Source organism: Planococcus sp. TJ-201 (assembly GCF_058268495.1).
The window spans coordinates 167,334-225,004 of the sequence record NZ_JBZDOG010000001.1 but is presented as its reverse complement, the minus strand read 5'-3'; the positions used below and the strand labels follow the sequence as shown (position 1 = coordinate 225,004).

Here is a 57,671-nt window from a genome sequence, read left to right as displayed (position 1 = left end):
TGAAATTCTGGCAATCGCTCCAGCATTTATGCTGGAGAGGAAAGTCCATGCTCGCACGGTTCTGAGATGACCGTAGTGTTCGCGCCCAGTGAAACAATAAGCTGGGGCAGCTAGCAATAGCTGACGGCGGGTAGAACGCCTAAGTCTTCGGATATGGCCTAAATACCCTGAAGGTGCCACAGTGACGGAGCTGTATAAGAAATTATGCAGGTGGAACGAGGTAAACCCCGTGAGCGAGAAACCCAAATTATGGTAGGGGCACTTTTCTGAAGGAAATGAACCGATGAAGAGGCAGGCGCAAGCTTGCAGATAGATGGTTGCTGTCCACTAGTACGAGGTGCAAACTGTTTGAGTACGTGGAAACAAAACATGGCTTATAGAATTTCACATGGTCTTAAAATGCTTATCAAAGGCTCTCCTGTCGGGGAGCTTTTCTTCATATTATGAGTCGAAATGTTAAAAGTATAGATTTTGAAGAAGTCTTTTCAGGGTGACGCTTTCTTCTAAGAGATATCCAGAGAATATAAACTTAAATGTTTTGCGGAATAACCTACAAGATTTATAAAATTTGCTTCCTTATTTTTCTGATTTATAAAGATATGGAGCACGCCAACGGAGACTCCCGCGGTATAGCGAAGTGCCGAAATCCAATCGGACAGCAAGTCTGAGTTAGTTCGGCGCAAGCCCGCAAGAAAGCGGAGTTGGTTTGCGGAATATCAACAGCAGAAAAGGAGTTAATATTAAAAAGAGATTAACCTATATACTGAAAATATATAGGTAGGTCAATTGACCATCAATCAAACAAACATTGAAATCTGAAATAGTGAACAACTGGAGAGGGAGTCGTTATGACAACATTTAAATTGCTCGCAACCGCCGCGATGGGCCTGGAGTCCATTGTCGCCAACGAAGTAAAAGAATTAGGGTATGAAACAGAGACTGAAAACGGCAAAGTGTTTTTTGAAGGAAATGAACGCGATATCGCCAAAACCAACTTGTGGCTGCGGACAGCTGACCGCGTTAAAATCATTGCTGGGGAGTTCAACGCGTATACCTTTGATGAATTGTTCGAACGCACAAAAGAAATCGAGTGGGAAAAATTCCTGCCGGTGGATGCGGAGTTTCCCGTACAAGGAAAATCCGTAAAATCGACGCTGCACAGTGTGCCAAACTGCCAGTCGATCGTCAAGAAAGCAATTGTCGAGCGCTTGAAAAAAGCCTATCACCGCAATTCCTTCTTGGATGAAACCGGACCGCGCTTTAAAATCGAAGTGTCGATCCTGAAAGACAAAGTGCAATTGTCCATTGATACGAGCGGAGCAGGGCTGCACAAACGCGGCTATCGTTTGGACCAAGGGGAAGCCCCATTGAAAGAAACTTTGGCTGCAGCTTTGGTGAAACTATCAAGATGGACACCTGACCGTCCATTCGTCGATCCGTTCTGCGGTTCGGGTACTATTGCCATTGAAGCGGCAATGATTGGCCAAAATTTGGCGCCTGGCTACAACCGCGATTTCGACAGCGAAGAATGGCCATGGATTGGCCAGGAAATTTGGGATGAGGTTCGCGAAGAAGCGGAAGAGCTGGCAAATTATGATCAGCCCCTTAATATTCTGGGCACTGACATCGACCACCGCATGCTGAAAATTGCGGAAGAAAATGCCCGGGAAGCCGGCTTTGCCGATTTGATTCAATTTGAACAGCGCCAAGTGAAGGATTTCACCACAACAGAAGAAAACGGCGTTGTTGTCGGCAACCCGCCTTACGGCGAACGTCTGGGCGAAATTGAAATTATTGAAGAAATGATTGCGGACATGGGGCGGATATTTGCGAAACACCCAACATGGTCCATATACATGCTGTCATCGATGGGGCGTTTTGAAACGCTATACGGACAGCCTGCTACGAAAAAACGTAAATTATTCAACGGATTTATCCGTACGGATCTTTTCCAATTCTGGGGAGAACGTTCAAAAAATAAATGAGACGAAACGGGAGGGCACTGGCTCTTCCGTTTCTCTGTGAGGAGAGTTTATGAGACAGCCACTACCATTTCCTTTATCAAAGGACAAAACTTTCTTTGAATCACTCAATGACTGGATCGGCGATGTATTTTACGATGAATTGCCTGAAAAAGGCTATGATCTGCGCGATGAACAAATTTTTATGTCGTTCCAAATCGAGCAGGCATTAAAAGAAAAAGCAGTTCTGTTTGCAGAAGCGGGCGTCGGCACCGGGAAGACGATGGCTTATTTACTTCCTGCCATTGCGTATGCACGTTACACAGGCAAGCCGGCACTTATTTCGTGTGCAGACGAGACTTTGATTGAGCAATTGGTCAAAAAAGGCGGGGACGTGGACCGCCTGAATGATTTATTTGATTTGAATCTGGATGTCCGTTTGGCGAAATCACGCGATCAGTATTTATGCCTTCAACGCCTGGAAGGGGCCAAAAAGCGCAGTGATGCCGATTTTCTGGATGACATTGAATACAGTCTGCCGGAATTTGTCAACAAAACGTACTCTATGCAAAACACGTATCCCTATGGCGAACGCTCAAGCTATCCGGAAGTTACCGATGAAGAATGGCAGCAAGTCAATTACCACCCGATTCAAAACTGCAATGCCTGCGACATGCGAAATAAATGCGGACAGACCATTCACCGCAACCATTATCGTCAAGCGACAGATTTGGTCATTTGTTCGCATGATTTCCTAATGGAGCACATTTGGACAAAAGAAACGCGCAAACGCGAAGGCCAGACGCCATTGCTTCCTGAATTCTCGCAAATTGTGCTCGATGAAGGGCATTTGCTGGAATTTGCAGCCCAGCGTGCATTGACATATGAAGTGCAGGAAAGCACGCTTCAAGACGTTACAGAAAGCATCCTTTCCGACGGCATGCGCGAAAAAACTTTGAACATGATCGAGCAGACGATCGATCTTCACAATGATTTTTTCCGCCTGCTGCGCATTCATACCGTTAAAAGCGATGAAGACCGCAAAGCCATCACTAAAGCTCCGGAATTGGTCCAAGTCGGCAAGTTGCTGATTCGCCACATCGATTTGATGATGGAAGAATTCGTCTTTGAAGGCGAGCTGTTCACCATTCCGGAATACGAACTGCGGTTGGCTGAAGAGTATTTCGAACAATACACATTCTCTATGCGTTTATTCGTAGAAGAAGGCGACGCCGTCACATGGCTGGAAATTAAAGATGAAATAGAGACACTGGTTATCATGCCGCGCCTCGTTACCGATATATTGGATGAAAAATTGTTTGATGGAAAGATTCCAATCATTTTTTCTTCGGCTACTTTATCAATCCAAAAAGATTTTACCTACTTGTCAGACAGCTTGGGAATCGACAAATACCAATCGTTTTCGGTACCGTCGCCATTTGATTATGAGGATGTTATGAAAATCTTCAAGCACCCGCTCGAGCAAAACCAGAAGTTTGAACGAGTTTATGACCTATTCAGCACAGGCGACCAGTCGCTCGTTCTGTTCACTTCGAAAATGGAAATGGACAATTTCAAAAAGTCGCTTCCATTGGATCATCAATACACCATCGAATTTGAAGGAGACCGCGAGCTGTCGACAGTGGTCAAGGAATTCCAGAGTGGAAAGTTCCAGATTTTGTGTTCCTATCATCTATGGGAAGGCCTCGATTTACCGGGTGAGGCATTAACCAAAGTCATCATCGTCGATTTGCCGTTTCCACCGAAAGATCCGGTTTTTGATGCCAAACGCAAATTCAGCAACAACCCGCTGGAAGAAATTGATTTGCCATTTATGCAGCTGCGCATCCAGCAGGGCATTGGCCGTTTGATCCGTACGTCAAATGATTACGGCGAGATTCATTTATTGCTCAATGAAGACGAATTGCGTGTCGAGCATTTATGGGAAACCATTCTGCCGGTTCCTGCTGAAAACTTTTAAGTGATTCGGTTGCTTGTGATACAATAGTCACATCAACCATTGGAGGGATTTTTGTGTCATTCGAAAAGCAGTTTACCGAACACTTTAGCAAGATCAAAGGCTATAATGAAGCAATTGCGTTATTGTACTGGGATTTGCGTACCGGTGCACCGAAAAAAGGAGTGGAATTGCGCTCTGAAACGATCGGTACCTTGTCAGAGGAAGTATTCAATTTGTCGACTTCCGATAAATTTGGCGAATTGCTGAGTTCTTTGGAAGCGGAACAGGCGACACTCGATCCATATATTCGCCGTTCTGTAGAAGAAGCGCGGAAAGAATATGATTTGAGCAAGAAAATTCCGCCGGAAGAATACAAAAAGTTCATCATCCTTCAATCCAAAGCGGAATCTGTTTGGGAAAACGCCAAGGAAGCTTCAGATTTTTCGTTGTTTCTTCCTTATCTGGAAGAGCTGGTCAGCACGACCAAGAAAATGATTGGCTATTGGGGCGAGAAAAACGGCAGCCCTTACAATACATTGCTCGATCAGTACGAACCTGGAATGACCACAGAAGTACTCGATGAAGTATTCGGTAAACTGCGTGAACGCATTGTGCCGCTCGTGCAGAAAATTGCGGCTTCTCCAAACAAACCGGAGACAGCCTTTTTATACGAGCATTTTCCAAAAGAAGCGCAGCAGGATTTCAGCCGCCAGATGCTGGAGCAGCTAGGCTATGACTTTGAAGCAGGAAGATTGGATGAGACGGTTCACCCGTTTATGATTTCCATCAATCGCCAGGATACCCGTGTCACTACCAAATACGACGAAGCTGATTTCCGGACAGCTGTTTTTGGTACCATTCACGAAGGCGGACACGCCATGTATGAGCAGAACTTGGGTGAGCTATTGGCAGGTTTGCCGATTGAAACGGGTGCATCTATGGGGATTCATGAGTCGCAGTCCTTATTTTGTGAGAACTTTATTGGCCGCAACGAACATTTTTGGCAGCAAAACTTCAGCTTGTTGAAAGAATATGCACCGAAACAGTTTGCAGACGTTGAGTTAGTGGATTACGTGCGTGCCATCAATGAGTCCAAACCTTCGTTGATCCGCATTGAAGCAGATGAACTGTCGTATGCTTTGCACATCATGGTGCGCTACGAACTTGAAAAAGGTCTGTTTAATGGCGACCTTCAAGTAAGCGACTTGCCGAAGTTGTGGAATGACAAATACGAAGAATATTTGGGCGTTCGCCCATCTAATGATGCAGAAGGCGTACTGCAGGATGTTCACTGGGCAGGCGCAAGCTTTGGCTACTTCCCTTCATATGCTTTAGGTTATATGTATGCTGCTCAGTTTAAAAACGCGATGCTGAAAGACTTGCCGAATTTCGATGAGCTTTTGGCGGACCGCAACATTCAGCCGATTCGTGAGTGGTTGACTAAAAATATTCACCAACACGGCGCTTTCAAAAAGCCATTGGATATTTTAAAAGATGTGACTGGGGAAGGCTTAAACCCGGATTATTTAGCCGACTATTTAGAAGAAAAGTATTCGAAAATCTACCAGTTAGAACAATAAGCACCAGCCGCCGTGAGTTTTCATGGCGGTTTTTCTTATTTAGTAAGACAATTAGCGAATTGTTTGATTATAATAAAGACGGAGGCGATAAACGATGTTAAAATCATTCAGTTTGGAAGGCAAGACGGCAATTGTTTCGGGAGCGGGCAAAGGAATTGGCAAAGCAATTGCCATGGCGCTTGCAGAGGCAGGTGCCAATGTGATGCTGGTGGCGCGTACCGAATCAGATCTGCAGCAGACCCAGCAGGAAATTGGCAATGACCGCACAGCATACATAATTGCAGACATAACAAAACGCAGCGATATTCAAGTTGCAGTGAAAAAAACAGTTGAGCAGTTTGGAGCGATTAACATTTTGGTAAACAATGCTGGAATGAACATTCGTTCTTCGTTATCGGATGCTACTGACGCGGAATGGCATCAAATTATGGATACCAACGCACAAAGCGTTTTTATGTTTTCGCAGGAAGCTGTCAAAAAGATGGACAGCGGCAGCTCGATCATTAACATCAGCTCAGTTGGAGGAGACCGTGCACTGAAAACTGGCGTTATTTATGCAGCGTCCAAAGCTGCGATCATTCAGATGACCAAGGTCATGGCGATGGAATGGGGACCGAAGAATATCCGCGTCAACGCGATCGGGCCGTGGTATTTCAAAACGCCTTTAACTGAAAAAATACTAAGCGATTCCGAATACTTGGAGTCCATACTGGCTGTTACTCCAATGAAGCGTGTTGGGGAATTGCCGGAAGTAGCATCTCCAGTTGTATTTTTAGCATCAGACGCAGCAAGCTATATTACCGGCCAAACACTCTTTGTTGATGGCGGCATGTCCATCCATGGATTTTCATAAGAAAAACAACATCCTTCCCAAAATCGGGAAGGATGTTTGAGCTTTTAGACAAAAGAATATTTACGAGACCAAAAGAATAAAATCTCATTTGGTCAGGTTTTATACGGAATCCTGCGCTCCAGCCGGACGCTTTCGGGCTCACAGGATGTGGGTCATGCAGCAGGCGCGACAGGACGTCGCGGTGCGGGCTGCCGCGGACGAAGCGCTGAGCCTCCTCGTCGCAAGCTCCTGCGGGGTCTCCTTCAAGTCTTTGCGACGAAGCTAGCGCAGCGATGCAGGAGTACATGTTTGCCCTTCGCCGTCTTGCGCTTCGGATCCTTGAGTGAAGAGATTACTAGGCTAGTTGAAATTGTTTCATTGGGAAATTGACGAGCAGCCTGCTCTCTTTCATCAAAGCCGCACGCTCCAACCGGGCTGGCCACGAAGACTCCTGTGGGAGCAGCGAAGCGACGAAAGCGGAAGACCCCGCAGAAACACAGTGACGAGGAAGCTGAAGCTTGAGCCTACGGAAAGCGAAGTGGCCGGATCGGTTGGGAGTATGCACGACTATTCATTTTATTGAGCCTTTGTCTACAATCTGCAACATCCTTCCCAAAAACGGAAAGGATGTTTTTCGTTCTTCCACAAAAATGATATGATAGAGAACAGTAACGGAGAAGGAGATTTCAAAATGACAGTTCTTGATCATAAAAAAGAATTACTTGAAACGGCTCATCTGTACCGGATCTTTCAAGACAATGAAGATACCGAGCGGGAAGCGAAAGCGCATTTATTTGCAAAGAAAATCTTAAAAAATAATTTCATTATCGGGTTTGCCGGCCATTTTTCATCTGGCAAGTCTTCTATGATCAATGCACTGACAGGTGAGACCTTATTGCCTTCCAGCCCAATTCCAACCAGCGCCAATATCGTCAATGTCCAAAAGTCAGAAACCGACTTTGCCATTGTCAATATGCGCAACGAGAAGCCAGTCTATTTCCCGGAAAATTATGATTTTAACGCGGTCAAAGAATTTTGCAAAAACGGAGATGTTACGCAGATCGACATCGGCCATCAGGCTTCTGTCCTGCCAAAAGGCATCACGGTTATGGATACGCCGGGAGTGGACTCCACAGACGACGCACACCGCATGTCGACAGAATCCGCCTTGCATGTGGCCGACATGGTTTTTTATGTGATGGATTACAACCATGTCCAATCTGAGCTGAACTTTAATTTCACTAAAGAATTGCAGAAATACACGGATTTGTATTTAATTGTCAACCAAATTGATAAGCATCAAAGCAGTGAAATGAGTTTTGCAGATTTCCAGCAATCGGTGCATGATTCGTTTGCAGCGTGGGGAGTGGTTCCGAAAGGGATTTTCTTTACATCGCTAAAGGATTTCGAGTTTCCAAACAATGATTTTGAGCAAGTCAAAGATCTCGTTTCTTCAACCATGCAAGAGTGGGAGGGCCATGTCGGCGAAGCATCGGATTCTGCCTTAAATCAATTAAAAGATGAACATATTCAATTTTTAGAAGACGAAAAAACAGAACGTTTACAGGCATTTTCAGAAGTTCTAGATCTACAAGAATGGGAAATGCGCGAAGACTTGAAAAAGGAAAACGCTCTCGTATCACGCAGAATGTCTGTACAGGATTTTGAAAATTGGCAGGCCAAATTTGAAAAAAGCCGCAAAGAACTGTTGGAAAACTCGAATATTATGCCTTATGAGCTGCGCAGTGCATTGACCAACTACTTGGAATCCATACAGCCAAACTTTAAAGTCGGTATGCTGTTCAGCAGCAAAAAGACTGAAGAAGAGCGACAAAAAAGGCGCCAGGAAGTGGATGAACGCCTTGAGACCACTGTATCTTCCCAAATTACCAACCACTTAAAAAAATTGATGAAATCTTCTTTGAAAGATGCCGGCATATTGACTGACAGTGAGTCTTTGGCAATTGACGACATGGTTTTTGATGTCCCGTTTTCTGTGGTCGAAGAACAGGCACCAGCTGGTACTTCGATGACGGGGGATGCAGTACTTAATTTTGCCAATAGCATATCCACTGCCGTACAGCGCTGGTTTATCCGTGAAACGGATGGCTGGAAAAAAGCACAGGAAGAAAAGTTCGACGGACTGACGGACGATGCCAGTACGGAAATAGACATGAAGGCACAAACCTTATCCAAAAAAGTATTGGCAATTCAGACGCTTGAAGAAATGGACAGCAAAATTGATAAAGTAAAAAAATCCTATTCAGCAATGCTCCCCAAACAAAAAACCGCTGCCGAAGATAAAGTAGAACAGTGGCTGAGCGAATTTGAAGTGTCCATTGAAGAAATGACCGAATTTGATCCAGCTATGCTCGAAAAAGGTGACCTTCAGCCAGAAGAACAGACACAACAGGCTGAAACTCTTGAAGTGGCAGCATTCGACGAGATCGCTGTGCTCGAGCGTGCCAAGCGGACTGCCGAAGTAATCGACCCGATCAAAGGCTTTGCAGAAACAGCCGCTTACTTGAAGCGAAAAGCGGGACGGCTTGAAGGACAGGAATTCACTATTGCGTTGTTCGGTGCTTTTAGTGCAGGAAAGTCTTCATTTTCAAATGCCTTAATGGGGGAGAACGTTTTGCCGGTGTCTCCAAATCCAACAACAGCAACGATCAACCGGATCCGGCCAGTTTCGGACGAGCATCCGCACGAAACCGCAGATGTGCGTTTAAAGACCAGTGCTCAAATGACAGAAGACGTGAAAAATTCCTTCCATGTTCTAGGGATTGATGTCACTTCTTTGGACGATGCATATGCCAAGTCGATGAAACTTCCAGATAATACCCCAACAGAGCAGCAAGTGCATAAATCATTCATTTTAGCCTTCAACAAAGGCTATTTGGAATTCAAGGACCGTTTAGGTGAAACCTTGCGGACCAATCGTGAAGACTTTGGTTTGTACGTCGCAAAAGAAGAAAAAAGCTGTTTTGTTGATGAAATTGATTTTTATTACGACTGTGAACTAACGCGCAATGGTGTGACACTTGTGGACACGCCTGGAGCAGATTCCATCAATGCACGCCATACCAATGTCGCGTTTGAGTATATTCGCAACGCGGATGCAATTCTGTTTATCACTTATTACAACCATGCATTTGCGCGGGCGGACCGGGAATTTCTTATTCAGCTTGGACGAGTGAAAGATGCGTTTGAAATGGATAAAATGTTCTTTGTGGTCAATGCGATTGATTTGGCCAATGACGAGCAGGAAAAAGATGCAGTCGTCACCTATGTCAAAGACGAGCTGCAGCGTTTCGGTATTCGTTTTCCACGACTGTTTGGCGTTTCCAGCTTGATGGCGCTGCGGGACCGGCAGCATTCAGGCATGCCGGAGTTCGAAGAAGCGTTCCAGCACTTCCTAAAAGAAGAACTGAAAGGCATGGCGGTCCAATCGCTGGCGGAAGAAGAGCAGAAAACAGTGAACCGTTTCCGCAGCCTGATCGAACAAACCGAAAAGAACTTATTGAGAAAAGACGAAAGGCTGGAAGAACTCAAGCACTTGGAGCAGCAGCTGCGCATCTTGTTTGGTTCATCCATTGCCAAATTGTTGGAGCGGGAAGCCCTGCAGGAGCTGGATGAATTGCTGTATTATGTCAATCAGCGAGTGTTTTATCGGTTTAATGATTTCTTCAAAGAAGCCTTTAACCCCTCGGTTTTTTCAAACAAATCGGCACAGGTGGCACTGGATACCGCGTTGCTGGATATGAACGAAATGACCGGCTTTGATTTCCAGCAGGAGTTGCGCGTGACCAATTTCCGGCTGACCCAGTTCATCGAAAAGAAACTGGAGTCCCGCTTTAAGGAAGATACAGCAAAACTGAAAGAGCAAAATGCCGATTTTTCGTTTACGCCATACGAAGTTCAAGAAGCAGAGTCATTGGATATTGATAAACCGTTCACGAATGCGGACTACTCCTCAGTCAAATCGTATTACAAGAACAACAAAAGCTTTTTCGAGAAAAACGAAAAAGAGAAGATGCGCGATGCACTGCAAGCAATGATGGAACCCGATGCGCTGCGCTATTTGGAACAGGAAAAGAAAGAGTTGGCTAACTGGTCGGAATTTTGGATTGAGCAGGAAGCAGAAGGTCTGCGCCAACACATTCTTCGCCAGGCAATTGATCAGATCGATTCAGAGCGCACCTTGCTCCAGCAATCCGAAAAATTGGCCCAGTGGAAAGAATTATATTCAAACTTAATGGATGGAAGGGTGTAAACGATGTCAGTTTTTATTGAAACGACCGATACCGAAAACCATAGGTGGATAGATGCACGATTCGATTTGAAAGATCCGTCTGCCGGCAGAAAAATGTATGAACAGCAGCATGTAGCGGGCGCTGTGTTTTGGGACCTTGAGAAAGACCTGTCGGACATGTCTGCAACTCAAGGGCGGCATCCAATGCCATCTAAAGAGCAGCTGACCCAATTGTTTCAGTCGAGCGGTTTAAACTTAGAAGACTCTATCATTATTTACGATCAGGGCGGTTCGCCTTATGCAGCACGCGCTTGGTGGCTGTTGAAATACGCTGGCTTTGAAAAGGTCCACATCAGCCAAAAAGGCTTTCGCCAGCTTAAGGAACAGGGAGTTGCGGTAACTGCGGATAGTCTAAGCCGTCAGCCATCCCAAATCAAACCAGATTTCAATGAAGAGATTTTTGCAGATCAAGATTATGTGAAAGCCGTTATTCGCGGCGACGAACTGGGTGTACTGGTTGACGCGCGTTCTGCAGCACGTTATGCAGGGTTGGAAGAACCTATTGACCCAGTTGCCGGAAGAATTCCTGGAGCACGCAATTTGGATTGGGCACAATTTGTCTCAGAAGGCGAGTTTCAGTTGGAGCAGGACATTAGCCCGGTGGTCCAAAAGCATGAACCGGCAGTTGTTTATTGTGGGAGCGGCGTGACAGCTGCTGCACTGTATGTCGTTCTTGCGGAAAAAGGTTACGATCAGCTGCGGCTTTATATGGGAAGTTTTTCGGATTGGATTACTGACGCCGAAAACGTTGTTGAATTTGATCGCGGTGAACATCCGGAAGCGGCTGACGATGAAACCAAAAAGATTTTGTCAAAATTGATCGAAGAAGGCTATTCAGGAGAAATGCTGATGAAAAAGTTCGAATATGAAAAATCATTAGTGGAAAAAGAATAAAAAATTCCCCGCCAGCGAATTTACTGGCGGGGAATTTTAGTTATTCAGTTAGCTCTGTGTTGCGCGTCAACAATACACGAATAATTTGATGATTTTCCATTTCGCGTACAGTGATTGAGTGATTGGCCAGTTCAACCGATTGGCCTTCATTGATATCGGTGTTCTGCAGTTGAATCCAGCCGCCAATGGTATCGACATCTTCGCTGTCATCGAACTCGATAGCAAAGCGATCTTCCAGATCAGAAAGCAGCACACGGCCATTCAATAAATAATTATTGATGTCGACCGCTTTGATCTCGTCGCGTTCATCCTCGTCAAACTCGTCGCGGATTTCCCCGACGATCTCTTCCAAAATATCTTCCATCGTGATGACTCCCGCAGTTCCGCCATATTCGTCAACGACAATCGCCATATGGACATGCTCTTTCTGCATTTTCAGCAGCACATCTTGAATGGGGGCCATGTCATGAACAAAGGGAATGCCGTGGACGACGATGCTATCGTTTAAGTCCTGCTTGTAGGTATAGTTGGTCAACATTTCCTTGACGTTGACAAAGCCGAGAATATCGTCTTTATCTCCCTGTTCGGTGACGGGGTAACGGGTGTACTGATGTTCACGTACAATTTCCATCAAATCGTCGTGGGTCATATCAAGTGAAATGGTCTCCATTTGTGTACGCGGCAACATAATGTCTTTTGCCATACGTTCGTCAAAAGAAAAAATGTTCTGCATATACGATAGTTCCGTTTGATTGATTTCACCACTTTGGTAGCTTTGCGTCATGATAATTTTTAACTCTTCTTCCGAATGGGCTTGTTCATACACAGCTGGCTCGACACCGAAAGCGCGAAGCAACAACCGGGCAGATCCATTCAAAAGCCAGATAAACGGTGCCAAAATGACGCCGAACACATAGAGCGGACGGACAAAGATAAAAGCCATTTTTTCCGCATATTGGATCGCCAGCGTTTTGGGTGCCAGTTCACCAATTACGACATGCAAGAATGTAATGATGGAAAATGCAATGATAAAGGAAAGAATCGATGCAGTCGATCCTTCGATTCCAAAATTCTCAAACACCGGGTGCAAAATCCGTCCAACAGTTGATTCACCTAACCAACCAAGAGCAAGTGCCGTTACGGTAATTCCCAATTGGCAAGCAGACAAATAATAATCCAAATTGCGGATGATTTTCTGCGTCAAAATGGCGTTTTTATGGCCTTCTGAGACAAGTTGATCGATTCGGGATTTTCTCACACGAATAATTGAAAACTCGGATCCAACAAATAAAGCGGTCAGTCCGATTAATAGAGCGACCAATAACAAATTGAGAATGGGTATACTGTCCAATACGTCCCTCCGACTGGGAGGGTTCACCTCTGCTTTCTATAAGTATGGACAGTATAACATAGATGCCAACCCATTTACCTTGTGGGCGAATCAAAGAAAATTCAATCCTTGTGTATTGAATGCAGCGTCAAATAAACTTATGATGAGAAGAGAGAAAAGGAGTGGTTTGATGAAAGTGCTATGGCATGGGGGAACAATATATACAATGGAAGCAGAAGGCGCTGTCGCGGAAGCGGTATTGGTGTCTGATGATCACATAGAACGAATTGGTACGTACGAAGAATTAAGAGGACAGGCGGATACCGAAATCGATTTGCAGGGAAAAAGCATGTACCCTGGATTTGTCGACAGTCACATGCACATGATTGGCCATGGTGAGAAATTGATGCGAGTCGATCTGTCAAAAATTGCAAGCTCAGAAGAAATGCGCGAGCAGTTGGTCGAGTCAACGCAAGAACTGAACCCTGACGAGTGGTTTATTGGGGAAGGTTGGAATGAGAATAATTTTGCCGACCGAAAAATATTTCACCGGCACGAACTGGATGAAATTAGCCGCTCACCGATGATGTTGAAACGGGTATGCCGCCATGCGATCTTGGCCAACTCCAGCGCTTTGGCGCTTGCAGGCATCACAAAAAACAGTCCAGATCCTGAAGGTGGAGTGATTGTTCGCGATGCAGATGGCGAACCAACAGGCTATTTATTGGACGCAGCACAGGACCTGGTGGCAAATCAAGTTCCAGAGGTTAGTGTCGAGTACTTGACGCGTGCACTTCAAAAATCAGTCGATGATTTGCTGTCGCTTGGTTTAACGGGTGCACATACAGAAGATATGGGCTACTACGGCCATTATTCACGTCCCCTGCAGGCGTTCAAAAACGTCATTGGCGGCCAAGTGAAATTTCGGGCACATTTGCTCCGGGCGCACAGTGCATTTGAAGAAATGATGGAAAATGCGTCATATGCAGAGCCATTTGTGGATCCAGGCCCAATGAAAATTTTTGCGGATGGTTCGATCGGCGGCAGAACGGCATTGCTGAGCAAGCCGTACAATGACGATCCATCAACAATTGGGGTTGCCATTCAATCTGATAAGGAGTTTAAGCGATTGGTTTCCATCGCCCGTAAACACGGTGAGGCTGTTGCAATCCATGTGATCGGAGATCTAGGTTTGGAAATGGCATTGGACGCGATTGAAGCGCATCCGGTCCCTACTGGAAAGCGTGACCGTTTGATACACGCGATGGTGGTCCGGGAAGATTTGGTAGCACGGATGCAACAGATAGATGTTGCGTTGGATCTCCAACCAAGCTTCGTTACATCTGATTTCCCATGGGTAATTGAACGCCTTGGGGAGAGCCGTCTGGAGTGGGCATATACATGGAAAAAACTGCTCGACCACGGACTGATTTGCGCTGGAGGATCGGATGCACCGATCGAAGAAGTAGATCCATGCCTTGGGATATACGCTGCAGTCACTCGCAGAAAGCCGTACGACTCACACGAAGGCTATCAGCCGGAAGAAAAATTGTCCCGCTTTGAAGCGATTCAATTGTATACCAGCGGCAGTGCAGCAGCTATCGGGAAAGAAGCAGTGCGCGGTGTAATTCGTGAAGGTTTTGACGCCGATTTTACCATCTTTGATCGGGATTTGTTTAACGGAAATGAAGAACAAATTTTAGAAGCACGAGCGGATATGACAGTAGTGGCTGGAGAAATCATGTATCAAAGGGGCGGACAGGCATGATGGAAAAAGAAGCATACATCATTACCGGTGCATCTAAAGGAATTGGGTTTGAATGGAGTCGCCAGCTTAGCGAAGCCGGGCATGTGGTCATTGGTATCGCAAGAACCAAACCAGAAAACTGGCCAGGCAATAGCTTTTTGCCGTTCGATCTAATACAAATTGACGCAATTGAAGATTTAATTGCACAAGCGGTGGCGTTAATTCCTAAAGAAATAAAAACCATTGTATTGGTGAACAACGCCGGTACGATCGAACCGATTGGACTCGCACATACGAACGATGCTGTTCAAGTAAACCAAAGCATTGTGCTCAACTTAACAGCACCGATGTTGCTCTGTGGCGCATTTATCAGCCAACTGATTAACAGCCAGGCGGACAAAAAAATCATCAATATTTCATCGGGAGCCGGACGCAAAGCCTATGAGGGCTGGAGTGCTTATTGTGCCGGAAAAGCGGGTCTGGACCATTTTAGTTCTTGCTTGGATACGGAAAACGAAGGAGTTAAAGTGGTCTCTGTAGCACCAGGGATTATTGATACCGGTATGCAGGAAAAAATTCGCGAAAGCGACGCTGCCGATTTTCCATTGATCGAGAAGTTTTTGGATTACAAGGAAAGCGGGATGCTTAGCAGTCCGGAAGAAACAGCACATTTGTTGATGGAAATGACCCAAAGGCCAGATTTTAACGAGCTGCCGGTTATTTTGGATATTCGCAATCTACCGGCAGTAGAAAAGGGGAGCTTGAAGTGAACAACACACCCGAACCTATCCTGCTCAAGCTGGCTGATGCCGACCAAGCAGGAATTGATATGAAAAGCCCTAAAGCTGTTGTAACATTCTTGCTTTCCCAAGGTGAAAAAGAATCTATTCTCTTCTTCTACAAGCCGAACAGCGTGGAATTTGATTTTGACAAGTTTGCTGGTGCCGTCGAAGAAATGAACAAACAGAAGAAATAAATTTTACTTTTTTAAAAAATTCAAATAAAGTGAAAGTCCGTAAAATGTTTATTTGCATTTACGGGCTTTTTTGTTGGTCTGGATTCCTCGTTTTTCCTTGCAGGCCTGATTATAACCAAATTCTATAGGGCAGATAAAGGATGCATGCAAGTAGAAGTTTGGGATTTGTAAGCCTTTACTTTATTCGTCAATTTCTGTCGATTTATAACCGTATCCGATGTATAATATACCTGAATTTTTCTATATAAAACTAACTGCCATTATCTGACGGGGGGATAGAGCCATGCTGTTGATTCCATTTTTAATTGGCCTAGTGTTCATTTTGATTCATTTCTTTGCAAGTGTTCTTGTTCCTACGGAAAAACTCAAACAGATGAAATGGTTTTCATTTTCAGGTGGATTGGCGGTTTCGTATATTTTTATTTACTTGCTTCCGACTCTGCACAAACAACAAACGAATATTGAGGAGCCTTACCGCCGATTGACGATGGAGTCGGAGATTTATTTTGTTGGTCTTCTCGGAGTTGTTCTATTTGTTGGCATCCAGATCATGATTCAAAACAACTATATTTCTAATAGATCCACCTTTTGGTCCGTCATTTCGTTCTATGCGCTTTACAACGCCCTCGTCTCCTATTCAGTACTGTCTTTCGAAGTATCGGCTATACAAGCTGTGTTTTATTGCGTGGCAATCGGTCCGCATTTTGTAGCCGTTGCCCATGATATGTGGAGAAAATTTCCAGTCGAATACACCAAATACGGCCGCTATATTTTGGCTCTAGGAATTGTGGTGGGTTGGATCGTTGCGTTAACAACCGAGCTAACGCCACTTTTTAAATCCATTATTTTTTCCCTTGTGTCTGGAGCAATGATTTTCACAGTATTTAAACACGAACTGCCAAATGAAAAAGAAACGCATTTTCCTACCTTTTTAACAGCTGTTCTCGTTTATTCTGTTATCACCATGTCATTAAAATTTTTCTTTGAGTGGTGAGTATGGCAGTTAGTTAATTTGGTTCGACGTGAACATGAACTGAAGAAATCTCAAACTTGGCGATCAATTCTTTTTCTACTTTTGTCGAAATATCATGAGCCACTCGTATATCTAAATCAGATCGGACCAAAAGTACAACATCAACGACTGCGCTATTGCCATAGTTTCTGGCACGGATATCTTTTACCCCTTTGACGCCATATACGCCCAAAACGATATCTTTATACGATTCGAGCATAGTTTCATCAAATCCATCCGTTAAATCATGAGTCGCATCCCAGAAAATTCCCCATGCAGTCTTGCATATTAAAAAGCCAACCAACACAGCTGTTACAGGGTCAAGCCATGAAAGGTTGAATTGAGCACCGATAATCCCTACAACCGCAGCTATGCTTACCCAGGCATCAGAAAGATTGTCCTTAGCTGCAGCGCGGACAGCTTGGCTATTAATTTTTTTGGCCAGTTTATTGTTATACCGGTAGACAAAGTACATGACGATAGCGGAAAAAATACCTGTCCATGCTGCGAGCAGATCTGGCGCTTCGTGGCTTCCTTCAAAGACAGAGAGGATTGCAGTGTAGACGACTTGCAGACCTATTGCCATCATAATAAAAGAAGCAACTAAAGAAGCAATTGTCTCTGCTCTCCAATGTCCATACGGATGGTTATCATCGGCGGGTTTTTGAGACAATTTCAGCCCAATTAAAACGGCGATGGAAGCGACAATATCAGTCACATTATTCAATCCATCTGCTCTGAGGGCTTCAGAATTTGCGGTGTACCCAATAAATAATTTGAGCACGGATAAAATAAGATAGGCAGTGATGCTCAACATCGCTCCTTTTTCACCTAACTTTAAGTTGTCGAATCTTTCTTGTTCCATTATCTGTTTCCCCACTCTCAATGTCATTAGAGTATAGTAACAGATGAAGATCGAGTGGGTCTATTGAAAAGTTTTTTCAAAATAACAAAAGGAAAGTGAGTGGGAAAGAAAGTTTCAATAAGGAAAGACATAGAAATTTGTTGGTTTGATGGGATTCAGTGTAAACTTACAAGCTATTTTATACGATAAAAGAATAACGAGAGAAGTAAAAAAACAATATATAAAAGTTTTTTTACATGCAACTAACTTAGCAAAAGGTTTGTAGCCTAAGTCATACAAACTAAAAATTCTCTATAAACAGAGCAACGGATATTTTCCGTTGCTCTGTTTATAGAGAATAAAGCTAGAGTGTTTCTAAACGAACCAACTGAAACAAATTACACAAATGATCCAAGAGAGCCAAGAGCAAATGAATAAACATCAAAAGCGATGTGAATCAATAGCGGAATAATAATGCTATTGCTTTTTAATCCAGCCAAGTTAAAAAATATTCGAATCAATCCTTGAACAAAGATCACGTGTGCCAATGTGTCAATCATACTTCCACTATAGTAAGTAGAATAGTGGAGCAGTCCAAAAATGATTGCACTTACCACAACCCCAACAGTCTGAGCTAAAAGTAAGTTTTTTGTTTTTTGAAAAATCAAGTTCGCTATTGCCAGCAGGAAAAAAAAGCTAATAACTTCTTCAAACAGCAAAACAAATGGCAGCGAGATGAGGGTTTGAACCAAATGCTCTTCTCCTGGATTGGGTTGGAGGGGCGTATCAACAATCATAGACAATAAAAATCCAGATATCATGCTGACGATAATTGCAATGATGAACCAACCAAAAAAATTTTTAACCGGTTTAACAGGCTTTGAAAAAAGATCTTTGATTCCTTGCACCCCAAAACCAATAAGCAAAGCGACGAGAGACAGCAACGGGACAACAATAATTTTGAGTGTGAAAAGCCATCCATTCGGTGGAACTTGTAAATCTATCCAAAATACCACTATCAATATTACGAGGGAAATCACAAGACCAATCCATTTCAAGTCATAACTTGTAATGATCTTATTCATTGGAAACCCTCCACTAAAGGTAATTTTGTGATTATTATAGCAGGTATTTAGTTTCGGTCTATAAGACTTTCTGCCTTTCGGAGTTATACTTCATTTAAAAATTTTTGAATAGAAGTTTTTTGTTGTTTTACAACAAATGTTCACAAAAAATCACGAAACCTTGTTGTTTCAGCGAATCCTTTATTCTATGATAAGAAAGCATTCATTCACCAATAGCGATAAGAAAAGTTGAGAAAGGAAGATCGATATGATGCCAATTGAAAGGCAACAACAAATTTTAACGTGGCTGGAGCAGGAAAGTTCTTTAAAAATTTCTGAGCTAAGCAAAAGGCTGAAAGTTTCTGAAATGACAGTTTACCGTGATCTTCAGCCATTAATCGATCAGCAGAAATTACAAAAAACTTCAAACGGGATTGCACTGGCTGCCCCAGCTGCTCTTCCAGCCGGAGTTTGCAGTTACTGCTTGAAGCCAGCAAACTCCCGTATGGCGTTTCAACTTATCAAAACATCACAGCAAGTAGAGCAAACTTGCTGTGCACATTGCGGGCTGCTGCGCTACCGGGACATCGAATCAGAAGTTGCGCAGATCATTTGCCAGGATTACTTAAAAGACACCACCATCAGCGCAAAAATGGCAGTCTATTTGTTTGATGCGGATCTTCAGCTCAATTGCTGTCAACCCCAAGCCATTCCATTTGATAATGCAGCTCAAGCTAAGCAATTTCAAGCAGGATTTGGCGGAGAGATTGTCAGATTTGAACAAGCGATTGAGCGTATTTCTAATGAAATGAATGGCAGTATTTGCTGTAAAAAGTAATCAACAAGGCATTGCTGCATTGTTAAAAAGGCAAAGGATCGGCGATACGAACTTAAAATAAAAGCAGGCAATTTCACAGATATAGAAATAATCTAAATCACAATTTCTTGCGTTGTCCAAATAGAATTGCAGCTGACAGGAGAACTTTTACATAAGCCACGATAGACATCTGTCATGTCCTGCAAAAAAGCCAGCACACTTTCGAAGCACGGGAAATGAGGATCACTAATGAAAAAAGAACCAGAGAAACAAGCAGCTCCAGCCGCAATAAAAGAAAATGGCAATCAGTTTTACAAAACAGTTTGGAGGTGGCATCTGTATGCGGGAGTCATTTTCGCGCCGCTCCTTGTGCTGCTTGCCATAACAGGATCGGTGTATTTGTTCAAAGCCGAAATCGAAAATGTTCTCTACGAAGAGTATTATGAGGTTCCCGCGCAAGGGGAGCGAGTTGGAGCTACTGAACAGCTGGATGAAGTAAATCGGATTTATCCAGGTGCTATTATTACTAAATACCGTCCAGGAGAAAGCGACACGCGATCAAGTGAAGTGACAATTATGGATGGAGAAGAATCCTTAACGGTATTTATAGATCCGTATACCGGCACCGTCATCGGTGAACTGAACAACGAAGACCGCATTATGGACAAAATCGAAGAAATTCACGGAGAGTTGATGGCTGGAACACTCGGCGACCGAATTGTCGAATTGGCAGCCAGCTGGGCCGTCGTGCTGATCGTGACCGGTTTCATTCTTTGGCTGCCAAAGAAGAAAAAAAGAATGGGAGGGGTGTTGTTTCCTCGCTTGCGTAAAGGAGTAAAGGTGCGAAGACGCGACCTTCACGTTGTGCCCGCGGTCTGGCTTTCTGCAGGTTTGTTGTTTTTAATCATGACCGGATTGCCGTGGTCAGGTTTTTGGGGAGCCAATTTCCAGGCCCTCACTACCAATACAGGAGAAGGCTACCCGCCTTCTGTTTGGGTAGGCGGCGCACCGGCATCCAACGTTCAAACACAGGACATCGCCAAAGTGCCATGGGCTGCTGAAACCTTGGATGTTCCTATTTCGGACATTCAAGGACTGATTCCGCTGCCTTTGGATAAGGTAGTGGAGATTGCAGAACGGGAAGGCATTTTCCCAAGCTATTCTATTTTTATTCCGCAGGAACCGGAAGGCGTTTATACGCTATCCGTTTTTCCGCCAAAAGCACAAGACGAGGCGACAATGCATATTGACCAATACTCAGGCGCAGTTTTAGCGGATTACCGCTATGACAATTATGGGGTGATCGGCAAAGTCGTGGCATGGGGAATTACGCTTCATAAAGGTTCGCAATTTGGATTGGCAAATCAGCTGCTTAGCCTCTTCATCTGCCTGGGAATTATTTTCGTCGCCATCAGCGGAGTCTATTTATGGTGGAAAAGAAAGCCAGGAAAAGGAATGGGCGCACCGGCAGCACCTGCACTTTTTAAAACAAAATCCTTTTTTATTCTTATGATCGTGCTGAGCTTGCTATTTCCCCTTGTAGGACTTTCAATTGTCATCGTCTGGCTGATCGACTGGTTGATCATTCAACGCATTCCAAAAGTGAAAAAATGGTTAAACGCATAATTGCAGGAAAGGGTGATAACTAAAATGAAAAAAACCAATTTTATTGTTTTTATCCTTATCGGATTAGCGGTGTTGAGCGGCTGTTCGCTAAGCAGTGATGCGGCAGATTTATATACAAAGGAATCGCCGCTCCAAGTGAAAGTGAACACGCCGGATCAACTTGTTTCAGGAGAAAAAATTGTGCTGCAGGCTGTTTTGCAGCAAGAAGGCGAGTTGCTGGAAACAGCCGATTTTGTTCATTTTGAAGTATGGAACCGGGATGGATCGGTGCGTTTTCCAATGGAAGAAGCCATTAATGCAGGAGAAGGGGTGTATGAGCTCTCTGTGGAATTTGAAAACGATGGCTTGTACTACTTGGAAGTGCATGCTGGAAACAACGGATCTCTCGTCAGCCCGCAGCACCAATTTGTAGTCGGCGAACTTTCAGACAGTGAGCTGGAGAGTTTGCAAAAAGGACCCGCACCGGCAGAAGGAGCACCTGAACATCATCATTAGTACCCTATAAAAATCGTCCAACCTGGTTCTGTGGAATCTAGTTGGACGGTTTTTTTGATGGACAGTTACATATGGTTTTTAATCGCGGTCACTGTGCCGAAGCATGCGGTAACCTACCCGAATATGCGTTTGAATATATTCTGGATGTGCAGTGTCCTGCTCTATTTTTTTCCGCAGAGTGGCCATAAAAACACGCAGGCTGGGAACATCTGAAGAAAGCACGGTTTGCCAGATTTCTTTTAATAAGAAATTGTGCGTCAGCACTTTCCCGACATGCTTAGACAACACAACCAATAATTTGTATTCAATAGGCGTTAAGTGCACTTCTTCGCCATTTACGGAAACCGTATTTGCCAAGTAATCAATGGCCAGTTTGCCATTAACGAAAATTGGGCTTTCATTTTCCTTATGGCGCTCGCTTGCGGTTCTTCTTAAAGCCGCGCGGATGCGTGCCAGCAGCTCATCAACACTAAAAGGCTTGGTCACATAATCATCCGCCCCTGCGTCCAGAGCCTGTATTTTATCGGACTCTTCGCCGCGCGCGCTAACGACAATAATTGGGATTTGCGACCAGCTGAGGATGCTTTTAATAACATCGGCGCCGTCCATATCCGGCAGCCCCAAGTCCAAAATTATTAAATCAGGTTTTAAGGACAAGGTTTTTTGAATCGCACTTTTGCCATCCGCAGCCAAGTCATATTCATACTGCTGGGTGGATAAGGTCATTTTGATCAAATTGCCGATGGCTATGTCATCTTCAACAATCAGGATTCGTTTATTCATCGATTGTCACCATCCCTTTTTTCAGTGAGAAACTAAATACGGTTCCTGTCGGCTTGTGGTCTCCAACGGTCAGTTCGCTGCCGTGCAATTTTAAAATAGTTTGGCACAGGGCAAGACCGAGTCCAAGTCCTCTTCGGCTGTCGCTCCGCTGGATCTTTCCGGTTGTAAAAGGTTCAAATAGTTTTTCTTTTAAGGCGTCGTCAATCCCAGGTCCATTATCTTGAACACTGAACAGCACTTTGCCGTCCCTTTCACTGGCATGTAAAACGATGCAGCTGCCTGCGGGTGTATAAGTCAACGCATTATCAATCAAGTTGATAAAAACTTGAATAATGAGGCGGGCATCCATTTCCGCCATCAGCAATTCGGGTTCAACATTGTATATAATTTCGTGGCTCTGCTGTATGCCTGCTGCGTGGGAAATTGCTTCCTGAATAATTTCGAGCACAATTTCTGGCTGAAGTTCGATGCCAAGTTCTCCGTTTTCGAGTCTGGACACAGCCAATAAGTTTTCCACCATCTGCACCAGCCATCTGGAATTGCTGTACATGTCCTGGTACAGCCGTTTTTTCTCTTGGTTGCTGAGTTGCTCACTGTTGGTCAATAATATATCCGCATTTCCCGAAATGCTCGTGAGCGGTGTCCGCAAATCGTGGGATATAGCCCGCAATAAGTTTGCCCGCATTTGTTCGAGTTCTGCTTCTTTGGCCACTTCTTCATTTACTTTTTGCAAATGCCATTTATCCAGAGCAAACGAAAAATCATTAATGATGGCATGCAAAATATGGCGTTCGAATGCAGGAAGGGGAGTTTCTTTTGACAAACCGATGCCAATAACACCCGTTACAGCATTGCCGGACAATACCGGCAAATAATACGCTTGCGCTTCTGGAAAAATATCCGTTGAAATACCCGCCATCTGCTTATTGTTTGCTACCCAAGTCACCACACCGCGTTCTGTGGAATTGTGAAATACCGCCGCTGCTTGTTGGTTTTCAGCACTGCTTAAATTGTCGGTTTGAAAAAAATCAGTCTGGCCGATCAATTTATTGCGTATTTCAGAAAATACGATGGGTTTTTCGACAAGTTTAACCATTTGCTCCATGCCTTCTTTAATAATTTCTTCATATGACTTGGCGTGCTGCAGCTTGCGATTGGTTTCCAAGAGCACTTCCATCCGGTACGATTTCTGGACAGCAGCGACAGCCTGTTCCCGTACTTTTCGAGTCAGACTGCTTGCGATCAACCCGGAAAGAAACATGATAAAAAATGTCATGGGGTAATCCTGGTGGTACGCCTGAAATGAAAAACGGGGTTCCGTAAAAAAGAAGTTAAACGTCAACACGGCAGCAAACGAGCTGATAAAGTTCATGAGCCAGCCGGAAGTCCAAGTGGCCAGTAGCAAAATGGCCAGAATGTAAATGGTAATGATATTCGATTCGCTGACTCCGTACCTTAAGAAAAAAAGACCAATCAAAGTAGCAAAACTAAATACGATAAAAAGTTTGAGCATATCCATCCATTGGAATGTCAGGCGAAAGCGAATATCTGGATTGCGCAACGGTGTTTTTTCCGAGTCCGGTACAATATGGATCGCAGTGTTCGGAAGCAAATCGGAAAATGAATCACTGATCTTAGCATCAAAAGGCCGCCATTTGCTTGTTGAACTTGTCCGGCCGATGACAAGTTTGGTAACGCCGCTGAATAAAGCATAGTTGGCAATGGCTGCTGAAACATCGTCTTCCTGAACAATGACCACATTGCCCCCCAATTGCTCAACCAGTTTCATGTGCTGCTGTACCCGCTCAATATCAGCTTGGCTTTTGTGCGTTTTCTTTATGCTTTGCACATAAAGCCCAGTGAATTTTCCGGGGAGTGCATGTGCCAAACGGGCTGCGGAACGAATCACTTTTGCGTTGGTCGGGGAACTGCTGATGCCTACCAATATATGTTCTTCTACTTGCTGCCTTTGTTCGGCCGCCTCTTTTTTTACATTTTTTTGATGAAAAAGAGTATCCGCCGTTTTTCGCAATGCAATTTCTCGAAGAGCTTCTAAATTTTTCTTTTTAAAAAATGAGTGAACTGCTTTTTCCGCTTGTTCGATTGAGTAAATTTTCCCTTGATTAAGCCGCTGAATTAAATCTTCGGGTTCAATATCCACCAGTTTTAATTGGCTGGCGTGATCAATCAAGTAGTCTGGAATGCGCTCGCGTACTTTTATTCCGGTAATGTCTTGTACTAAGTCCTGCAAGCTTTCTATGTGCTGGATATTCACGGTCGTATAAACATGGATGCCTGCAGCCAACAGCTCTTCCACATCACCATAGCGTTTTAAATGGCGCATAGCCGGAACATTGGAATGAGCCAATTCGTCGATCAGCACCAGCTCGGGTTTTCGAGCCAAGACGGCATCAATATCCAACTCTTCTATAATTTTTCCTTTGTAATTGACTTTTCTTGTAGGAATTTGTTCAAGGCCATCCACCAAAGCAGCTGTTTCAGGACGTGCATGAGGTTCGATATAACCAATTGCTACATCCATCTGCTGTCTTTGGGCTTCATGTGCTGCATCGAGCATGGCATAGGTTTTGCCAACTCCAGCAGCATAGCCGAGAAAAATCTTCAGTTTGCCGGTTTTGGCTTCGTACTCTTCTTTCTTAATCTTCGCCAGAAAATCCTCAGGGCTTGGGCGCATCTCTTCCATCTATATTCACCTCTTTTCTATTATAGCCTCTAGTCCCATTAAGACAGCGTTAAGATTTCCATCTTTATGCGGTCTTAGTGAAAAATCGTTTTTCCTAACGCTGCATTAAGTTGAAGTACCCTATGATGAAAATATCAGCAGCGAAAGGATGGGGAACATGACAGATGTCTACATGATCGGACTGCTTATACTGAGCTTTGCCAGTCTTTACGGATTGGCGAACTGGTGCTTTAGCAAAAAGGAACAATAAGGAGGAAACAAGCGTATGTGGATTGGTTTAGGAATTATTATTGTTTTGTTATTTGGCTATTTGGGCCATGCATTGTTATTTCCGGAAAAATATTAAAAGTTCAGTAGGAGGTAGGGAAGATGTTGCAAATTGCTGCTGTATTGGTGATTTATCTGCCGCTAGTTTTATTGGCGGGCCATTATTTATATCGAGTGACGATGCACAAAAAGACGTGGTTCGATCCAATCTTTGATCCAATTGATCGAATAATTTATAAAATAAGCGGTGTCAAACAAAATGATATGACTGGCAAGCAATATGTGCTGGCTTTAATTTTATCCAATGCCCTTATGGTATTTATCGGATATGGCTTGCTGCGGATGCAATCGTGGCTGTTCTTGAATCCAAACGACATCAGTGGCATGGAAGAAACGCTGTCTTTTAATACGATAATTTCATTTATGACCAATACGAATCTTCAGCATTACAGTGGAGAGTCGGCTTTGAGCTATCTGTCCCAGATGCTGGTCATCACATTTATGATGTTCACATCGGCTGCAACTGGGTATGCCGCGTGCATGGCTTTTTGCAGAAGGCTGGTTGCCAATACCGATACGTTAGGGAACTTTTTTGTGGATTTTATTCGCGTTATTACGCGTGTCCTATTGCCGGTTTCGCTTGTGGTTTCTGTGATCTTGGTCTCACAAGGTGTGCCGCAGACACTTAACTCAAACCAAACTGTCGAGACCATAGAAGGGAGTCTTCAGGACATTGCACTCGGCCCCATTGCTTCGCTGGAATCGATTAAGCATATCGGCACAAATGGAGGCGGTTTTAACGGAGCCAATTCGACGACGCCGTTTGAAAATCCAAACGTCATAACCAATATTGTGGAAATGCTGTCGATGATGCTGCTGCCAGGCGCCTGTGTGGTTGCATTTGGGTTGATGGTCGCCCAGCGCCGGAAAAAAGCTCTTGTCGGAAAACAGGGAATTGCGATCTTTTCAGCCATGAGCATACTTTTTTTGATAGGCGTTATAGTTTGCTATATGGCTGAGAGTTCTGGAAATCCTATGATCGATAAGCTTGGCATTTCACAGGAGATTGGCAGCATGGAAGGAAAAGAGATGCGCTTTGGGATAGCGCAATCATCGCTGTTTACGGTTGTCACTACAGCCTTTACTTCCGGGTCCATTAATAATATGCACGATACCCTGACCCCGGTCGGTGGGCTTGTTGCCATGTTTAATATGATGCTGAACGTGGTGTTCGGAGGCAAAGGTGTTGGGTTAATGAATATGATGATGTATGTATTTCTGACCATCTTTGCAGCTTGCCTGATGATTGGCCGGACGCCGCAGTTTTTGGGCAAAAAAATAGAAGAAAAAGAAATGAAGCTCATCGCGCTTTGCTTGCTGATCCATCCGGCGCTCATTTTGCTGCTGTCTGGTCTAGCCGTTGTCTCAGCAGGAGGGGTTTCCGGGATCACCAATCCAGGAGCGCACGGGCTGTCCCAAGTTTTGTATGAGTTTGCATCTTCTGCGGCCAATAATGGATCAGGATTTGAAGGCTTAGCTGACAACTCGGCATTTTGGAATATCACGACTGGAATGGCGATGTTTTTTGGGCGATACTTATCGCTGATTTTACAGCTTGCCGTCGCCTCTCTTTTAGCTGTTAAATTGTGGCATGCTGATTCTGTCGGTACGCTAAAAACAGATAATGCTTTGTTTACTTTCCTTCTAGTAGGCGTAGTTTTAATGATTGGCGCATTAACTTTTCTACCGGCCGTGGCACTTGGGCCAATTACTGAACATTTGCAGTTAAATTTCTGATGAGGTGAACAGCTATGCAGACGGTATTAAGAGAAGAAGACCCACAAGTAACAGATTCTCGCAAACATTTTATTTCCAAAGAGATTTTGAAAAACTCAACGATTAATGCCTTTAAAAAATTCAACCCAGTTAGGATGATGAAAAATCCAGTCATGTTTGTGGTTGAAATTGGATTTCTGCTTGTATTTGTTTTGACGATTTTTCCAGACATACTCAATGAGGTTGGTATGGGACAAAGTCGAGTTTACAATGGCATTGTCGCTTTTCTGTTGTTTGTCACGATTTTGTTTGCGAACTTTGCAGAAGCAATAGCCGAAGGGCGAGGGAAAGCGCAAGTAGACAGTTTGAAAAAAACCCGAACCATTACAGAAGCCCGTGTGCTGCTGGCGGGTGGTTCGGAAACGATGAAACCGGCTCATCTGTTAAAGAAAGGTGACGTCGTCCTTGTCCGTAAAGGCGAGATCATTCCAAACGATGGCGAAGTGCTGGATGGGATTGCAACAGTTGACGAATCAGCCATTACGGGCGAATCGGCACCGGTGATAAAAGAGCGGGGAGGAGACTTTTCATCCGTAACCGGTGGCACACGTGTAACAAGTGATTGGCTGAAAATGGAGATCACTTCTCTTCCGGGTGAATCATTTCTGGATAAGATGATTTCATTGATTGAAGGAGCGAGCCGCAAAAAAACACCCAACGAAATCGCGTTAAATACGATACTGGTAAGTTTGACGATCATCTTCTTGCTGGTAGTTGTTTCACTTTACCCCATGACTTTGTATTTGGGCGTCGACATTTCAATTTCTACATTGATTGCATTGATGGTTTGCCTCATACCGACTACCATTGGCGGATTGTTATCCGCTATCGGGATAGCGGGAATGGATCGTGTTACCCAGTTTAATGTGATTGCCTTATCAGGGAAAGCCGTAGAAACTTCCGGTGACGTGGATACGTTGATACTGGATAAAACAGGAACAATCACTTATGGGAATCGGATGGCGACAGAGTTCAAGCCGGTCAAAGGCATTCGCCACGAAGAGTTGGCAAAGGTGGCTTGGTTAAGTTCACTGACGGATGATACACCGGAAGGAAAGTCCGTCGTGACGCTTGCGGCAACCATGAACTTGGACATGTCAGATGAGGAAAATATTAAGAAAAACAGCAGCCATATCCCATTTACTGCACAAACCCGGATGAGCGGCCTTGATTTGCAGGACGGTACCAGCATTCGAAAAGGGGCTTTTGATGAAATCAAAAAACAGGCCGTTGCAGCCGGTAAATCTGTTCCGAACGATTTGGATCAATTGGTTAACCAAGTGTCATCAGTTGGAGGAACGCCTCTGGCAGTGATGAAAAACAATGAAATTCTTGGCGTCATTTATTTAAAAGACATTGTAAAAGCGGGATTAAAAGAACGATTTGAACAGCTTCGCACGATGGGCATTAAAACCATTATGTGCACGGGCGATAACCCGTTGACGGCCGCTTCAATCGCAAAAGAAGCGGGAGTCGACAGTTTCGTAGCCGAAAGCAAACCGGAAGACAAAATCAGGCTGATCAGAGAAGAACAAGCACTTGGAAGAGTAGTCGCGATGACCGGTGACGGTACCAACGATGCTCCTGCTCTTGCGCAAGCTAACGTCGGCATTGCAATGAATTCGGGGACCAATGCTGCCAAAGAAGCTGCCAATATGGTGGACCTGGACTCTAATCCGACCAAAATTATTGAAGTCGTAGCAATCGGCAAGCAGCTTCTTATGACACGTGGGGCACTGACAACTTTCAGCGTAGCGAATGATGCAGCTAAATATTTTGCCATCATTCCAGCAATGTTGGTTGTTGCAGTACCGGAAATGGAAGCCTTGAATGTCATGCGGCTGGATTCGCCATCCAGTGCAATTATTTCGGCCTTGATTTTTAATGCAATCATCATCCCGCTTTTAATTCCAATTGCGATGAAAGGCGTTCAATACAAGCCGATGAGCGCAAGCCGGTTGTTAAGCAAAAATTTACTGATTTATGGTATAGGGGGCATTATCGCTCCATTTGTTGGCATTAAGCTGATTGATTTAATAATCAGTCCGAGTTTACGGATGATGGGATTATAGGGAGGCAGAACGATGAAAACTTTTTTTGAAAACGCCAAACAAGCCATATTGATTACGTTGGTTATGTTTTTACTATGCGGATTGTTGTATCCATTTGCCGTCACTGCAGTTGCTCAAGCTTTTTTCACTCACGAAGCAAATGGCAGCATGATCGAACTGGATGGCCAAACGGTCGGTTCTGAAAAAATCGGACAGGCATTCACCTCGCCTGAGTATTTTCACGGACGTGTCTCATCCATTAATTATAATGTCTATTCAGCAGAAGATGTGCTGGTAAATGAACAAGGGGAGGCGGCATATAGTGGGGTCAGTTCTGGATCTTTCAACTATGCCCCGTCCAACCCTGAATTGGAAAAACGAATAGCAGCTGATATTGAAGCATTTTTAGAAAACAACCCAACTGTGAATCAAGAGCAGATTCCTGCAGATTTGTTGACAGCTTCAGGTTCCGGGCAGGACCCTCATATTAGCGCCGAGGCAGCTGCCATTCAAATGGATCGTGTAGCAGCGGAAAGCGGCATATCTAAAGACGAGCTGCTCCAAATAGTGCAAGCGAATACGGAAGGGCGTTGGGCTGGAGTGTTTGGAGAAGAAACGGTCAACGTGCTGGCTGTAAACTTAGCCATTTTCAAAGAAATAGAGGAAGGTTAATTTTTCAGAAATTCATGAGAGTAGAATGCAAACAGCAAATAGGCCAACGCAAAAAGCAGAGATGCAATATCTCTGCTTTTTGCATTCAACTTGTAGACAAAAGAATAGTTATAAGGCTTGAAGAATGAAACTGTGTGTTGTCTAGTTTGTACGAAATCCTGCGCTTCAGGCGGACGCTTTTGCGCCCACAGGATGTGGGTCATGCAGCAGGCGCGACAGGACGTCGCGGTGCCCGCTGCCGCGGACGAAGCACTGAGCCTCCTCGTTGCAAGCTCCTGGGGGCTCATTCAAGTCGCTTCACTCTGCACTCTTTAATCAAAGCCACACGCTCCAACCGGGCTGGTCACGAAGACTCCTGTGGGGCAGCGAAAGCTGAAGACCCCGCAGGAACGAAAGTGACGAGGAGGCTGAAGCTGAGCCCACGGAAAGCGAAGTGGCCGGACCGGTTGGATTTATACATGACTATTCATTTATTGGGCCTTTTTTTACAGTCTGAACGCAAAAAGCAGAGATGCAATAGCTCTGCTTTTTTTCGTTGGCTGTCAGCCTGTAAAGATTTGATCATACGGGTAACGGTACTTCACTTTTTTCGGTTTGAGGAACAAGAAGAACAGTGTTAGCGGCCCAACACGGCCCAAAAACATCAGCACACTCAATAGAATTTTTCCAGCATCACTTAAATCAGCGGTAATTCCCATGGACAATCCAACGGTCCCAAACGCGGAAACGATTTCGAACGCTAATGGCAGAAAGGGGATGGATTCTGAAATGGTTAGCAAGAACAAGAATATGACCACAGTCAAGACACCTAAAGTTGTAATGGCCAAAGAACGAATTACGGTCCGCATTCGAATCGTGCGTCCGAATATTTCAGGTTCTTCACGTCCGCGGAAAAAAGAGAAAGTTGCCAAAATAACAACGATAAACGTACTTAACTTAATACCCGATGCCGTCGAGGCACTGCCGGCACCAATAAACATCAACATCATCGTAAACAACAAGGTCGGGTCTTCCAACATGCCATAGTCCAATGTATTAAAGCCGGCAGTTCTTGGAGTCACCGCACTAAAATAAGAAACAATGGTTTTTTTATACAGTGAAAACTCGCCGATTGTGTTGTTATTGTTGTACTCCAGCAGGAAAAACACAACAGTCGCAGCTGCATTTAAAATCAGTGTTCCTGTCACCATTAGTTTCGTATGGAGTGACCAATGAAAGAATGATTTCTTCTGATAAATATCAATTACTACCGTAAATCCAATCCCACCAATAATAAACAATGAAGATAATAGTAAGTTCACGAGCGGATCTCCCGCAAAGCGAATCAAGCCATCTTCAAACAAGGAAAACCCTGCATTGTTAAAGGCGGAAATTACATGAAAAACGCTCAGGTAAAATGCGTGTGCCCAGCCGTAATCGGGAAACCAATAGAGAGTCAAAAGCAGTGTGGCAACAGCCTCAATGCTTAAAACAAAAAACAGGATCAAGCGTGCAAGTTTGACAATGCCTCCCAGAGAATTTTGGTTAAAAGCTTCTTGGAGATAAACCCGATTTTGCAGGCCTACTTTTTTGCCGAGCAGCATAAAAAGCGCCACTGCAAAGGTCATTAAGCCAATTCCGCCGCTTTGGATGAGAACCAGTAAGACCAGTTCGCCAAAAAGAGTCAACGTATTTCCAGGGTCGAAGACGACCAATCCTGTAACCGTCGTTGCTGAAGTAGCCGTAAAGAAGGCATCCACCCACGTAATTGGTGTTACCGAAGCAAATGGCAGCTTCAACAACATGGTGCCCAATAAGATCAGTGCAATAAAGCTCCCTGAAATGACAATGGGAGGGGACAGGTGTTTTTTCTTTTTTGTCAGGGGCATTTCGGGACACTTCCTATTTTAAGGGATAAAAAAGCTTCATTTCTGAGTGCTGGCAATTAGTTACGAACACTATTGCTGATGTTACATGCCTTTTTCTTCAAATCGCCTTAAACTTTTTCTGTGGCCCATGGTGATTAAAATATCTCCCTTGAACACTTCATCTTCTGGCAAAGGTGCAATGTTGACATCTTCAAATCGTTTAATGGCGAGAATGATACAACCATATTTTTCACGAATATTAAGTTGTTTTAACGTTTTCCCAGACATATTGGAAGGTGCAATCAACTCAATGATGCTATAATCTTTCGACAGTTCAATATAGTCGACAATTTTATCGGAATCTAAAAGGTGAGCTACCCGAATGCCCATTTCTTTTTCAGGTTGGATGACTCGATCTGCTCCCACTTTTTCTAAAATGAGCTGGTGCTGATGATCACTTGCCTTTACCCAAACATTGGGAACACCCATTTCTTTCAACATAAGTGTACATAAGACACTTGCCTGCAAATCTTCACCAAACGCGACAATGGCATGCTCAAAATTTCGTACCCCTAAAGCTTTTAAATCTCTTTCGTCAGTGCCGTCAGCTACTACGGTATGTGTAGCAAATTCAGACATCGCATCGACACGCTCTTCCGTCAGATCCATCGCCAGTATTTCGTGCCCCATCGCATAAAGTTCCCTGCAAACACTGCTGCCAAAGCGGCCCAGTCCGATGACGACAAATTGTTTCTCCATTAAATTTCCTCTTTTCTATCTGTTACTCAACAAAAGAGACCATTGGTATGAATGGTCTCAGCTTGTGCTGTAAATCAATTTCACGAACCATGCCATGAACGCAAACAAAGTTTACAGACGATGGACTTGTAAGCATCTCTCTAGACAAGCCGATTTTGACCTAAGAAAGCCTGCAGAAAATTGAATACTGTCCGCTTCGTTTATAAGAACTAGCAAATAAAAGTCAGATCGATATTTATTTTCGATAAATAACAAGCTACGCTTCTTTATATTGCTTGTCAATAAATGTTTTTTAGCTTTTGCAAACCGAAAAAATAGACAAGCTGAACCAAAGACTCGAATGTTTTTAGCAATATAGATAATCGATTTAACTTATAGCATGAGCTCGGTGGCAGAGTGTAGCTTGGCAGGCGGCGCACTCTTTAGAGTTACCAAGCTTTGTTTTTAAAAACATTGAGTGCTATGGAATAGGCGATGATCATTATAACCATACACCAAGCAAGCGCCATCCAAATATCAGTGCCTACAGTCCCATCATACAATAACGCACGAATCGAATTCACAATGGAAGTCACAGGCTGATTTTCAGCGAAGATCCTGACCATGGCAGGCATAGTTTCAGTGGGAACAAAAGCAGAGCTAATAAATGGAAGGAAGATCAAGGGGTAGGAATAAGCTGTCGCACCTTCCATTGAACCGGCTTTCAATCCCGGAATAATGGCCAGCCATGTTAAGGCCAGCATAAATAGCCCCAGTATCCCAACTACTGCCAGCCATTCCAAGATGCCTGCACTTGAACGGAAACCCATTAACAAGCCAGCGCCAATGACCACCAGGACTGCAATCGAGTTGGAAACAAGCGAAGTCAGTACATGCGACCATAAAATGGAGGAGCGTTTGATGGGCATCGTAAGGAAACGTGCCATTAAGCCACCTTGAACATCGTTATACAGCCGCAGTGAAGTATAGGCGACGCCCGATGCAATGGTAATCAGCAAAATTCCCGGCAATAAATAATTGACGTAGTTTGTTGTCCCCGTATCTATTGCGCCTCCAAAGACATAGACAAACAACAAGAGCATTATGATTGGGGTAATCGCTACTGTGATAATCGTGTCAGGACTGCGTAAAATGTTACGCATGAGGCGTCCCAACAAAACTCCAGTTTTGCTTTTCATTTAGATTCTCTCCTTTTTGTTAATAATGGCCAGGAACACTTCCTCCAGTGTCGGCTGCTTTTCAACATATTCCAGTTTAGTAGGAGGGAACATCTTTTTGAGTTCAGCAAGTGTTCCGGTTGTGATGATTTTACCATCATGCAATATGGCAATACGATTTGCCAGCTGTTCAGCTTCCTCGAGGTATTGGGTCGTTAATAAAATCGTGGCACCACCGCCCGCCAGCTCTTTTATCGTACGCCAAACTTCAAGTCGCGATTCCGGATCAAGCCCTGTGGTCGGTTCATCAAGAAATATAACTTCTGGAGAACCGATTAAACTCATGGCAATATCGAGCCGGCGTTTCATGCCACCAGAGTATTTCTCTGTCCGGCGATCGGCGGAATCGGACAAGCTGAATTTGGCAAGCAGTTTATCTGCAACTTGGTGCGGTTTGGAAACTCCACGTAATTTAGCAATCATAATCAGGTTTTCCCGACCAGTGAGAACGCCATCGATAGCAGAAAACTGTCCCGTCAAACTAATTTTTTGCCGGATTTGATCGGGATGCAGCAGCACATCCAATCCAGCTACTTTTATTTCGCCAGCATCAGGTTTCATTAAAGTTGAAAGAATGTTAACGATTGTTGTTTTTCCTGATCCATTAGAACCCAGCAACGCAAAAATTTCACCACTCTGTACGCCAAAATCTACATGTTCTAGAACTCGGTTGGTTTTGAATGATTTTTTCAAACCATTCACTGCAATTGCAACCTCTTTCATAGAGAATCTTACTCCTTTCCTAATTTCTTCATCATGTCGAGGTTGATTTTTTGCCGATAGGCGTCAGTCCACATTTGTGTGCCGCTTAAAAACTCATCACAAAATTCGGCAACGTCTTTGCCCGTGACATCGAGGACGTGCATGCCATCTGCTGCGCTGGCTTCAAACAATTCGAGTAGTTCGTGTTGTGTTCTTAACATATCAGAGCCGTCACCGCCGGCAAAACTCCACATGTATGCATGAATTTTCTCGAAAACAAACCGATAGTCTTCGGGCAGTGCTTCAGCTCTAGCCATTTGCTTTTTATACTCTTTTTTATCACCAATCATTTTTTTGATTAGATCCAGCATGATTATTCCCCCTTCACCTTAAAGTTTTCCATAACTTCTCTGTTCAAGCGATTTCGAGAACTTTCAAAGTTGGGAATCACAGATCGCATAAAGTCATCACTAAACTGGCTGACATCATGACCTATAACTTCAAGAACTGGCTTGTCTTCGGCCGCACTGGCTTCGAAAAAATCTGCTAAGTCCGCAAATAGTGTCAAGTCTGTAAATATTGTCATATCACCGTTGGCAGGACCAACACTAAACATGTAATGTTGAATTTTGTGAAATGCAAACCGATAATCTGGCGGCAGAGAATCAACTCTGTTCATCAGTTTTTTGTAGGCTCGCTTTTCTTCCAAGTCGCCAATGATCAGTTTAATAATTGCATCCAACATAATTAGTGTTCCCCCTTTAATTGATTGATTTTAGACGATACAAACTCCCATTTTCCCCAGAAAGTTTCGAGATGTTTTTGGCCAGCCACGTTGAGTGTGTAGAATTTTCTGGGCGGACCTTTAGTAGAGGCTTTTTTATCGATATTCACAAGATTATTTTTTTCGAGCCGCATGGTAATGGTGTAAATAGTTCCTTCAACAACATCTGTAAAGCCCAGTTCCCGCAACTTTTGCGTAATTTCGTACCCATAAGTTTCTCCGCGGCTGATAATTTCGAGGACACAACCTTCAAGTACACCTTTTAACATTTCGGTATTGTTTTCCAATTTGTTCACCTCTTTTAATATATGAATTAACCTAATCTGTATTACTTACTACCACTATATAGTATAACTAAGTAGATGGGTTGTCAAGAAACTTAAACCATGTATTCGTAAGTTAAGATTTTTAAAACTATAGGCAGCAAAAAAGGAAGAGCAAAAGCTTGTAATAGCTTTTGCTCTTCCTATAAAGATGAGTGCCAATCTTTCTATAAAGCTACCCATCCACTTTTAATGGCCTTTAAAACTATTTGGGTTCGATCGACCAAATCCAACTTGGAAAGAATTTTAGAAATATGATTTTTCACGGTTTTTTCACTAATATCAAGCAATTCGCCAATCAACCGATTGCTTTGGCCTTGAGCCAATAGGCGGACGATGTCCATTTCTCTCTTCGTAAGGAGCTCAGGACCAGGTTCTGCGATTTGGATAGAAAAATGTTCATTGCCGTTAATTCTGCCATGCAATTGTTGGACTTCGCTGATTAAAAATTGTGCAAGAGAAGGATCAAGATAATAATTGCCATTAGCAACAGTACGCAAAGCTTCGATTACTTTATCTATTTCAGCATCTTTCGAAAGGTAGCCAACAGCGCCATGCTTTAATGTATCGAGAACGTGCTGTTTATCAGTTGAAATGGAATAAATAATAATTTTTGCTTCAGGATGCTGAAGCAGAAAATCTTGCAGCTCCGTGATTCCTTGAGAGTCGCTAGTGAACAATTCCGCTAAAATGATGGTTGAGCTAAAATCCTCGAAAACAGTAGGAAGGTTAATCAAGGCATTGTGTTGGTCGATAATTAAAAATTCATTGTCTAAATCATTTAAAATCAATTTCAAACCTTCTGCTAAAAGACGATTGGTGTCGACCAATAACACAGATAGTTTGCTTTCGGTGTTCGGGTAATGCATTGTAAAACTCCTTTTTGTCTGCTATTAAATTGAATTTAAAAGTTTTGAAGGCGATAAGTACCTCGTCCGCTTTCTTTCGCATCATACATCGCTAGATCTGCGCTTTTTAAAATAGATGATACCGTAGCTCCAGCCAGAGAAACCAGAGCAACTCCCATGCTGGCTGTGACTTTTTTAGGTCCATTTTGCATATACCATGGCCCTTCCATTGCGGTTTGAATGTGTTGTGCCAAGTCCTCAGCCTGTTCACGGGTTTTCACGCTCGGCAACAACAGGACAAATTCATCGCCGCCGAGGCGGGCTGCCATATCTCCAACTTGCAGTGGCTGGCTGACGCGCCTGCTAAATTCCTCAATGACCGCATCACCGACCTCATGGCCAAAGTCGTCATTAATCTGTTTGAAATGGTCAATGTCCAGCAAAATAACTGCTAATGTCTCGTCCTGGTGGGTAATAATCTCTTCAGACAAGCGTTGCTTGAAAAATCGCCGATTTGGCAATCCGGTCAATGAATCATGGTACGCATAATAATGAAGTTTTGTTTCATGCTCTTTTTGCAACGTAACGTCTCGCGTAATCGTCAGCATATGAACAAATTGTCCTTGTTCATTGTAAATAGGTGTTCCTTGAAGCTCAGACCAAAGCCAGCCGTTTATTTTGTGCTCCAGACGTATTTCAATTACGTAATTTTTTGCTTCTTGAACAGCTTGCTTATAGATGTTTCGTACGAGCGAAATATCTTCTGGGTGAACATTGTGGAAAGGCGACTTTTCGATATACTCTTTTGGGTCAAATCCGTAAACACGTTCTATAGAAGGGGAGACATACAAAATTTCTCCCTTGTAGTCCATCAATACAATGACATCATGGGCATTTTCGGCGATGATTCGAAAGCGGTTTTCGCTTTCAGCATATTGGCTGATTAGTTTTTCGATTTCCCTCATATCTCGTAGTACGGCATAGATGCCAACTATTTCATCATCCTCTTCAATCGGTGCAAATTGGATGGATACACCAATCAAATGACCCGATTTTCCTCGGAATTTTGTCCTGAAATCTTCGATTCCTCCCACCAGTATTTGCTCGTAAAAATAGTCCAGCATTTTAGCACCTTTTCCATAAATAAATTTGCTGAACTCGATGCCGGCAACGTCATCTGGCAAAAACCCTGTCAGCTTTTCAACCGTTTGATTGCCTGACTGAATATGCCCTGACAGGTCTAGCGAAAGAATAGCATCGGCATTGTTGTCATACAGTGACCGGTAACGGGATCGACTCACCTGTATACGTTTCCATGCTTGCTGACTTTCCATTTTCGCTAACCGTTCGGCAGTAGTATCTCTGACAACCCCAATGATATGCGTGCAGTTACCATCGTCATCCAAGAGCGGTGTTAAAGTAGATTCGGAATAATAAAACTCGCCTGTAGGAGAACTATAAGAATCTGTATAGACAACGACTTTTCGAGTGGTCAACACTTTCTCGTAGTTCCTTGTCAATATTTCTGCCAATGGGCCATTATGGACTTCTTGAAACGTTTTGCCGATTGCATCTGCTGTTAAGGTTGTCCGTTCAAATACAGCTTGATTCAAAAACGCATAAGTGAGTATTGAATTGTTTTCAGTACTTACAATAAACACCATGTCTTTTATTGCGCTCATGAAAGCTTTATCAAAGGGAAGTACGTTATCTTTTTCCATTTGTGGATTTCCTTTCTCCATTGAATCCTATTTGCCACGGCTTAGGCATTCAATTATCTGGCGAACTTTTAACCGTTTTTGTGCCTAGTGAAAAATTGACTTCCGTTTGAAAATACTTGGCTTCAAAATCAGACGGGGTCATTGGCTTGTCATACAGATAGCCTTGGAAGACTTCACAACCGTTTTCTAGTAAAAAGTCAACTTCCTCTAACCGTTCTACGCCTTCTGCAACAAGGTCACTCTCGATGCTGGTTGCCAAATATATTAAGGATTTCAATACAGCTTCTGTTTTGCGGTCTTGTCCAATTTTTTGTATGAAAGACCGGTCTATTTTTATTTTGTTAATTGGAAAGTGGGTCAAATAAGAAATCATCGAAAATCCAGTGCCAAAATCGTCAACCGAAATGGAAATGCCTTTAGATTTGCAAAGAAGAAGAGTCTCCAGTGTTTGCTGTGAATAGACTAATTCGACTTGTTCGGTAATTTCGATTTCAAGAAGACTGGATGGTATTCCCTGCAAGCTTAATAGTTCAAAGAAGCGATCAAAAAATACCGGATTATTAAGAAGGGAAGAAGTCATATTAATAGCAATACGCTGGTCCCAGGTAAACCTTTTCTGCCAGTCCTTGATTTGAATGAACACTTCTTTAAGTAAATGTAGTGTCAGTCTGTCGATTTGCCCGGAATCTTCTGCAATTTGTATAAACTCTATCGGCGAAATTTCTCCAATTTCGGGATGGTTCCATCGGGATAAAACCTCAGCTCCAACTATTTTTCCAGAAAGCTCATTTATCTGTGGCTGCAAGGTGTAATAAAACCCTAATGTATTTAAATCGTTGGATAAATCCCGTTCGATAATTAGTTTCCGATTGTATGATGCTTTCATCCAGGGCCGGAAAAAAGAATAGGATGTACCGTGACTCTTTTTGGTTTCGTACAGAGCAACTTTGGCGCACGAAAATAAATCATTGATGGTTGAGGCATCAAATGGAAAACAGGCAATCCCAATATTTATAGTGACATTCATTTTTTGGGAAGTGCTTAACCTGATTGGTTGACAAAAGGACTTTTCTATCTGTTTTGCCATATCTTCTAAATTGTCTTTTGAGTGAGATTCACGCAATATAACAAACTCATTGCCTTCTATTCTGACAACATGGCAAGTCTCATTTGAAAATACTTTTAGTTTTTCTGCATACGTCTTGATGAGTATTTCCCCTGTATCAAAATGGTCAAAAGCATGGATATAATTGGACTTTTCGATGGAGACATGAAAAATTGAAAACTTTTTCGATTTTTTCATCAATGATTCTGCTGTCAGCAAGAGAGACCTCCGATTAGGAAGCCCGGTTACATAATCATAATAAGTGGATTCTGCTATCTGGACTTCTTTTATCTTTTGATCGCTGACATCATGAAAGTACATGCTTAAGCTGCCATTTTTCAAGGGACAAATTTTGACTTGAAACCATTTATCCAATGGCTCAAAATAATCAATGAATTCCTGTACAACTTGAGTTTTTAAGGCTTTCTTACAACTTTGGTAAAAGCTTGTATTGGATGCTTCTGAAAACCAATTTTTGCGTTTGCCAAGCATGACATTCTCACGGCTTTTATGAAGAAGTTTTTCTGCAATTTTATTCACATAAATTATTTGCAGATTGCTGTCCAATAAAATAAACCCTTCGGTCATGCTTTCTAATACCAGTTCAGCAGTAATCAGCTGAGAAGATTCTAAGCTCACCAACTTAAAAGATAGCAATGCCCCTACCGGACGGTTTGGGACAGGGATCAATCTTCTCACTTTCCCCTGAAGCCACTGAATTTTTCCGCTTTTGACCTTGAGGGGATGCATGATTTTCTGTTCTTTTGTTTGATCAGTCAAGACTTGCAGCAGCAGCTCAATCTCACTTTCTTTTCCACATTCTCTCAAATGATGGAACAGATTTGTACCTACTTGCCATGATGACTCTTTTTCTTTTTGTAAAACGCAAAAACTAAGCCAGGCTTCATTTATATGAAGTATGATTCCATCAGCATCAATGGCTATCAGAAATTCATCTCCGGTATCCATCGATTCTTTACTTTCCATCTCTGTATAATTCAATATTTCCCCCCCAAGCTTAAAAGCGATAAATCCTTTTGCGTTTTTTCACTAAAAATTTTAAAAATACTTAGAAAACGTTCATTAAAGAGCTATTGCAAAATGCGAGTAAGTTCTACAACGAAAATTTCCTTTTTCTTCGACATCGTTGATTTCTTTATCACTTTTTCGAGAAAGTGCATTTAGTACATAAAAGATTTTCACTAAACTATTCATCACTCTAAAGATGTAAGAAGAACAGGATATGAAAAATCCACCCACAAACATTCCTTTCCAGGAAAAACTAAAGCAAGATCATACTCATTCGATATCCGAACTCTCTCTTAATTTGTACAGGTTTACTCAATGATTTTATCTGCAAATTTTATTTCATTCATTCCAAGTCTTAAGAGAGCAGAGATGCTTTCGAAGATGAACATGTTTTAATTCCCCCCTTTTTGTTTTAAATAATTTTTTGTTATTTTGAACATGAAAGTTAATAACATAATTAGTAAAAAGTAACCAAAAAGTTTGCTGTACCTTCATACTATAGTAATTAATAGTAAAAAGAGCCTAAAATCAAAAGAAAAATAAATAAACCTAATTATTTACTTAAAAATATATTTTTTAGAACTTTTTTACTATTAAATTCCACTTATATGTAATTATTTTTATTAAATTCCATTATATGTATTTTAAAATTCTGCTTAAGCTGTCTAGATAGACTCCACATTGTTTAGAAAGATATGGAATATGCCGAATTTCATGTTGATTGTAACTACTTCAAGCGTTAACTCAATATTAATGGATATCTCTGCCTTTAGAACGAAGAGTGTTGCATAGTCGTAATCAAGGGGAGCGTTTTTGGCTGAGTGAACAATAAAAATTCCAGAGACATTTAGAAGCTTCATCTTTATAGTTGGTTCTTATTTTTTTGTTAGCGCAGTACTTTAAATTAACAAGTTGATCAACTATGGGTTATGTCGTATGGCTAAGGAAAGGTTATATTCTTATCGAATAAATATAAAAACGGTGGAGAACCAATGGGGAAAATAGATAAATATACGAAGAAGGGGCGGTTTGATAAGGACTGGCTTCTTTGTTGGTGAATACAAATAAGAATTCTCTTTTATATCGCAGCAGCATGGACTTTGTTACTGAGGTTTTCCAAACTAAGAATGAAATTTTAATAAATGAGAACCAAATTCTTGAAAAAAAAGAGGAAGTGACTTAATATAAGTGAGTATTCATAATATTCTATCTTTTTATATCATTCAATAATGAGTGTGCATATTTTCACTTTTACATACTTTCAATAACAAATAGAGAACTTTCCCATTATGGGTGGTGAATTTGTCATGGCGACCAAAAATCCTGTCATTGAAGATCGTCTCCTTCAAGTATCTATTTTCTGTTCTCTTTTTTTGTCTGTCTTGGGTATTTCAGCAGGATTCTTACTGTCCTCTTCTTTTGTCCTGTTTGATGGTTTTTATGCACTTCTCAGTGTCGTGCTGAGCGTTCTCTCCTTACGCGGGGGACGCTTTATAGTAGTCAAAGATGAAGTACAATTTCCATTTGGCAAGGAATCACTCGAACCAATTCTTGTTTTCTTCCAATATTTCGTTGTCTTTTTATTATTAATTTATGCTTTCGTCAATGCTATTGATGAAGTTAGAAAAGGAGGGAATTCGATCGAGCTCGGCTGGGTGATTGCTTACCTTGGCCTCAGTGCATTAATTTCAATCGCAGTTTACAAGCATCTCAAAAAGGTAAATCGCAAGGCACGTTCAGTTTTGGCAACTGCTGAAGTGGAGCAATGGAGATTGACTGTCGTTATGGGGATTGGCGCATTTTTAGGCTACGGAATTGCAGGAATTGCAACTTTGTTTTCGATGGATGCTGTTGCCCGGTATGTAGATCCAGTCATGCTGATAGGAATTGTCCTTTTTTTGATTCGTTACCCGGTTACTGAGATGGTTATTGCAATGCGCGAAATGCTGAACATGTCAACCAGTGAAAACTTGATGCTTCGCATACAGGAAAGTGTAGCGTCAATAGTTGGCAACTACGGTGTAATAGACACGTATTTGCGCATTTCAAAAACCGGAAGCATTGTATTCATAGAAATCGATATAATCGTTCCTAAACAATACCAATTCGATTCCATCTTGGCGCAAGATGAAATTCGAGAGGAGATTGACGAGGCACTTTCTTGGCTGCCGCAAAACAAATGGCTGACGATTGCTTTTACAGCAAATCGCAAGTGGGCAGAATAAACAGGAGGGATAAGTATGTCGAAACAACGGTTGGCTGACAAATTTATGGAGCTTGTACAAATCGATTCGGAATCATTTGCGGAAGGAAGCTTTCAAAGAGAACTGATTCAGCGGTTCGAAGCACTCGGATTGCAAATTTGGGAAGATGACACGATCACGGAAACAGGATTAGGCGCGAACAATGTCATTGCCCGTTTAGAAGGAGACTCTTCTATAGAACCACTTTTTTTCTCTTCCCATATTGATACGGTATCGCCAGGAAAGGGCATCAAACCGCTTGAACAAAATGGGCGTATTGAGTCTGATCAGACGACCATTTTAGCAGCGGATGACAAAGCGGGTGTTGCCATTATGCTTGAGATGATTCAGCGGCTGAAAGAACGGGGAATTCAACATGGCCCGCTTGAATTTGTCCTGACCCCAGGAGAGGAAGTTGGCTTGCTGGGCGCAAAAGCATTGGATATGACGAAACTGCAAGCGACGTACGGCTATGTTCTTGATAACGGTGGACCGGTTGGCGGAATCATTACGACCAGCCCGACTATGTACCGACTGGACATTCGCGTATTGGGCCGTGCAGCCCATGCTGGACTGGAGCCTGAAAAAGGAATATCTGCAATTGAAGTTGCGGCACGTGCAATTGCTCAAATGAAACTGGGCCGCATTGATCACGAAACGACCGCCAACATTGGCCAGATTAACGGTGGAACAGCAATGAACATTGTTATGGACCGGCTTGAAATGGTCGCAGAAGTTCGGTCATTTGATAATCAAAAGTGTCTGGATCAGGTGGAATCCATGCGGCAGGCATTTGAAAAAGAAGTAGAGCAGTACGGGGCAGAGCTGGAATTTGAAGCGAAGCACCTAATAATAGGCTACCATTTCGACGAAACGCATCCCTTGCTTATTCATGCTCAAAATTGTTTAGAGGCATTGGAGCGGCCCGTCCGATTTGAACGCAGTGGAGGTGGAACAGACGCTAACGTATTTAACGAAAAAGGCAAGAACGTCATCAACGTTTCTATAGGATATGAGAACATTCACACGGTTGAAGAGTATATCCCGATTGATGAGTTCGATCATGCAGTTGAATTTGCACTTCAGTTAGTCGAACGGATGCCCTCTTTTCCTAAAACCGTCTGATCCAGCCAAGGAGGTATCCAGCCGATGAAGCTTATCAGAGAAAGTCTTCTCATCATCTTTGCGATTTTTGTCCTGGCTGCTGGCATCAACTTGTTTTTAGGTCCGCACCACGTAGCAGCAGGAGGCGTAACTGGAATCGGTATTTTGCTTGAAGAAGTTTTAAATATTGATCGTTCGATTGTGGTTCTTGTGCTGAATCTGCTCATGCTGCTGCTTGCGTTCATTTTTTTAGGAAAGGAAATCTTTTTAAAATCTGTGTTGGGCAGTTTAGTACTTCCTCTTGCATTAGGGATCATTCCAGAAACAATGGTTGTTACGGACCGTTTTTTTTCCGTTGCGTTCGGCAGCGTCATTTTTGCGTTTGGCGTCGCTTCTCTGTACTGGATAGGCGCATCAAGTGGCGGAACAACTATTCCGCCGCTCATTTTCCATAAATACTTTAAATTAAACACATCTGTTGGCTATTTTTTGACAGATGCAACGGTTGTCGTCTTTAATATTTTTGTTTTTGGTGTGGAAGAGTTTTTATTTGCGGTTGCTTCCATAGTTATTACGACTTTTGTCATGGGGTATATCGAGATTGGTTTAGAGCGGAAAAAAGCCATCTTTGTTACTAGTGAAAATCAGGTGAACGAGATTCGAAATTATTTGTTGTCAACCACTCTGGATCGCAGCATGACCGTTTTTGCGATTGAAGGAACAACTTCAGCTGAGTCCAAAAAAATGCTGATGGTGGTGATGAAACGCTCTGAGTATGCAGAAGTTGTCCGTGCAATCCATCAAATTGATGCAGAGTCATTTATCATTGTTTACAACATTGCCGATGTTCATGGATTCGGGTTCAACTACCAACCGGTCGTATAAAGGGAGGAATAGGCATGCAACCCATTATTGCATTTACCATCATCATGCTTGTTTGGACGATCAGTGATTATGTCTCGAAAAAGACCAAAGCATTATTGTCGTCATTGTTTGTCGCATCCATCATTTTCTTGATTGGATTTAAGACAAATGTATTTCCAGAAGACTTATTGCAGTCTTCTGCCTTGTTGCCATTGGGTCAAACCATCGTTGGGATGATCATCGTGCACTTGGGCACATTAATCAGCTTGGAGGAATTCAAACGGCAATGGCGCACGTTCTTAATTGGTGTTTCGGCAGTTCTAGGAATTTGCGCCCTGTTGTTTACGATCGGAAGACTACTGCTCGACACGAATTATGTTCTCAGTGCAATTGCTGCGATTAGCGGCGGAACGATTTCGGTCATCATTGTTCAGGAACAGGCATTGAATGCGGGACTGATTTCCGTCGCCGTATTTCCAGTCTTGATCGCTGCGCTGCAAGGTCTGATTGGCTTTCCGCTAACATCGATTATTTTGAGAAAAGAAGCCATGCGGATTCGTGACGGCGTTCGGGATGGCAGCATTACACGTAAAGAAGACGTAGAGGAAGCTAAATCAGAGGAAAAACAAACCATCTTGCCGGAAGCGTTCCAAACAACTGCAGGAACGCTTTTCGTTGTAGGCGTTGTCGTCATCATTGCCATTTTCCTAAGCGGCTTAACAAATGGCTGGTTGAATACGTTCGTTATTGCCTTGCTGTTGGGGATTGCGTTGCGGGCAACGGGAGTGCTTAAGCCAAACGTGTTAAATGGTATTGATGCGTACGGCTTGATGATGCTCGCCATCTTATTGATTATTTTTGGGCCACTTGCCACCACGTCATTTAGCGATCTTGTGGAGCTGCTTGTGCCCCTGTTAATTGCTTTTGTCTTGGGGGTTCTCGGTATTATAATCTTTGCGATGATTGCAGGAAAATTGCTGGGTTATACGTATCCGATGGCCATCGCAATTGGGTTAACCTCTCTTTATGGATTTCCTGGAACATTAATTTTAAGCCAAGAAGCTGCGAAAAATATTGGGGAAACAGAAGAAGAAGTCCAAATTATAGAAGAGGAGATATTGCCGAAAATGGTCGTTGCCGGTTTTTCAACGGTGACAATTACCTCAGTTTTTATTACAGGTATTTTAGCGGCGTTTATTTACTAAGAATATAATCTGACAAACGTGAAAGGTTAAAGCGAAAAAAGGAGGAGATTGCAATGTCTAAAAACAAAAGCCAGCCATATCACATTATCACCATCTCATTTGACGACCATTTAAGAGCCTATCAATTATTCAGCCAACTGAAAAACTACAATCTTGAAGGAGTAATAGATTTGCAGCAAGTAGTTGTCATAGAAAGAGCGGAAAATGGATCATTTGCGTTTAAAGACGCTGCAGATTTTTCGGGAACAAATAAAGCGACAAAAGGTGCTTTAATCGGTATGGCTGTCGGAATTTTAGGCGGCCCTTTTGGCTTGCTGTTCGGTACATTGACGGGTGGGATGATCGGCGCCAGCAAAGAAGTGAAACGATTAAAAGAAACGGAGGAGTTATTTAAAAACACCATTGGCAATATCGAACTGGGAACAACGGGCATCATTGCAATTGGAAAAGAATACGAAGAATCCGTCTTGAATGGTTTGGTCGAAGAAGCAGGTGGGAAAGTCGCGAGAACTGATGAAGACATGTAAGGCATGACAATCACGAAATGAAAAAGGAGGAGTTAGGGTGGGCTTATACACGGAAATCGATCACCTAAAAAAAATTGAAAATCCGCAAGCCGGTGTATTATCTATTTTGTTGAGTACCAAGCCCAGTGAGCGGGATCAATGGAAGCTACATTTAAAGAACGGATTAAAACAGCTGGAGAAGAAAATTGAGGAAGAAGGGAACCAACAAAAAATCAGTGCATTTAGTGAATTGAGAGAAAAAGTTGAGAGCAGCTTAGAAAATGTGGGGCATCGGCTTTTGCGAAGTATTGTCATCTACGCTGAAGGAGGAAATGGGTTTTTCGAGATGCATTTCTTGCAATTGGATGTGGAAAATGAATTTGTTTACAGCGATGCACCAAAGATTGAACAATTAGAAACCCTGGATAAAAATTTCCCGAAAACCGGGATCATTGTCTCACAAATGGACATTATTACCGTATACAACACCAGATTGGGTGAAGTTGAAGATGTTTTCGTATTCGAACTGGATCTGGATACAGACAATTGGAGAAAATTCCAAGGAAGAAGTGCGCGGGCCAATGCATCCTCGAGCAGCCAAACAGACCAATACGATAGTAGAAAAGAAAAACAAATCCGGAGATTTTATCGAGAGGTTTCAAACGAACTTTCAAGTTTATATAAAGAATACGGATGGGACCAATTGGTAATAATTGGACACCAAAGAACGGCGAACTTGCTTTTGGACGAAATTGAAGTGGATGTAAGCCGTACGATCAATAAAAACATGGGAGGGGCTTCAGAAGAAGAAGTGCTGAATGCGACTTTCGAATACTAAAACTTAAAAGTACCGCAAAAAATCTATGTAATGGTCGGCGGCCTCCCATTGCATAGATTTTGTTCTTACTCAAAGTATAAGCCAGCACATTTATGGCTTTTCTAACGAAGAGATATGATAAAGTGAGGAGACATTGAAATAAGATCTTGTAAAAGGGAATAAAGAAAAAGCATAGTAATAAAAGTCAGGAAGGATTGTAGAACAATATGAAAAAATTTTACGTGGCATCGGGCCTTACAAACTCGAATGCCGTTATTTATGTTACAGAGCAATTAACAGCTAAAGGATTTCTTCATACATACGATTGGACACAAAATACAGCTCCAGGAGAACAACCATCGTTTACATTAAAGGACTTGACGAGAATTGGCCAGCATGAAAAAGATGCCGTAATGGAATCAGATTTCGTGGTTATATTGTTGCCAGGAGGAAAAGGAACCCACATCGAAATGGGCATTGCGTTAGGACGAGGAAAAAAGATTTTTCTATATTCGCAAGACGGATCGATTAACAATCCAGCAGAAACCAGCACTTTTTACCATTTACCAGAAGTAAAAAAATGCCATGGCTCATTGGATGAATTAGTGAATAATATTCAATGTGAATTCAACTGCTAAAACGAATACAAATGAATCAGATTTCAGACTGAATTATTTCTGAAGTATAGAAGAGCATTTTTTGCTCGATTTCGGTACAAGGTTCACCCGTAGCTTTATGCGTATTCAATCACTTGAGAAAAAATTAAATTAAAATATTTAATTCGTTATTCATGTTGTACTTTGAGATGCCATTCACGTATTCAATGAACATATCTAACTGCAATGAATTGCAATAAGTGAGGTTTATTCTTTGTGTCTTCTAACCATTCTTTCGTCTTGCTGTTTTTATAAAAGTATTGGGAGGAGTTACCTTTAGTTTGCTTCCTCGTTCAATTGGGATTTACGGATTCTCGCAAAAGAATCAAGTGATGTGTCCTTTTTTTGTTGAATGGAGGCACGTGCACCCGTTCTCGGAATCGCTTTTTTATAAGCGAGGTGCTCAGCAATAGTGGTGAAACTGTAACTTAAGAGCATGAATATAGCTAACGGCGGTAAAATCATCCAATATTGGTTGGTGACAAAAACTTCACGGGATATGGCGATCATTCCGGACAGCTCATAGATTTCAAGTACCAGGCGTGGAGAGTCAGACTGATAAAGTGCACCACCGACAAATACAGACAAGATTCCCAAATGCACAAACATTTGCAATACCTGAACGATATGCTGTACCCACATCAATAATAGTTTTGGCCAAAGCTGTGGCTGGATGTGTTTTGTCAAAATCCAGCTTAACGATGCACCCATTAACACCGAGCCCGCAACATAGTCTTTTTTCAAAGCTTCACTCATCTCATTCCCAATTGCACTGGATGTGATAGGAAGTACAATGATCGACATGATTAGCACCTGATAAATTAGACGTTCCGTCAAAGTGCTGTTCCATTCTCCAGTTGAAACGAGGACAGGCATGAGCAAGACAAGGGCTAGTAATGTTAAAGGCAAGAAGTGCATGCCATCTGCGATAGAATTGGCAATGTTTCGTACTTTTGTAGAGAGAACGAAAGTATGAAAAATTCCGAGCACATAACCCAGGCCGACCCGTAATGTGGCAACCAGCACACTAAGGGCGATGGTGTATTTGATGCCGACTAACAACTGTTGAGCAATCGAGTAGCCATATGGGTCTGTCCCTAAAACTATCTCGGCAGAAGGCGGATGGGGAGAGCTGCTTTCGATTCCCCCTTCCTTGTCGTAAATGTAATGGACTTGGTCTACCTGATCTCCAGTGATCAAAGCATACAACACGCTGATTATTAAAAGCCCTAAGACAACACACATGGGAATGAGCAACTGGGGCAGTCGTTTTATACGAGGGAAAAACCCTGCTTTTCTAAGCCGTTTTCTTGAAAGTTGCGTAAACCTTGCACGACTTTCTTGCGCATCGAACAATTTCAAGTTGAACTTCTGCATTACGGCATTTCGTTTGATTTCTTTTTTTCCCAGGCTCAGTTCAATTACGGTATACAAAAGAAAGAAAGGAATAAAAATAGTTAGTAAAATAAAAGCGATGCCTTTCGGACTGAAATCAGACTGCAAGTGGTAAAGGATTCCGTTGATTCCAAATAAGTACTCGACAATCAGCAAGGAAGAAAGTGTTAACCAAACGATGGACTTGGATTGATAAAAAGTACTTCTTAAGACATTGGGGGTGCAGTGCTTCCACAAGACTTCAAACCGGCCCAACCCTTTGGAGCGCGCCAATTCAACATATGGACATTCCAGCTCTTCTTCGAAAAGCAAAATAAAGAGTTTGAAGAAAAGCAGAGTTGGCAAGATAGCTAAACAAAGAATCGGAGCAAGATAGATCTGCTCATCTCCCAAACTATAAAAACTTAAAAGCAAGATGCCGGTCCAGTCAAAGATAGCTAACACAACGAGCTGAACAAGAAAGACAAAGGCGAAATCTGGAAACGACTGAAGAAACTTTGCCACTTGCAAAAAGAGACGTTTTACAGTGCCATTAGCAACCAGTGCGAGCAAAGCCAACAAAAAGGCAACTATACCTGCTAAGCCTAGAGCCAAAAAAAGTATTGGCATCGAATACAAATAAGGTCCGCTTAAAAAATCTGCGAAAGAGATAGAAATGATTTCGAACGTCATGGGTTCGGTATAGTTTAAGGTCCACTGACTAGGAGTTAAAAAGGATGTTGAAACATTTTTCAGAGCAGCTAGATAAGAGCGGAAGTCAAAAAATACGGAGCCTCCAAATAGGGCAGGCGCAGCACTGACCAAAACGATTCCAATAACTCCTGAAAGAAACTTTATGAAAATCTCCACTATTTTCCGCATATTTTCCTCCTTTTATCACTTTGGCAGAGAGTTCATGGGGAAGTTAAAAATATTCCCAGTAAGTAAATAAGGTGAACCCAAATACAAATAGTAAATAAAGTACTGAACCGATAAAAATATAAGATCTTTCAGAAACCTGACTTTGTTGTTCCATCCGAATGCCAGTATGACCCTGAATTGACATGTCCAACTGCCGGCTGGCCATGCCGCCTTTGGATTTAAAGAAATAAACCACAGCTAGTGCCAGTCCCGCGAACGGAATCGAAATGTCCAGAAAAGTCATTTGAAGAGCGTATGCCACTCCCCAGTTTCCTATTGCCAAGAGTAAAATAGTTAGAAAAATAATCAATATCTTTTTCATAAGTACCTCCATTTTATATTTTTTGAATAAAATGTTAATTATCTTCTATCATTTATACGTTAGTGCCAGTGAATGGTTTCGACTAGAAACGAAATTGTATGGTTAAAATTGTTATTTGCTGTACCATCCTCTTTCCGTGACTGTATTTTCAGTAGGTTAGTGGTTTTTAATGATAAACTTATTTTAAAATCCGGAATTGCGCAGCTAAGTGGTTTTAAGTTAAGGCTTACAAATCTTATTGAAACCAAATCAAAGAATGAATAGAAATTGGTAGGAAGGATGTGGAGTAATGCAAACCAAGAAACTACCGGCTATCGATGCAGCAAAAATGTTTGTTCAAAAATATTTTCCGGATTGTCAGGGAGCCTTGCTTGCAGGGAGTGTAGTCCGTGGAGAAAACACAGAAACATCAGATCTTGACATTGTCATATTCGATCAAAAGTACTCAGCTTCATACAGAGAATCATTCATCGATTTTGGCTGGCCAGTTGAAGTATTTGTACATAACTTAAGTTCTTACAAATCTTACTTTTTGACGGATTGCGAAAGAGCTAGGCCATCACTGCCTAACATGATGGCCGAGGGCATTGTTATAAAAGGCAAAGACCTCGTTGTTCCTATAAAAGATGAAGCGAAAGAGTTGCTGGCGAGAGGGCCGAAAGTATGGACAAACGAAACAATCAACTTCAAACGCTATTTTATTACAGATACATTAGAAGACTTTGTCGGTTGCAACGATCGAGCAGAATCAATTTTTATAGCAGGTACCTTAGCAGAAACAACCAGTGAATTTGTATTGCGGACAAATCACGAGTGGATTGGCACTGGAAAATGGTTAATGCGTTCCTTAGTGCAATACGACGAGGAGTTTGCTGGTCGTTTTTTTGATGCGTTTGATGCTTTTTATAAAATGGATGATAAAAGCAAAATTATAAAATTGGTGGATGAGTCACTGGAGCCGTTCGGAGGAAGACTGTTCCAAGGGTTTTCTTCAGGAAAGTAAATTTATATAATGATAGTTTCAGCAAATTCATTGAGAAAGAGTGACTCGTTCAGCCATCAGGAGGTACTACGTATGGATTACATCAAGCACTTGAGAGCCATTGTAGGCGACGAAAAAGTAATCATGGTCATATCTGGGGCTTTTGTATTCAATTCAAAAGATCAGGTACTGCTGCAGCAGCGCTCGGATACGGGTGAATGGGGGATTCCAGGCGGTTTTATGGAGCTGGAAGAAACCATTCAAGAAACAGCTGAACGAGAGGTTTTTGAAGAAACTGGATTGCGGCTTAAGAAGCTTGAACTGTTTGGCATCTACTCGGGTCCGGATTATGACAAAACCTTTGGGAACGGAGATCAAGTTGCCCAGATGCAAGTTATATTTACCTGCAAGGAGTACAATGGCGAGCTAATTGAACAGAATGAGGAATCCTTAAATAATAAATTCTACAGTCTGGATGAATTGCCCCAAGCTATTTTTTCAGACCATAAAAAGTTCATCGAAGATTTGCAATCAAAGCGAAAACTTCCAATTATCGAATGATAGAAAAGCAATTTTATTATAGAGCTTAGACTAAAAAAGAGCAGCTGCTTGCTGCTCTTTTCTCATTTTTTTCTCCAACCTTGAAATTCCGCCGCTTTGAAATTGTACAGGGGTTTTAAGATGGATTGTATTTCAATGGTGTCTTTCGTATTATCAATAATCTCCTGCATTGTTTTATAGGCAAACGGAGATTCGTCAATCGTGTCCTGATTGACACTCGTTGTGTAGACGTTCTTCATGGTGTCGGTAAAATCATTTAATTGAAGCTGTTTTTTTGCTTTTGTCCGCGAAAGGATGCGGCCTGCGCCATGCGGTCCGGACTGGTTCCAGTCATCATTTCCTTTGCCTTTGGCGAGGAGCGAGCCATCACGCATATTTATCGGAATCAGGACCATTTCGTCTTTTCTCGCGGAAATGGCACCTTTTCGTAAAATCATATGCTCCAGATCAATGTAGTTGTGCACGGTGTCGATTCGTCCCACTTCGGTAAATTGCATTGCGTCTAATAGAACTTGCACCATGGCTGCACGGTTCCATTTTGCGTATTCCTGGGCAATTTTCAAGTCATTAAAATAATCCTGCATGAGTGGACCTGTTAAGTAAGCCAAATCATTTGGAACGATCGGCAATACCGATTTATAGGATTTGATGGCGCCGTTAATTTCTTTGTGGCGGCCTTCTGTTTTTAACTGTTCGATCAATTCATTGAGTCCTTCTTTGTCGTTGCTTAAGCTTTCAATGGCTTTCTTTTGGTGATGATTCGCCACTTTTACACCCAGATGACGGCTTCCGCTATGAATAACCAAAAACAAACGGCCATCTTCTGCTTCATTCATTTCAATAAAATGGTTGCCTCCACCAAGTGTTCCGAGAGAATGAATAGCTGCGTCTTTTGAAAAATTGGCTAAGACACGATCCAGTTCTATGTTTTTTATGAAGTCGTGCGGAACGGTCCGAATCGATTGGCCAGAAGGAACCAGTGACTGAACGGCAAGATCAAGTTTTGCAAAATCAACGTCCTGCTTTTGGACTTCTACGCACAACATGCCGCAGCCGATATCCACGCCGACTAAATTTGGCACAACGCGATCTTTTACTTTCATGGTGGTGCCGATGACTGCTCCTATGCCTGCGTGGCAATCGGGCATAATGCGAACTTGAGCTCCCGCTGTCAATTCTTCATTTAAAAAAGTCTCAATTTGCAATACGGTCGCGTCATCAATATTCGTTGTAAACACCTTCGCATCGCTGTACTTGCCGTTAATTATCTTCAACATCCTAACCTCCTCATGTCTCCTGGTGGAAAATGCCCATACAAGATAAATCCATAATATCAGCTTTTATCTCGCTTGTGTAAAAAATTGGATATACATTTTGTGTTTCATTGAATATACTGAAAGCAGTATTTCAAGAGAGCATGAAAATGAAAAAAACGACTTTATTCCAAAGGTGGAAAAGTGATGGAAGACTTTGACTATCAGAAATTTTATGAAGCAATGGGAAAAGTAAATGGCTGGGAGTTTAGTCAAATACGAGTCCTGGCTGATCGAGCGGATTGGGAATTCAATGAGCAAGTAATGGAACGATGCAATAGAACAGATTCTCTGTTGGATTTAGGTACGGGTGGAGGAGAAAACCTTTTGAAAATTGCCCCGTTTGTGGAGCAGGCAGTCGGAATTGATTTATCGATTGGCATGATTAGTTCAGCCATTGAAAATTTGGAGAGATCTGGGCAAAAAAATGTGCATTTCCAGCACATGTCTTCTGAAGAGTTACAATTTCCAGCAGACTCTTTTCATATTGTGACAAGCCGCCACGCTCCATTTGGTTCTCTTGAAGTGGCCAGGGTATTGAAAAAAGGCGGAATGTTTTTGACCCAGCAAGTAAGCGAAGGCGACAAACAAAATATCAAAAACGCATTCGGACGCGGCCAATCGTTCACTGATGCAGATGGAACGTTAAAAGAAAAATACCGGCAAGAGTTAAAAAATGCTGGATTCTCAAAAGTGCAAACCTATGATTATAACATTTTGGAATATTATGAAAGACCGGAAGATCTATTATTTTTGCTGCAGCATACTCCCATTATTCCTCATTTCGGTCAGGAAGATAAAGACTTGAAAAGTTGGAAAGCATTTATCGAAAACAACCAAACGGTAAAAGGAATTTGCACAAACTCGAAGCGGTTTTTGATTAAAGCTGTTAAGTGAGCTGAAAAAAGCGATTAAACCTGGTAAGTAATTAGGATTAAACCGTTCGAAGCAATGCCTTTAGGAGGATCTTATGAAGCATACAATGAGTTTGTATAGTGAATACTTCAAAGAAATAAAGACGGGCAGGAAACAAATCGAAATTCGGTTGAATGACGAAAAGAGAAAAAAGATAAATATTGGAGATGTGATTGAATTTAGTGAACTTCCTGAAAAAAATGAGGAGATTCAAGTGAAGGTTACAAAAGTTACGGCATACCCAAACTTTCAATCTATCTTTGAAGACATTTCTTTTGCGGATTTAGGGTGTACGGGATGGACAATGGCAGCGATGATGGAAGAGACATATGCTATTTATTCGAAGCAGCAGGAAAAGGAATAGGGAGCATTAGCGATTCGGTTCCAATTGGTTAGGTAATCGTTTACTTAGTTGTTTGTTTCAATTTTTTTAGTTTTGAAAACAGAACTTAACAGCAAGCTTACCTGATAAAGGAGGTATGAAAAATGGACGCAGTTTATGTGAAATGGGGAGAAGCAAAAGTAAAGCTGACGTGGCATGCAAATGATCAGTTGCCGGATAAAGGACTGCTGACCAGTGTGCATGGTTTTTGTTTCTATGAAAACCAACTGCTTTTAGTTGATTTAGTGCACCGGGGATGGGATTTTCCAGGAGGTCATATTGAAGAAAATGAAACGCCTGAAGAAAGCGTGCATAGAGAAGCGATGGAAGAAGGATACGTCTCAGGCAGCAGTCGGTTTTTAGGGTTTGTTGAGGTTGACCATACTGAAAATCCACTTTGGGAAAAAGCTGGAAAATATCCTGTGATCGGATACCAGGCATTTTATAAAATGGAGATTGAAAAAATTCATGACTTCAAAGCCGGGTGTGAATCTGTCCGGAGAATGCTGGTGTCTCTCGATAAAGTAGGGCAACTTCACCACAATTGGAATAAACTTTATCAGGAAATTTTATCTGAAGCTGTTCGTACATAGTAAAAATAATTTAAACAGTAGGAGTGAGCAGAGCATGCTAAAGAGCGAAAATGATATTATCGTCCTTATTCAGCAAGATGAGTGGATGATGGAATTGCTGATGGCGGTAGAAACATTGGATCTGCCTGACTGGTGGATATGTGCAGGGTTTGTCCGGTCTAAGGTTTGGGACACACTTCATGGTTTTTCGGATAGAACAAAACTTCCGGATATCGATGTCATTTATTATGAAAAGCACAATATGGCTGAAGAAGAGGAGAAAAGAATAGAGGAAAACCTACAAAATTTGGCTCCAGGTATTCCTTGGTCAGTGAAAAATCAGGCAAGAATGCATTTGCGAAATCAAACATCCCCTTACATTTCATCAGTCGATGCCATAGCAAAATTTCCAGAAACGGCCACAGCAGTTGCAGTAAAATTAGACCGGCAAAAACAATTGGCGTTGGCTGCACCTCTTGGGATTAAAGACCTGGTCCGTCTGGAAGTAAAGCCTACCCCTTACTTTAGGGTGAACCAAAACCGTTTGGAAATCTACCGCGAGCGCATGGAAAACAAAGGATGGACATCAACTTGGCCCAAACTGACTATCGTTTTTGAGGCTTAAAATAAAGGCAGGAAGATTTGGTTTCTTCTAAATGGAGAAAGGGTAGTAAAAATTGTATAGGTAAAAAGTAAGGTGGCGAAGCAAAGGAGAGTTCAGTTTAAAGAATGCATTAGTGGATTTATTGAAAGTTTGTCCAATCAACTTGAAGGGGGAAGGCGCATGAACATACTAAATTCGTCCAGCACATTGTTTACCGGCTACTTGCCGTTTCTCTTTATTGTCCCTGCACTCTTGTTATTTGCATATGGCGTTGTGAAAAATTCGCAACGGGTCATATTGTTTAGTTACATTGTATTCTTTCCAGTTTTTATGGCGCTGATTTTTGTGGAGATGGATTATTACCTCTTGCCTTTGCTCATGTTGCCGCCCATCCAGGTTTTTTACTACTTTAAACTGAGGAATTCCCCAGCATAATGGAGAACTCCAAAATAAAACTAGCAGCACAAACCAGTTCGGGTTTATGCTGCTAGTTTTATCCTTTTACAAAACAAACTAAAAGATGTAGCTTATACAAGGGAAGTGCTGTGAATCTCAAGCCTTGTAAATCCATGATGGGAAATAGAGGAAGCTTCTATAACGTCAACTTAGATAAAAGCAGAGCTCAAGGAGGAATTACAATTTTATTCGACTGGTTAAGTACATTGAGCAATATTTTTATTATGTTAAATGTAGTATTGGCGTTTTTTATTTTATTTTTTGAGCGGAAAACGGCCTCTTCTGCATGGGCTTGGATTTTGATCTTGTTTTTTGTACCGATTGTTGGCTTTATTCTCTATTTGTTATTCGGAAAATCGTTAAGACAGGATCGGCTGAATCGGCCGGTTGCCTACGAAAATAAAGATTTTCGAAATGTGATGGACCAGCAGCTAATTCAACTGAAAAGCAGAATCTTCCAGCCCTCTTCTGAGCTTGTAGCTGAATGGCTGGATGTGATTCAAATGAACGTGGCGAGAACGGATGCACCATTGTCGACAGCCACTGACATAAAAATTTTTAACGATGGCACTAGGAAATTTGAGGCTTTGTTTGAAGACATAAGCAAGGCCACAAACCATGTCCATCTGCAGTATTTTATCTTGAACGATGATGATCTTGGACGTCGGCTGGTATCGCTGTTGACCGACAAAGCGCGGCAAGGTGTAAAAGTGCTGTTTTTGTACGACGATTTGGGATCCAGCAGCCTGCCAAAGCGATTTTTTGAAGAGTTCGAAGCCGCTGGCGGAAAAACAGCTGCCTTTTTGCCAGCATTGTTTTCCCGCATAAACCCACGGCTGAATCATCGGAATCACCGGAAATTGGTAGTTGTGGATGGATTGATTGGGTATGTTGGCGGGTTTAATGTGGGAGACGAATATCTAGGCAAGAAACATGAATTCGGCTATTGGCGCGACACGCATCTTCGGATAGAAGGAGAGACCGTGCATTCCCTTCAAAACCGTTTTTTCATTGACTGGAATCAGGCAACCGAAAAAGATCCAATAAAATATGCAGAAAAATATTTTCCGAAGGCCGAGAGTCACGAAGGAGCGGCGATTCAAATTGTTGCGAGCGGTCCGTTAGTCATTCATGAAGATATTAAGAATGGCTATTTGAAAATGATTCACCATGCACGTAACTCGATTTACCTTCAAACACCTTATTTTATTCCAGATAAGTCCATCATGGATGCTTTGCGAACAGCTTCACTTGGCGGCGTTGATGTTCAAATTATGATCCCGCATTTGGCAGACCATATTTTTGTTCATTCAGCTACACTGTCATTTGTTCGTGAATTGTTGGAAGATGGCGTAAAAGTATACAGCTACAAAAATGGATTTTTGCATGCAAAAACTTTGGTTGTGGACGAAAAAGCATATTCGGTCGGATCAGCGAATATGGACATCCGCAGCTTCGCCTTGAATTTTGAATTGAATGCATTTGTTTATGATTCAGATTCCGCATCAGAAATGGCGACACTCTTTTTCCAAGACAAAAAGCTATCCGTTCAATTGACCGAGCAAACGTTTCAGGAGCAATCATGGGTAGAAAAAGCGAAGCAGGATGTTGCGAAGCTGGTTTCACCCATACTGTAGGACCGTTAGAATCCACAGCTAAATAGGATTATTAAAAGAGGAGAAGTCCATAGCGGATTTCTTCTTATTTTAATAGTCACAAAGATGTTTTAGCAGTATACTCAATAAATAAAATGATAGAGCATATTATGGATAGCCC

At 42.5% G+C, this 57,671-nt stretch carries 50 protein-coding genes and 1 other RNA gene; 33 read left to right on the top strand and 18 right to left on the bottom strand.

The window, feature by feature from the left end; translation table 11 throughout:
• The first annotated feature begins 2 nt into the window (after positions 1 to 2).
• The 7 genes from rnpB (at position 3) to AC4EG4_RS01205 (ending at position 11,539) form a co-directional block, all read left to right on the top strand.
• Positions 3 to 382, top strand: an RNA gene (gene rnpB / locus AC4EG4_RS01235) — RNase P RNA component class B.
• Positions 383 to 848: 466 nt separating this feature from the next.
• Positions 849 to 1,985 (top strand): THUMP domain-containing class I SAM-dependent RNA methyltransferase, encoded by a 1,137-nt coding sequence (locus AC4EG4_RS01230; RefSeq protein WP_490986716.1) that lies wholly within the window; start codon positions 849 to 851, stop codon positions 1,983 to 1,985.
• Positions 1,986 to 2,034: 49 nt separating this feature from the next.
• Positions 2,035 to 3,942, top strand: coding sequence for an ATP-dependent DNA helicase (locus AC4EG4_RS01225; RefSeq protein ID WP_490978094.1), 1,908 nt, complete (start codon positions 2,035 to 2,037; stop codon positions 3,940 to 3,942).
• Between the two features lie 53 nt (positions 3,943 to 3,995).
• Positions 3,996 to 5,501 carry a carboxypeptidase M32 gene (locus tag AC4EG4_RS01220; protein WP_490978095.1) on the top strand — a complete coding sequence of 502 codons (1,506 nt, stop codon included), beginning with the start codon at positions 3,996 to 3,998 and terminating at the stop codon, positions 5,499 to 5,501.
• A 94-nt stretch (positions 5,502 to 5,595) separates the two neighbouring features.
• Entirely contained in the window at positions 5,596 to 6,354 is a 759-nt protein-coding gene (locus AC4EG4_RS01215) for an SDR family NAD(P)-dependent oxidoreductase (RefSeq protein WP_490986715.1), read from the top strand.
• A gap of 670 nt (positions 6,355 to 7,024) precedes the next feature.
• On the top strand, positions 7,025 to 10,606 hold the full coding sequence (locus AC4EG4_RS01210; protein WP_490986714.1) for a dynamin family protein: 3,582 nt from the start codon (positions 7,025 to 7,027) through the stop codon (positions 10,604 to 10,606).
• 3 nt (positions 10,607 to 10,609) lie between these two features.
• Complete coding sequence (locus tag AC4EG4_RS01205; RefSeq protein WP_490986713.1) at positions 10,610 to 11,539, top strand: sulfurtransferase; 930 nt, start codon at positions 10,610 to 10,612, stop codon at positions 11,537 to 11,539.
• Positions 11,540 to 11,579: 40 nt separating this feature from the next.
• Here the strand turns inward: AC4EG4_RS01205 and AC4EG4_RS01200 are convergent, their stop codons facing one another.
• The gene (locus tag AC4EG4_RS01200) at positions 11,580 to 12,890 is read right to left on the bottom strand and encodes a hemolysin family protein (protein ID WP_490978099.1); all 1,311 of its coding nucleotides are present in this window, start codon (positions 12,888 to 12,890) and stop codon (positions 11,580 to 11,582) included.
• A gap of 169 nt (positions 12,891 to 13,059) precedes the next feature.
• On the opposite strand from AC4EG4_RS01200, the gene AC4EG4_RS01195 reads away from it, so the two are divergent.
• The 4 genes from AC4EG4_RS01195 to AC4EG4_RS01180 all read left to right on the top strand — a co-directional run bounded on the left by AC4EG4_RS01195 (position 13,060) and on the right by AC4EG4_RS01180 (position 16,586).
• Entirely contained in the window at positions 13,060 to 14,637 is a 1,578-nt protein-coding gene (locus AC4EG4_RS01195; RefSeq protein WP_490986712.1) for an amidohydrolase, read from the top strand.
• On the top strand, positions 14,634 to 15,386 hold the full coding sequence (locus AC4EG4_RS01190) for an SDR family NAD(P)-dependent oxidoreductase (protein WP_490978101.1): 753 nt from the start codon (positions 14,634 to 14,636) through the stop codon (positions 15,384 to 15,386). The genes AC4EG4_RS01195 and AC4EG4_RS01190 overlap by 4 nt, the downstream gene beginning before the upstream one ends.
• A complete protein-coding gene (locus AC4EG4_RS01185) occupies positions 15,383 to 15,592 on the top strand; it encodes a hypothetical protein (RefSeq protein WP_490986711.1) in 210 nt (69 codons plus the stop codon). The genes AC4EG4_RS01190 and AC4EG4_RS01185 overlap by 4 nt, the downstream gene beginning before the upstream one ends.
• Before the next feature lie 283 nt (positions 15,593 to 15,875).
• Positions 15,876 to 16,586, top strand: a complete 711-nt coding sequence (locus AC4EG4_RS01180) for a hypothetical protein (RefSeq protein ID WP_490978103.1) — start codon at positions 15,876 to 15,878, stop codon at positions 16,584 to 16,586.
• 13 nt (positions 16,587 to 16,599) lie between these two features.
• On the opposite strand, the gene AC4EG4_RS01175 is transcribed toward AC4EG4_RS01180, so the two are convergent.
• Positions 16,600 to 17,469, bottom strand: coding sequence for a cation diffusion facilitator family transporter (locus AC4EG4_RS01175; protein ID WP_490986710.1), 870 nt, complete (start codon positions 17,467 to 17,469; stop codon positions 16,600 to 16,602).
• A gap of 377 nt (positions 17,470 to 17,846) precedes the next feature.
• Positions 17,847 to 18,533: a CPBP family glutamic-type intramembrane protease gene (locus AC4EG4_RS01170; RefSeq protein WP_490978105.1), complete on the bottom strand. Its 687-nt coding sequence runs from the start codon at positions 18,531 to 18,533 to the stop codon at positions 17,847 to 17,849.
• A gap of 247 nt (positions 18,534 to 18,780) precedes the next feature.
• On the opposite strand from AC4EG4_RS01170, the gene AC4EG4_RS01165 reads away from it, so the two are divergent.
• The 3 genes from AC4EG4_RS01165 (at position 18,781) to AC4EG4_RS01155 (ending at position 21,450) form a co-directional block, all read left to right on the top strand.
• Positions 18,781 to 19,350, top strand: coding sequence for a DeoR family transcriptional regulator (locus tag AC4EG4_RS01165; protein ID WP_490978106.1), 570 nt, complete (start codon positions 18,781 to 18,783; stop codon positions 19,348 to 19,350).
• Between the two features lie 228 nt (positions 19,351 to 19,578).
• Complete coding sequence (locus AC4EG4_RS01160; protein ID WP_490986709.1) at positions 19,579 to 20,955, top strand: PepSY-associated TM helix domain-containing protein; 1,377 nt, start codon at positions 19,579 to 19,581, stop codon at positions 20,953 to 20,955.
• A gap of 24 nt (positions 20,956 to 20,979) precedes the next feature.
• The gene (locus AC4EG4_RS01155) at positions 20,980 to 21,450 is read left to right on the top strand and encodes a FixH family protein (protein WP_490986708.1); all 471 of its coding nucleotides are present in this window, start codon (positions 20,980 to 20,982) and stop codon (positions 21,448 to 21,450) included.
• A gap of 78 nt (positions 21,451 to 21,528) precedes the next feature.
• Here AC4EG4_RS01155 and AC4EG4_RS01150 read toward each other — a convergent pair whose 3' ends face one another.
• Both AC4EG4_RS01150 and AC4EG4_RS01145 read right to left on the bottom strand, forming a co-directional pair.
• Positions 21,529 to 22,233: a response regulator gene (locus tag AC4EG4_RS01150; protein WP_490978109.1), complete on the bottom strand. Its 705-nt coding sequence runs from the start codon at positions 22,231 to 22,233 to the stop codon at positions 21,529 to 21,531.
• Entirely contained in the window at positions 22,226 to 24,937 is a 2,712-nt protein-coding gene (locus AC4EG4_RS01145; protein WP_490986707.1) for an ATP-binding protein, read from the bottom strand. The genes AC4EG4_RS01150 and AC4EG4_RS01145 overlap by 8 nt, the downstream gene beginning before the upstream one ends.
• A gap of 265 nt (positions 24,938 to 25,202) precedes the next feature.
• On the opposite strand from AC4EG4_RS01145, the gene kdpF reads away from it, so the two are divergent.
• The 4 genes from kdpF to kdpC are packed head-to-tail and all read left to right on the top strand — an operon-like array spanning position 25,203 to position 29,763.
• Entirely contained in the window at positions 25,203 to 25,283 is an 81-nt protein-coding gene (gene kdpF, locus AC4EG4_RS01140) for a K(+)-transporting ATPase subunit F (protein WP_490978938.1), read from the top strand.
• 23 nt (positions 25,284 to 25,306) lie between these two features.
• Positions 25,307 to 27,001, top strand: coding sequence for a potassium-transporting ATPase subunit KdpA (gene kdpA / locus AC4EG4_RS01135; protein ID WP_490986706.1), 1,695 nt, complete (start codon positions 25,307 to 25,309; stop codon positions 26,999 to 27,001).
• A 14-nt stretch (positions 27,002 to 27,015) separates the two neighbouring features.
• Positions 27,016 to 29,112 carry a potassium-transporting ATPase subunit KdpB gene (gene kdpB / locus AC4EG4_RS01130; RefSeq protein ID WP_490986705.1) on the top strand — a complete coding sequence of 699 codons (2,097 nt, stop codon included), beginning with the start codon at positions 27,016 to 27,018 and terminating at the stop codon, positions 29,110 to 29,112.
• A gap of 12 nt (positions 29,113 to 29,124) precedes the next feature.
• Positions 29,125 to 29,763, top strand: coding sequence for a K(+)-transporting ATPase subunit C (gene kdpC / locus AC4EG4_RS01125; RefSeq protein WP_490986704.1), 639 nt, complete (start codon positions 29,125 to 29,127; stop codon positions 29,761 to 29,763).
• Positions 29,764 to 30,305: 542 nt separating this feature from the next.
• Here the strand turns inward: kdpC and AC4EG4_RS01120 are convergent.
• From AC4EG4_RS01120 to AC4EG4_RS01075, 10 genes are all read right to left on the bottom strand, one after another.
• Complete coding sequence (locus tag AC4EG4_RS01120; RefSeq protein ID WP_490986703.1) at positions 30,306 to 31,631, bottom strand: TrkH family potassium uptake protein; 1,326 nt, start codon at positions 31,629 to 31,631, stop codon at positions 30,306 to 30,308.
• 81 nt (positions 31,632 to 31,712) lie between these two features.
• Positions 31,713 to 32,369 carry a potassium channel family protein gene (locus AC4EG4_RS01115; protein WP_490978115.1) on the bottom strand — a complete coding sequence of 219 codons (657 nt, stop codon included), beginning with the start codon at positions 32,367 to 32,369 and terminating at the stop codon, positions 31,713 to 31,715.
• Positions 32,370 to 32,797: 428 nt separating this feature from the next.
• Positions 32,798 to 33,547, bottom strand: a complete 750-nt coding sequence (locus tag AC4EG4_RS01110; protein ID WP_490978116.1) for an ABC transporter permease — start codon at positions 33,545 to 33,547, stop codon at positions 32,798 to 32,800.
• Complete coding sequence (locus AC4EG4_RS01105; RefSeq protein WP_490986702.1) at positions 33,548 to 34,309, bottom strand: ABC transporter ATP-binding protein; 762 nt, start codon at positions 34,307 to 34,309, stop codon at positions 33,548 to 33,550.
• Between the two features lie 8 nt (positions 34,310 to 34,317).
• Positions 34,318 to 34,659, bottom strand: a complete 342-nt coding sequence (locus AC4EG4_RS01100) for a DUF1048 domain-containing protein (protein ID WP_490978118.1) — start codon at positions 34,657 to 34,659, stop codon at positions 34,318 to 34,320.
• Between the two features lie 2 nt (positions 34,660 to 34,661).
• Positions 34,662 to 35,033, bottom strand: a complete 372-nt coding sequence (locus tag AC4EG4_RS01095) for a DUF1048 domain-containing protein (protein WP_490986701.1) — start codon at positions 35,031 to 35,033, stop codon at positions 34,662 to 34,664.
• Positions 35,034 to 35,035: 2 nt separating this feature from the next.
• A complete protein-coding gene (locus AC4EG4_RS01090; protein WP_490986700.1) occupies positions 35,036 to 35,359 on the bottom strand; it encodes a PadR family transcriptional regulator in 324 nt (107 codons plus the stop codon).
• A 203-nt stretch (positions 35,360 to 35,562) separates the two neighbouring features.
• Positions 35,563 to 36,264 carry a LuxR C-terminal-related transcriptional regulator gene (locus AC4EG4_RS01085; protein WP_490986699.1) on the bottom strand — a complete coding sequence of 234 codons (702 nt, stop codon included), beginning with the start codon at positions 36,262 to 36,264 and terminating at the stop codon, positions 35,563 to 35,565.
• 35 nt (positions 36,265 to 36,299) lie between these two features.
• On the bottom strand, positions 36,300 to 37,964 hold the full coding sequence (locus AC4EG4_RS01080; protein WP_490986698.1) for a sensor domain-containing protein: 1,665 nt from the start codon (positions 37,962 to 37,964) through the stop codon (positions 36,300 to 36,302).
• Positions 37,965 to 38,013: 49 nt separating this feature from the next.
• Positions 38,014 to 40,071, bottom strand: coding sequence for a sensor domain-containing protein (locus AC4EG4_RS01075; RefSeq protein ID WP_490986697.1), 2,058 nt, complete (start codon positions 40,069 to 40,071; stop codon positions 38,014 to 38,016).
• A gap of 1,334 nt (positions 40,072 to 41,405) precedes the next feature.
• Between AC4EG4_RS01075 and AC4EG4_RS01070 the strand changes: the two genes are divergently transcribed.
• From AC4EG4_RS01070 to AC4EG4_RS01040, 7 genes are all read left to right on the top strand, one after another.
• Positions 41,406 to 42,323, top strand: a complete 918-nt coding sequence (locus AC4EG4_RS01070; RefSeq protein ID WP_490978124.1) for a cation efflux transmembrane domain-containing protein — start codon at positions 41,406 to 41,408, stop codon at positions 42,321 to 42,323.
• A gap of 15 nt (positions 42,324 to 42,338) precedes the next feature.
• Positions 42,339 to 43,466, top strand: coding sequence for a M20/M25/M40 family metallo-hydrolase (locus AC4EG4_RS01065; RefSeq protein WP_490978125.1), 1,128 nt, complete (start codon positions 42,339 to 42,341; stop codon positions 43,464 to 43,466).
• A 24-nt stretch (positions 43,467 to 43,490) separates the two neighbouring features.
• Entirely contained in the window at positions 43,491 to 44,330 is an 840-nt protein-coding gene (locus tag AC4EG4_RS01060; protein WP_490978126.1) for a YitT family protein, read from the top strand.
• Between the two features lie 14 nt (positions 44,331 to 44,344).
• Positions 44,345 to 45,514 carry a hypothetical protein gene (locus AC4EG4_RS01055; RefSeq protein ID WP_490978127.1) on the top strand — a complete coding sequence of 390 codons (1,170 nt, stop codon included), beginning with the start codon at positions 44,345 to 44,347 and terminating at the stop codon, positions 45,512 to 45,514.
• Positions 45,515 to 45,567: 53 nt separating this feature from the next.
• A complete protein-coding gene (locus AC4EG4_RS01050) occupies positions 45,568 to 46,041 on the top strand; it encodes a hypothetical protein (RefSeq protein ID WP_490978128.1) in 474 nt (157 codons plus the stop codon).
• Positions 46,042 to 46,078: 37 nt separating this feature from the next.
• Positions 46,079 to 46,858 (top strand): VLRF1 family aeRF1-type release factor, encoded by a 780-nt coding sequence (locus AC4EG4_RS01045; RefSeq protein WP_490978129.1) that lies wholly within the window; start codon positions 46,079 to 46,081, stop codon positions 46,856 to 46,858.
• Positions 46,859 to 47,064: 206 nt separating this feature from the next.
• Positions 47,065 to 47,475: a nucleoside 2-deoxyribosyltransferase gene (locus tag AC4EG4_RS01040; RefSeq protein ID WP_490986696.1), complete on the top strand. Its 411-nt coding sequence runs from the start codon at positions 47,065 to 47,067 to the stop codon at positions 47,473 to 47,475.
• Positions 47,476 to 47,769: 294 nt separating this feature from the next.
• On the opposite strand, the gene AC4EG4_RS01035 is transcribed toward AC4EG4_RS01040, so the two are convergent.
• Both AC4EG4_RS01035 and AC4EG4_RS01030 read right to left on the bottom strand, forming a co-directional pair.
• Positions 47,770 to 49,749 (bottom strand): ABC transporter permease subunit, encoded by a 1,980-nt coding sequence (locus tag AC4EG4_RS01035; protein ID WP_490986695.1) that lies wholly within the window; start codon positions 49,747 to 49,749, stop codon positions 47,770 to 47,772.
• 43 nt (positions 49,750 to 49,792) lie between these two features.
• Complete coding sequence (locus AC4EG4_RS01030) at positions 49,793 to 50,110, bottom strand: hypothetical protein (protein ID WP_490978132.1); 318 nt, start codon at positions 50,108 to 50,110, stop codon at positions 49,793 to 49,795.
• A gap of 289 nt (positions 50,111 to 50,399) precedes the next feature.
• Between AC4EG4_RS01030 and AC4EG4_RS01025 the strand changes: the two genes are divergently transcribed.
• Positions 50,400 to 51,113 carry a nucleotidyltransferase domain-containing protein gene (locus AC4EG4_RS01025; protein WP_490986694.1) on the top strand — a complete coding sequence of 238 codons (714 nt, stop codon included), beginning with the start codon at positions 50,400 to 50,402 and terminating at the stop codon, positions 51,111 to 51,113.
• A 72-nt stretch (positions 51,114 to 51,185) separates the two neighbouring features.
• Positions 51,186 to 51,653, top strand: a complete 468-nt coding sequence (locus AC4EG4_RS01020; protein WP_490986693.1) for an NUDIX hydrolase — start codon at positions 51,186 to 51,188, stop codon at positions 51,651 to 51,653.
• A gap of 62 nt (positions 51,654 to 51,715) precedes the next feature.
• On the opposite strand, the gene AC4EG4_RS01015 is transcribed toward AC4EG4_RS01020, so the two are convergent.
• On the bottom strand, positions 51,716 to 52,930 hold the full coding sequence (locus AC4EG4_RS01015; protein ID WP_490986692.1) for an RtcB family protein: 1,215 nt from the start codon (positions 52,928 to 52,930) through the stop codon (positions 51,716 to 51,718).
• A 183-nt stretch (positions 52,931 to 53,113) separates the two neighbouring features.
• Here AC4EG4_RS01015 and AC4EG4_RS01010 point away from each other — a divergent pair, with 183 nt between their 5' ends.
• The 6 genes from AC4EG4_RS01010 (at position 53,114) to cls (ending at position 57,532) form a co-directional block, all read left to right on the top strand.
• Positions 53,114 to 53,863, top strand: a complete 750-nt coding sequence (locus tag AC4EG4_RS01010; RefSeq protein ID WP_490986691.1) for a class I SAM-dependent methyltransferase — start codon at positions 53,114 to 53,116, stop codon at positions 53,861 to 53,863.
• A 73-nt stretch (positions 53,864 to 53,936) separates the two neighbouring features.
• A complete protein-coding gene (locus AC4EG4_RS01005) occupies positions 53,937 to 54,245 on the top strand; it encodes an ASCH domain-containing protein (RefSeq protein ID WP_490986690.1) in 309 nt (102 codons plus the stop codon).
• 122 nt (positions 54,246 to 54,367) lie between these two features.
• A complete protein-coding gene (locus AC4EG4_RS01000; RefSeq protein WP_490986689.1) occupies positions 54,368 to 54,856 on the top strand; it encodes an NUDIX hydrolase in 489 nt (162 codons plus the stop codon).
• Between the two features lie 34 nt (positions 54,857 to 54,890).
• On the top strand, positions 54,891 to 55,460 hold the full coding sequence (locus AC4EG4_RS00995) for a nucleotidyltransferase family protein (protein WP_490986688.1): 570 nt from the start codon (positions 54,891 to 54,893) through the stop codon (positions 55,458 to 55,460).
• A gap of 159 nt (positions 55,461 to 55,619) precedes the next feature.
• A complete protein-coding gene (locus AC4EG4_RS00990; protein ID WP_490986687.1) occupies positions 55,620 to 55,874 on the top strand; it encodes a hypothetical protein in 255 nt (84 codons plus the stop codon).
• A 227-nt stretch (positions 55,875 to 56,101) separates the two neighbouring features.
• Positions 56,102 to 57,532 carry a cardiolipin synthase gene (cls, locus tag AC4EG4_RS00985; protein ID WP_490987171.1) on the top strand — a complete coding sequence of 477 codons (1,431 nt, stop codon included), beginning with the start codon at positions 56,102 to 56,104 and terminating at the stop codon, positions 57,530 to 57,532.
• The last annotated feature ends 139 nt before the right edge of the window (positions 57,533 to 57,671 follow it).

What these genes read in the sequence shown, in the direction of transcription:
- AC4EG4_RS01230 (WP_490986716.1), top strand. Translation starts at nt 849, where the DNA reads ATGACAACATTTAAATTGCTCGCAACCGCCGCGATGGGCCTGGAGTCC.
- AC4EG4_RS01225 (WP_490978094.1), top strand. Translation starts at nt 2,035, where the DNA reads ATGAGACAGCCACTACCATTTCCTTTATCAAAGGACAAAACTTTCTTT.
- AC4EG4_RS01215 (WP_490986715.1), top strand. Translation starts at nt 5,596, where the DNA reads ATGTTAAAATCATTCAGTTTGGAAGGCAAGACGGCAATTGTTTCGGGA.
- AC4EG4_RS01210 (WP_490986714.1), top strand. Translation starts at nt 7,025, where the DNA reads ATGACAGTTCTTGATCATAAAAAAGAATTACTTGAAACGGCTCATCTG.
- AC4EG4_RS01205 (WP_490986713.1), top strand. Translation starts at nt 10,610, where the DNA reads ATGTCAGTTTTTATTGAAACGACCGATACCGAAAACCATAGGTGGATA.
- AC4EG4_RS01195 (WP_490986712.1), top strand. Translation starts at nt 13,060, where the DNA reads ATGAAAGTGCTATGGCATGGGGGAACAATATATACAATGGAAGCAGAA.
- AC4EG4_RS01190 (WP_490978101.1), top strand. Translation starts at nt 14,634, where the DNA reads ATGATGGAAAAAGAAGCATACATCATTACCGGTGCATCTAAAGGAATT.
- AC4EG4_RS01180 (WP_490978103.1), top strand. Translation starts at nt 15,876, where the DNA reads ATGCTGTTGATTCCATTTTTAATTGGCCTAGTGTTCATTTTGATTCAT.
- AC4EG4_RS01175 (WP_490986710.1), bottom strand. Translation starts at nt 17,469, where the DNA reads ATGGAACAAGAAAGATTCGACAACTTAAAGTTAGGTGAAAAAGGAGCG.
- AC4EG4_RS01170 (WP_490978105.1), bottom strand. Translation starts at nt 18,533, where the DNA reads ATGAATAAGATCATTACAAGTTATGACTTGAAATGGATTGGTCTTGTG.
- AC4EG4_RS01165 (WP_490978106.1), top strand. Translation starts at nt 18,781, where the DNA reads ATGATGCCAATTGAAAGGCAACAACAAATTTTAACGTGGCTGGAGCAG.
- AC4EG4_RS01160 (WP_490986709.1), top strand. Translation starts at nt 19,579, where the DNA reads ATGAAAAAAGAACCAGAGAAACAAGCAGCTCCAGCCGCAATAAAAGAA.
- AC4EG4_RS01155 (WP_490986708.1), top strand. Translation starts at nt 20,980, where the DNA reads ATGAAAAAAACCAATTTTATTGTTTTTATCCTTATCGGATTAGCGGTG.
- AC4EG4_RS01150 (WP_490978109.1), bottom strand. Translation starts at nt 22,233, where the DNA reads ATGAATAAACGAATCCTGATTGTTGAAGATGACATAGCCATCGGCAAT.
- AC4EG4_RS01145 (WP_490986707.1), bottom strand. Translation starts at nt 24,937, where the DNA reads ATGGAAGAGATGCGCCCAAGCCCTGAGGATTTTCTGGCGAAGATTAAG.
- kdpF (WP_490978938.1), top strand. Translation starts at nt 25,203, where the DNA reads ATGTGGATTGGTTTAGGAATTATTATTGTTTTGTTATTTGGCTATTTG.
- kdpA (WP_490986706.1), top strand. Translation starts at nt 25,307, where the DNA reads ATGTTGCAAATTGCTGCTGTATTGGTGATTTATCTGCCGCTAGTTTTA.
- kdpB (WP_490986705.1), top strand. Translation starts at nt 27,016, where the DNA reads ATGCAGACGGTATTAAGAGAAGAAGACCCACAAGTAACAGATTCTCGC.
- kdpC (WP_490986704.1), top strand. Translation starts at nt 29,125, where the DNA reads ATGAAAACTTTTTTTGAAAACGCCAAACAAGCCATATTGATTACGTTG.
- AC4EG4_RS01120 (WP_490986703.1), bottom strand. Translation starts at nt 31,631, where the DNA reads ATGCCCCTGACAAAAAAGAAAAAACACCTGTCCCCTCCCATTGTCATT.
- AC4EG4_RS01115 (WP_490978115.1), bottom strand. Translation starts at nt 32,369, where the DNA reads ATGGAGAAACAATTTGTCGTCATCGGACTGGGCCGCTTTGGCAGCAGT.
- AC4EG4_RS01110 (WP_490978116.1), bottom strand. Translation starts at nt 33,547, where the DNA reads ATGAAAAGCAAAACTGGAGTTTTGTTGGGACGCCTCATGCGTAACATT.
- AC4EG4_RS01105 (WP_490986702.1), bottom strand. Translation starts at nt 34,309, where the DNA reads ATGAAAGAGGTTGCAATTGCAGTGAATGGTTTGAAAAAATCATTCAAA.
- AC4EG4_RS01100 (WP_490978118.1), bottom strand. Translation starts at nt 34,659, where the DNA reads ATGCTGGATCTAATCAAAAAAATGATTGGTGATAAAAAAGAGTATAAA.
- AC4EG4_RS01095 (WP_490986701.1), bottom strand. Translation starts at nt 35,033, where the DNA reads ATGTTGGATGCAATTATTAAACTGATCATTGGCGACTTGGAAGAAAAG.
- AC4EG4_RS01085 (WP_490986699.1), bottom strand. Translation starts at nt 36,264, where the DNA reads ATGCATTACCCGAACACCGAAAGCAAACTATCTGTGTTATTGGTCGAC.
- AC4EG4_RS01080 (WP_490986698.1), bottom strand. Translation starts at nt 37,964, where the DNA reads ATGGAAAAAGATAACGTACTTCCCTTTGATAAAGCTTTCATGAGCGCA.
- AC4EG4_RS01070 (WP_490978124.1), top strand. Translation starts at nt 41,406, where the DNA reads ATGGCGACCAAAAATCCTGTCATTGAAGATCGTCTCCTTCAAGTATCT.
- AC4EG4_RS01065 (WP_490978125.1), top strand. Translation starts at nt 42,339, where the DNA reads ATGTCGAAACAACGGTTGGCTGACAAATTTATGGAGCTTGTACAAATC.
- AC4EG4_RS01060 (WP_490978126.1), top strand. Translation starts at nt 43,491, where the DNA reads ATGAAGCTTATCAGAGAAAGTCTTCTCATCATCTTTGCGATTTTTGTC.
- AC4EG4_RS01055 (WP_490978127.1), top strand. Translation starts at nt 44,345, where the DNA reads ATGCAACCCATTATTGCATTTACCATCATCATGCTTGTTTGGACGATC.
- AC4EG4_RS01050 (WP_490978128.1), top strand. Translation starts at nt 45,568, where the DNA reads ATGTCTAAAAACAAAAGCCAGCCATATCACATTATCACCATCTCATTT.
- AC4EG4_RS01040 (WP_490986696.1), top strand. Translation starts at nt 47,065, where the DNA reads ATGAAAAAATTTTACGTGGCATCGGGCCTTACAAACTCGAATGCCGTT.
- AC4EG4_RS01035 (WP_490986695.1), bottom strand. Translation starts at nt 49,749, where the DNA reads ATGCGGAAAATAGTGGAGATTTTCATAAAGTTTCTTTCAGGAGTTATT.
- AC4EG4_RS01030 (WP_490978132.1), bottom strand. Translation starts at nt 50,110, where the DNA reads ATGAAAAAGATATTGATTATTTTTCTAACTATTTTACTCTTGGCAATA.
- AC4EG4_RS01025 (WP_490986694.1), top strand. Translation starts at nt 50,400, where the DNA reads ATGCAAACCAAGAAACTACCGGCTATCGATGCAGCAAAAATGTTTGTT.
- AC4EG4_RS01020 (WP_490986693.1), top strand. Translation starts at nt 51,186, where the DNA reads ATGGATTACATCAAGCACTTGAGAGCCATTGTAGGCGACGAAAAAGTA.
- AC4EG4_RS01015 (WP_490986692.1), bottom strand. Translation starts at nt 52,930, where the DNA reads ATGTTGAAGATAATTAACGGCAAGTACAGCGATGCGAAGGTGTTTACA.
- AC4EG4_RS01010 (WP_490986691.1), top strand. Translation starts at nt 53,114, where the DNA reads ATGGAAGACTTTGACTATCAGAAATTTTATGAAGCAATGGGAAAAGTA.
- AC4EG4_RS01005 (WP_490986690.1), top strand. Translation starts at nt 53,937, where the DNA reads ATGAAGCATACAATGAGTTTGTATAGTGAATACTTCAAAGAAATAAAG.
- AC4EG4_RS01000 (WP_490986689.1), top strand. Translation starts at nt 54,368, where the DNA reads ATGGACGCAGTTTATGTGAAATGGGGAGAAGCAAAAGTAAAGCTGACG.
- AC4EG4_RS00995 (WP_490986688.1), top strand. Translation starts at nt 54,891, where the DNA reads ATGCTAAAGAGCGAAAATGATATTATCGTCCTTATTCAGCAAGATGAG.
- AC4EG4_RS00990 (WP_490986687.1), top strand. Translation starts at nt 55,620, where the DNA reads ATGAACATACTAAATTCGTCCAGCACATTGTTTACCGGCTACTTGCCG.